Source organism: Frederiksenia canicola, from assembly GCF_011455495.1.
Taxonomy (GTDB): domain Bacteria; phylum Pseudomonadota; class Gammaproteobacteria; order Enterobacterales; family Pasteurellaceae; genus Frederiksenia; species Frederiksenia canicola.
Genome location: NZ_CP015029.1, coordinates 1,672,471 through 1,730,141, shown reverse-complemented (window position 1 = coordinate 1,730,141; position 57,671 = coordinate 1,672,471). Strand labels below are relative to the sequence as shown.

Below are 57,671 nucleotides of genomic sequence, written 5' to 3'. Positions count from 1 at the left end.
TAGCCAAAGAACTTGCCCACGGACGTGTTGTTACCGTTTCGGTAGATAGCATGGCATTTTTACGCCCTGTTTCAGTGGGCGATGTCGTTTGCTGCTATGGTAAATGTACCAAAGTGGGACGCACTTCTTTACAAGTTAAAGTCGAAGTTTGGATTAAAAAAGTTGCCGATGGTGGCAAAGAGCGTTTCTGTGTAACCGAAGCGTTATTCACTTTTGTGGCGATTGACAAAAACGGACGCCCACGCCCAATTCCTCGTGAAAACAACCCCGAATTAGATGCTATTTTAGCGGAACTTCAAGTATAAGGAGTCACATATGTACTATGTCATTTTTGCCCAAGATATTCCCAACACCCTTGAAAAACGTCTTGCTGTGCGTGAAAAACACCTTGAGCGTTTAAAACAGTTACAAGCAGAAGATCGTCTTCTTACCGCAGGTCCAAACCCAGCGATTGACGATGAAAACCCCGGTGAAGCGGGTTTTACTGGTTCAACGGTCATTGCAACATTCGACAGCCTTGAAGCGGCAAAACAGTGGGCAAGCCAAGACCCGTATGTTGAGGCAGGCGTTTATGGTGAGGTGATCGTCAAACCATTTAAGAAAGTGTTTTAACATTCTCCCCCCGCATTCGCGGGGGATTTTTGAGCTTGCGAGAGGGTAAGGGGCTTGCAAGCGGTCAGTTTCCAAAAAAATTTTGCAAATGCCCCTTCCTTTACTATCGGAGCCCTTATGCAATCCCTGCTTACTCAATCTCAGCAAACACTTTCGCATCTGCTGCAAACGCATTCCCTTTCTGCCGATTTGCAAAATTCCCCCCAAATCCCACCGCTTGTGAAAGCAATAGCAATGTCCGATTTCGTTGCCAAACAATTAGCAAAACAACCTGATTTACTGCAACAATGGTTGGAAAAAACGCCGTCGATTGTGGATTGCGATCACTATTTAGCACGTTTACAAGCAGTGCTTGCGGCGGTAGAAAGTGAAGAGGAATTGCAGCGGGCGTTACGTCAGTTTCGGCATCGGGAAATGGCAATATTGAGTTTTCTGCAATCTAACGATCTCGCTACGCCGCAACAGATTTTTGAACGGCTATCAGATTTGGCGGAAAGCGTGATTTTATCGGCTCGGGATTGGCTTTATCAGCGACTTTGTGGGGAATATGGCACACCCGTCAATGCACAAGGTGAGCCGCAACCGTTGTTGATTTTAGGAATGGGTAAACTAGGTGGGCGGGAGCTGAATTTTTCGTCTGACATCGATCTGATTTTCACCTATGCCGATGTGGGCGAAACCGTGGGGGCAAGAAAGCCGATAGAAAACAGTAAGTTCTTTACTCGTTTAGGGCAGCGGCTGATTCGAGCTTTGGACGAAATTACCGTCGATGGCTTTGTTTATCGTACCGATATGCGACTTCGCCCTTTTGGCGACAGTGGGGCGTTAGTACTGAGTTTTGATGCAATGGAAGCCTATTACCAAGAGCAAGGGCGTGATTGGGAACGCTATGCGATGATCAAAGCTAAAATTCTCGGTGAAGATCCGCAAAACCCTCACCATAAATATTTGCGATCGTTACTGCGACCTTTCATTTATCGCCGTTATCTCGATTTTAGTGCCATTCAATCCTTGCGGGAAATGAAGCAGAAAATCAGCCGAGAAGTGCTACGACGGGGGCTTACTGACAATATCAAACTCGGAGCGGGCGGCATTCGTGAAATTGAATTTATTGTACAAACTTTCCAACTGATGCGAGGCGGACGGGATAACATTCTGCAGCAACGCAGTTTGTTAATGGTGCTGCCACAATTGGCTTCGCTGAATTTGTTAAGCGAAACGCAAGTCGAACAGCTACGGGCGGCTTATCTTTTTTTACGCCATACCGAAAATGTGTTGCAAGCGATTGATGATCAACAAACTCAAACATTGCCAAGCCATGAAACGGATCGGTTGCGACTGGCTACAGCCAATCATTGTAACAGCTGGCAAGCGTTTTTAGTGGAACTGGCGGAACATCAAGCCAAGGTGCGAGCGGTGTTTAATGAGTTGATTGGCGATGATGCTAAGGAAAGTGAAACACCAGAGAGCCCACAATTAGCCATGTGGCGAGATGTGTTGAATTACCAAATTACACCAGAAGAACTGGCGGTGTGCTTGCAGAATTACCCTGTACAAGCGGGTGATGAAGCAGCGATTTTTACCCTGTTCTCCAATACTTTCCAAGAGTGGCTAAAACGCCCAATTGGTGTGCGTGGGCGAGAGGTGTTGCGAAAATTGTTGCCACAAATAGCTGATCAAGTTTTCCGTCAGTCGAATTATCTCTTGTTGCTGCCGAGGGTGCTGAATATTGTCGATAAAATTACCACTCGCACTACCTATTTGGAGTTGCTGCTCGAAAAAGAGCAAATTTTGCCGCAGTTGCTGAATTTGTGTGGTAAGTCGATGATGATTGCCGAGCAAATAGCCCGTCACCCGATGTTGCTGGATGAGCTAATGACCAGCCGTGTGTGTGAAGTGGTTCCTCTTGATCAATATCCCAATGTGTTGCAAGAATATTTAATGCGGATCCCAGAGGATGATGAAGAAGCTTTGATTGACGGGCTTCGCCAGTTCAAACAGAGCCAAATGTTGCACATTGCCGCGGCCGATATTTTAGACGTGTTACCCGTGATGAAAGTCAGCGATCATCTCACCTACCTGGCAGAAGCGATTATCGGTGCGGTGGTCAATTTGGCGTGGAAACAGGTTGTCGCCCGTTTTGGCCAACCCGAACATTTGACTGACGGAAAGCCGGATTTTGTGGTAATCGGTTATGGCAAATTGGGTGGGATCGAACTTGGCTACAATTCCGATCTGGATTTGGTTTTCCTGCACAATGCCCCTGAACAGAGCGAAACGGTTGGCGGTAAAAAGTCGATTTCTAGCCATCAATTTTATCTCAAATTAGCACAAAAAATTAACGGCATTTTCAACCTGAATACCAGTGCAGGTGTGCTGTATGACGTGGATATGCGGCTAAGACCGTCTGGTGAAGCGGGCTTGTTAGTTAGCACGTTCAACGCTTACGAACAGTATCAACAAAATGAGGCGTGGACCTGGGAATCTCAAGCCCTTGTGCGTGCTAGAGCAGTTTATGGCAGCCCTGAATTGCGGGAAAAATTCGAAAAAATCCGCCGAGACACCCTTGAAATGCCCCGCACAAGCGGTCAGTTAGCTGAAGAAATTTGCAAAATGCGGGAGAAAATGTACGTTCATTTGAGCCAACACAACCCCGAACAATTTCATCTTAAAACTGACCAAGGTGGTATTACCGATATCGAATTTATGGCTCAATTTTTGGTGCTAAACCATGCCAACGCCTATCCGCAAATGGCGATTTGGTCGGATAATGTCCGTATTTTCGACAGTGCAATGGCATGTGGTGTTTTACCTGTGGTGGAGGGTGAAGCACTGAAAAATGCTTACATTACGTTGCGTAACCAAATTCATCACTTGAATTTGCTCAACCAAGAACCGATTGTGAGTGCCAGCGAGTTTGTTGCCGAGCGGCAGATCGTACAAAAGCTATGGCGGCAGTGGTTTGCGAATACGGGGAAGACATTGATCAACAAATGAAGGTAATATGAACCTCTCGCCTGCTTACGGGAGAGTGTGATGATTACGTAGCAACAGGAATATCCTATGCCAAAAATTGAAATTTGTGTCGATAATGTAGAGTCGGTCATCACCGCTAACCAGTTGCCAATTGACCGCATTGAGCTTTGTTCAGCCTTAGCGTTGGGTGGGTTGAGCGTGAATTATGGGCTACTGAAACAAGCGGTGAGGATTTCAACAGTTCCCCTTGCGGTGATGGTACGGGGGCGAGCTGGGGATTTTATATTCAGCGAAAGTGAAGTCCAAGCTATGTTGGCGGAAATTGAATTAGTGAAAAGCCTTGGCGTGCAACATATCGTCATTGGGGCTTTAACGCCAGCGGGAGATATTGATCTCCCTACCACGACACGTTTTATTCAGCAAGCGGATGGAATGCAGGTCACTTTTCATCGTGCTTTCGATTTGTGCCGCAATCCACATATTGCCTTGGAACAGCTTATCGATCTTGGCTGCCATCGCATTTTGACTTCAGGGCAAGCCAAAACAGCGTTTGATGGCATTGCAATGTTGCAAAGTTTAGTGCAACAAGCAGATAATCGCATTCAAATTATGGCGGGGTGCGGGGTGAATCCGCACAATGTACAGGCGATTCTCCACCAAACCTGCGTGCCTGAAATTCACTTTTCAGCGAAAGGCTTCCGTATTAGCGAAATGCAAACCAACAGCCCTGCAGCAATGGGTAATAATGGCGAACAAGATCGCCGAATTGATGTCTTAGATGCCAATCTTGCTCAACAAATTTTAGATAAAATAGGAGAAGTCCAATGAAACGACTACTAATTGCAATTTGTCTCGTTAATCTGACCGCTTGTGCCTTAACACCCGAACAATATGCCGCTAGAGAAGCCAAACGAGTGCGTGCGGAGCAAGCCCTGCAAATAGCACTTGCCAAGCAATGCGATGTAGAGACGGCAGATTTAATGTACCAACAATTTAACCCACCTTTAACGGTTAGAAATGATAAAGCACAAAAAGACTTTGAATATCGTTATGCCGAAAAAGTGAACAATCCAATGTTCCAAGCCTGCTACAAATTAGCGTGGCAAAACTATAAAAACCAAGAAGAAATCCGCCGATTGCAATATGACGTCGCACGAGATTATGGCTTCTGGGGGTACGGACGCTGTTTTTCTTGCTGGTAATGTGTAAACAAGCCATCAGTTTGTTCGGTATTTTTGTAAAAATTTGTTACAATCCGCCCGCTTGTTAAAAAACGTCAATACCATGAAAAAATCTATTTATTTCACTTTAGTCTTATGGCTTTTTCTCCCTTCGAGTTGGGCGGTTTCATTGGATAGCCCGCTGGCTTATTTAAATGCCATGACTGAAGCACATCGAAAACTCAACTATGAGCAGTTGTATATTATTCAGCAAGGAGAGGATGTTGAGCTGCTCCGCTATCGCCATGCATATTATCAAGGCAAGGAATTTGCCCAACTTTTACGACTGGATAATGCTCGTGAAGAAATAATTTTACGTGATAATAATGTTAGTTACTTTGGCGAATTTCAGCCATTTAGCCTACCTAGTTCGCACATTTTAGATGATCTGCCAAATGTGCTTTACACCGATTTTAACCAACTCAAAAATTATCACTTTATGGATGCGGGGCGAACTCGTACAGCAGATCGTATTGCTCGCATTATTCGTATTATGCCGCGGGACGATTTCCGCTATCAATATGAACTTTGGATCGACGAAGAGACTCATTTGCTACTTAGAAGTGATTTGCTTGATCGTGATCGCAATACTTTAGAACAATTTAGAGTCGTTCAGAACAGTGTGGATGAACAGTTGCTCAATATTGTTGAGCCGATTAGTTCATTGATTCTCCCTACGCTGATTCAACCGAGACAGCGTGCTGAACAATCTCAACTAAGCTGGGAACCCGCTTGGGTGCCAACAGGCTTTCAGCCCTTAGCCGTCGGGCGACAACGGTTATCTGAATTGTTGATGGGAGACGAAGAGATTGAGAGCCAATTGTATAGCGATGGCTTGTTTTCCTTTACGGTTTACTTAGTGCAGAATAAAGGTTTGATTTTTAATGAACAGTTCTGGCGACAAGGTAAAACCAGCATTTACAGCCAAACCATCGGCGATAAAGATGTCGTGATTGTGGGTGAAATCCCGTTGGTATCAGCAAGCCATATCGTACAAGAAATCAAGCAGTTGCAAAATAATCCGCAAAACCGACCGCTTGTTGAAGAAGGAAAATCGCAGCAATGATGATCGAACAAGCTACGGTAATTACCTACCACAAGGGTGTAGCAACAGTGCAATGCCAAGCCAAAAGTGGCTGCGGCGGTTGTGCTGGGCAGGCAAGTTGCGGCACAAAATCGCTTTCCGCTTTAGCGGGCGAAAAATTTGCCCCACAGTTTGAATTAAAGGTTGATCAGCCTTTGACTGCAGGTGATCGCATTGAATTAGGCTTAGCGGAACGCAGCTTGTTAGTCAGTGTGTTTTGGCTTTATTTATTGCCATTGTTAGTGGTAATTGCCAGCAGTTTGTTGTTTTCCCAATGGATTGAAAATGAATTGATCGTGGCGTTATTGATGCTGATTTGCACTGCGACGACTTTTTGGGTGATTAAAAAACGCCTTGCACAACACACACAAAGTGAATTTGTGCCCGTGTTTGTGAGAAAAATATAGCTTATATTTCTCTCTCCGCCGCTTATGGGCTAACGTTGGGATAGGGGCATAAGACAAGCGGTAACATTTTTATAAATTTTTACAAATGTTACCTCTTCCTAACCTTTTTTCCGCAAGTGGGGGAGGGACAGTTATCTAATTTAAGAGTGAGCAATAACATAATTGCCCTATTTAAGGAGTAAACAATGGAAAAGATTTGGTTTGATAATTACCCTGAGGGGGCAGCTCGTGAGATCAATCCTGATCAATATGAAAACCTAGTGGAAATGTTTGAACGGGCGGTGCAGCGTCATCCAGATATTCCAGCGTATATTAATATGGGCAAGGTGCTGACCTATCGTAAATTAGAAGAGCGTAGCCGAGCGTTCGCTGCCTATTTGCAAAATGAATTGCGGCTTGAAAAAGGCGAGCGAATTGCGTTGATGATGCCGAATTTGTTGCAATACCCGATTGCGTTATTCGGTGCACTGCGTGCAGGTTTAGTGGTGGTGAATGTGAATCCACTTTATACCCCACGAGAACTTGAACACCAGCTCAACGACAGCGGGGCAAAAGCGATTGTGGTGGTGTCAAATTTTGCAGCCACTCTCGAAAAAGTGGTGTTTGATACGCAAGTTAAACACGTAATTTTAACCCGAATGGGCGACCAACTTTCCTTTGGTAAACGGACATTAGTCAATTTCGTGGTGAAATACGTCAAAAAACTCGTACCAAAATATAAGCTACCAAATGCCGTCAGTTTCCGTGAGGCGTTGAGTATCGGTAAACAGCGGCAATATGTGAAGCCGATTTTGCGTTCGAGCGATTTGGCTTTCTTACAGTACACGGGCGGTACCACGGGGGTAGCAAAAGGGGCGATGCTTTCTCATCGCAATGTGGTGGCGAATGTGATGCAGGCAAAATGGGTAGCTTATCCATTAGTAACAGGCAATGGCGAGCGAATTGCTGTCATTGCCTTGCCGTTGTATCACGTTTTTGCTTTAACGGTGAACTGTCTACTTTTCGTGGAACTGGGTATTACGGGGTTGTTGATTACTAATCCGCGAGATATCCCTGGTTTTGTGAAAGAGCTGAAAAAATATCGTGTGATTGCAATTACAGGCGTAAATACCCTATTTAATGCATTACTGAATAATTCCCAATTTAAAGAAGTCGATTTCTCACGTTTACGTTTAAGCGTTGGCGGTGGGGCAGCGATTCAACGTGCAGTGGCAGAGCGTTGGCATAAAACAACGGGCTGTCACATTATTGAAGGGTACGGAATGACTGAATGTTCGCCGCTGATTTCCGCCACTCGTAACGATTCGGTGGAATACTCAGGTTCTATCGGTGTGCCCGTTCCAAATACCGATATTCGTGTTGTTGATGATGCTGGCCACGAAGTGCCGCAAGGTGAGCGAGGTGAATTATGGGTGAAAGGCCCGCAAGTGATGCAAGGTTACTGGCAACGCCCTGAAGATACAGCAGATGTCATCAAAGATGGCTGGATGGCAACGGGAGACATCGTAGAATTTGGTAATGATCTTAATTTACGCATCGTTGATCGTAAAAAAGATATGATTATTGTGTCTGGCTTTAACGTTTATCCAAATGAAATTGAAGATATTGTTGCCCTTCATCCAAAAGTGAACGAGGTGGTGGCAGTTGGTATTCCAAGTGAGGTATCGGGCGAAAGCATTAAAGTTTATGTCACCAAAAAAGAAGAAAGCCTAACCCGTGAAGAACTGCGGAATCATTGTCGTCAACATCTCACAGGCTACAAAATCCCGCGGGATATTGAGTTCCGTGATGAACTACCGAAAAGTAACGTGGGTAAAATTCTCCGTCGTGTTCTGCGAGACGAAGAAGTGGCTCGCATAAAAGCACAGTCGAATAAGTCTTAGGTTGAATTGTACTAAAAGAGAATTTAATACTGATTTAGCAATATTATTGGGAGGCTGAACTCAAATTATACGAGTTCAGTCTTTTAATTTAACTAGGCTCTATTTCCCTTCATGAAAGAGTTTTCTCTGAAAGTAAATTTTTATTTTAAAAGCGTGATCTATCTCTCATTTTTTTCTTTTTCCTCTTGTTATTTTACATAGAAATATTTAATCTATGGAGCATATCTTCTTTAACGTTTGTCTTTATGGAGCAATATAGTCAATAAGACATATTGCCTGATCTACGGAGGTCATTATGTTATTTGGCGACTTAACTCGTGATGATTTTGCACGTTCATTACCCCCAGTATTGGCTCATTTTTGCCACAAGGTAAACAGCCTAGATTTGGCCAATTTACCACTTGGGCAGCAAGAGCTTGAAGACGGTATCAAAATGAATGTGATGGAATTCACCACGGCAGCGGCTGAAACAAAACAAGCGGAATTACATCGTAAATTTATTGATATTCAAGTGCTTATTTCTGGAGAAGAAGCGATCGAATACAGTGTGACAGAGCCAAATTTAGCCCTATATACTGAATATAATGAACAAGATGACTACCAACTTACGCCAGAAGTGGAACATAAAAATGTGGTTGTCCTTCGTCCAAAAATGTTCGCTATTTTCTTACCAAATGAGCCACATAAACCAGGCGTTTCTGTTTCGGGCGATAAAGTGTTGAAAAAACTAGTTGTGAAAGTGCCTGTTGAACTTTTATAAGGAGGCAGTATGTCAGCTCCTGGAAAAATTTTAGATACGATCGGGGCATTACAAAATAGCTTAACTAAAACAGAGAAGAAAATCGCGAATGCCATTTTGTCTCAGCCTGATTTGCTCAGCCAATGCTCTCTTTCGGATGTGGCAAAACAGTTAGATGTTGGTGAAGCCACTTTTATTCGGTTTTGTCGCACACTTGGATTTAAAGGCTATACCGATTTTAAATTAGATTTAGCCATTGAACTGGCGACTCAAGAAAAAGAGAGCAATACATTATTGGATACGGATGTATCAGAAACGGATACCGCCCGTGAAATTGCCATAAAATTACAGGCAACACTCAATAATGTTATTTCAGAAACCATCAATTTGCTTAATTTTACCGAGCTAGAAAAAGTGGTTGATGAATTGCGTAGAGCGAAGCGAGTTTTCTTATTTGGTGTTGGCTCATCGGGGCTAACGGCAGAAGATGCCAAACATAAATTAATGCGTATTGGTATGCAAACGGATGCTGTGACTAATAATCATTTTATGTATATGCAGGCATCGTTGCTGAAAAAAGGCGATGTAGTAATTGGAATTAGCCATTCGGGGCATTCAGAAGAAACCACCAAAGCATTACGTATTGCTCGAGAAAACAACGCAACGTGTATTGCGATAACCCATAATTTACGCTCACCGATCACCGAAGTGGCAGATTATGTATTGATTAACGGCAACCGCCAAGGGCATATGCAAGGCGACTCCATCGGAACCAAAATGACCCAACTTTTTGTATTGGATTTGATTTATGCCTTGCTTGTTAAAGCGGAACCAACCAAAGCAATCCAACAAAAACAGAAAACGCTGAGCGTGTTGGAGCAGTGGATTAAATAGTTAAATTCTTTCCCAACTGAGTGGGGGGAGTACCGCCAACGGCGGGGAGGGGCTTACAAGCGGTTAGATTTTTCTGATTTTTTGCAAATCCCCTTACTTCGCAGGGCACTTTCCCTCGCAGTCGCGAGCAGAATAGTATTTTTCAACTTAACATTGACAATCAAAGGAAATCCCAATGAAAAACTTAAAAGGTATTTTCAGTGCACTACTCGTTTCATTTAATGAAGACGGTACTATCAACGAAAAAGGCTTACGCCAAATTATCCGCCACAACATCGATAAGATGAAAGTCGATGGCTTATATGTAGGCGGCTCAACGGGCGAAAACTTTATGCTTTCAACGGAAGAGAAAAAAGAGATCTTCCGCATTGCAAAAGACGAAGCAGGTGATGCGATCGCATTAATCGCACAAGTTGGTAGCGTAAATTTAAAAGAAGCGGTAGAGCTTGGTAAATATGCAACCGAATTAGGCTACGACAGCCTTTCAGCGGTAACCCCGTTCTACTACAAATTCAGCTTCCCAGAAATCAAAAACTTCTACGAAACCATCATTCGTGAAACCGGCAGCCCAATGATCGTTTACTCAATCCCATTCTTAACGGGCGTAAACATCGGTGTGGCACAATTCGCAGAATTATTTGAGAACCCGAAAATCATTGGTGTGAAATTTACTGCGGGTGATTTCTACCTATTAGAGCGTTTACGCAAAGCCTTCCCGAACCACTTAATCTACGCAGGTTTCGATGAAATGATGTTACCAGCAACGGTATTAGGTGTAGATGGTGCAATCGGCTCAACCTTCAACGTAAACGGTGTGCGTGCTCGTCAAATTTTTGAATTAGCACAACAAGGCAAAATCAAAGAAGCATTCGAAATCCAAAACGTCACCAACGATTTAATCGAAGGCATCTTAGGCAACGGTTTATATCAAACTATCAAAGGTTTATTAGAGGAAGAAGGCGTACAAGCAGGCTATTGCCGTGAGCCAATGACCAAATCATTAACTGATGCACAGAAAAAAGTCGTGAAAGAACTAAAAGCGAAATTCCTATAATTTCGACATTATCAAGAGACAAGAAATGGGGCGAAAGCCCCATTTTTTATGCCTTATCTTTCGTTTTCTTATGACTTTCTGAAAGATGAAGGCAATGTTTGCGATAGTCCTAGATAATAATTTGAGATAAAATGTAAGCAATGATGTTTTTTGGCTTGGAGTACAATGATGAAAAAATGGGCTTTGTTATTTGGTGTATTGAGTTGCTCAACGGTGTCTGCTGAAGCAGTTGAAAATGTCGATCAAGCGGTGGATATGGTCGTCAAATCGGTACAGAAAAATGAATTATTGCCAATTCCCTTGGAATGTGTTTTCTTTATTGAAGATGAGAGCGATTTAACACTGCCTTATTACAGTGTGAGTGTTTTTGAAAAACATAATGAAAAGTGTGGCGGCGATCCTGCAACAGCACCAAAGTTGATGAATTATCAAATCAATAAGCATACAGGAGAGCTTTGTACTGATAGTGTTGTATGGGCAAAAAAACAAAAGGTTGAAGATCCTTATGAGCCTGAATGTAGAGCTATTCAGTAGTATTTGCAAAACGTTGAGCGGAACTCACCGCTTGTCATAAAAAATGGCTATCAACCGATAGCCATTTTTTGTTATTTGATATGATTAAGATTTCAACAAACCAGACGAACCTTCAGAGTAATCTTTCGGTTGATCATCTTTTGCAGGTTTATTTTCAATTTGTGGTTGTTTGAAAAATTCGATTTTCTGTTGAGCATCATCAGGCAACAATGTTTCTGAGCTTTTCGCCAAATGAGTGTAAAGTTTTTTATAATCTTCCGCTAACGTAGAAAGCAGTGCTGCAGATTGTTGAAAGTGTTGCTCTAATTGATCTTTTTGCTGATCAATTTTTTCTGCCGCGGATTTTAAATCTTGTTCCAGTTTATGTTGCTTTTGCACGTTAGCATTTGTTGCTCGCAAGACAACATAGCCTAAAATAAATCCGATTAAAAATGCAGAAACAATTGCTAACCAAATTTCATTTGACCAATGTTCCATATGACACTCCTTTTTTGCGATAAAACTATGCCATTTCTACCATTTTCTATTTTTCTTGAGAAGTCTATTTTGAGATTAATTTTTAAAAATTTGAGTTTTACCGCAAATTCCAAAAAAGATGAAAAAAATCTTAGATTTTGGTGTAGAAAATCTGTATAATTCTGCCACCCTGTTTTTGTATGGTTTTCCCGCTGTACAATGTTGGTCAGAATTGACTCGAAGGGGTCGGATTCTACCGTTAGGTAATATCTTCGGATATTGGGTTTAAAACTATTTAATTTGGTATTTAATTAATGAAAACTTTTGTAGCAAAACCAGAAACAGTAAAACGTGACTGGTATGTAGTAGATGCGACAGGTAAAACTTTGGGTCGTTTAGCTACTGAATTAGCACGTCGTCTTCGTGGTAAACACAAGGCTGAGTACACTCCACACGTTGATACAGGCGATTACATCATCGTGATCAATGCGGACAAAGTAGCAGTAACAGGCAAAAAAGAATCTGATAAAATCTACTACTGGCACACTGGCTATGTAGGTGGTATCAAAAATGCAACCTTCAAAGAAATGATTGCTCGTCGTCCAGAAGCAGTGATTGAAATTGCGGTTAAAGGTATGTTGCCAAAAGGCCCATTAGGTCGTGCAATGTTCCGTAAGTTAAAAGTGTATGCAGGTTCTGAACATAACCATGCGGCACAACAACCACAAGTTTTAGATATCTAATCACGGAGCATTAAAATGACAGCAGCAAATCAAAACTACGGCACAGGTCGCCGCAAAAGCTCTTCAGCTCGTGTATTTATCAAACCGGGCAGTGGTAACATTACCATCAACCAACGCTCTTTAGAAGTTTACTTCGGTCGTGAAACCGCTCGCATGGTGGTTCGTCAACCATTAGAGTTAGTTGAATTAACTGATAAATTAGACCTTTACATCACAGTTAAAGGTGGTGGTATTTCTGGTCAAGCGGGTGCAATCCGTCACGGTATCACTCGTGCATTGATCGAATACGACGAAACTTTACGTCCAGCGTTACGTGCTGCGGGCTTTGTTACCCGTGATGCTCGTCGTGTTGAACGTAAAAAAGTGGGTTTACACAAAGCACGTCGTCGTCCACAATACTCAAAACGTTAATTTTATTTTCGTTTTTAAGAAAGGCAGGAATTTTCCTGCCTTTTTCTTTTTTGCTATAATTGCCTACCTTTATATCTATTCAGGATTTCTCAATGCTAGCCATCATTTCCCCTGCTAAAACGCTTGATTTTGAAACGAAAATTGACGGTTTTACCTTTTCACAGCCAGAATTAACAACATATAGCCAACAACTTATTGAGATTTGCAAACAGCTATCGCCTACTGAAGTGGGCTCGTTAATGTCAATCAGCGATAAACTGGCAGCATTGAATGTGGCTCGTTTTACTGAGTGGCAAGTCGAACACACGGAAAAAAACAGCAAGGCGGCGATTTTTGCATTCAAAGGCGATGTTTATACTGGGCTAGAAGCAGAAACGTTGAACAAAACGGAAATTGCATATGCCCAACGCCATTTGCGAATGTTGTCAGGTCTATACGGCTTGCTCAAACCGTTGGATTTAATGCAACCGTATCGTTTGGAAATGGGCACGAAATTGGCAAACTCGCAGGGGAAAGATCTCTATGCGTTTTGGGGCAACGTCATTATCGAACATTTACAGCAAGCGATTGATGAGCAAGGGGATAATATTTTGGTTAATCTCGCATCTGATGAGTATTTCAGTGCGGTGAAGCCAAGCCAGCTCAACGCTCAAATCATCAAACCCGTTTTCTTAGATGAAAAAAATGGCAAATTTAAAGTCATCAGTTTCTATGCTAAAAAAGCCCGAGGAATGATGGTGCGTTTTATGCTCCAAACTCAACCGACTTCAGTTAAACAACTCAAAGACTTTAATTACGGCGGTTATTGGTTTGATGAAGAGGCTTCAACGGCAACAGAGTTGGTGTTTAAAAGGGAAGAGCAGTGATGACATTAAATGCTGCCTCCACTTGCAGAGAAAGTACCGCCGTAGGCGGAGTAGAGGGCACTTATGAATGGGTAAAACTTTGTGAAAAAGTAACCGCTTGTTTCCGCCAATTCTCTCGCAAGCTTAGTTTTCTCAGCAAGCGGCAGAAGAATTCTATCGTGTTTGTGCTTCTTTCTCTTTTTCTTTCCGCTTGTTCAATAACACAGTCGCAGTTTAAGTTACCGGAACAGATTGATTTTCAAGGAAAAAGTTATCAAAAAGTGACTCATAATCAAATTGATGAGATGCAGCAGTTACTCTACTTACCGAGCCAAAGTGAGAAAAATCCTGAAAATTGGCAGCAGGGTATTTTGCTATTTTTAGATAAAAACGCTGCAAATAAGTCATTAGAAGAGCGTTTAACATTACGTCAAAATGCCTTTGCGAAGCAATCGAGAACAAAAGCAAATTTGGTGATCGAACAGAATGAGTTGCGTAGCCAAGTGATTTACCCACCAACGGCACGTTTTCCTGACGTCTTGTTGGAGGTTTCACGCGGTCGGAATTTAACTTGTGGCTTTGGGCAGATGCAGTTCTCTGACAAGCGGTCAGTTCCCGCAAACAATTTGCAAAGCCTTAGTGCCTACCAAGGATCTCTTCGTGAATTAGCCCAGCAATTTGCCAAATTAGCGTGGCAAATTAGCTGCCAATAATGGAAAAATGATGGAACAATCTTACGAAAAGTTAGTAAATCGTGCGGCGATGTTAGCCATTGTTGTGGCGGGTGCTTTAATTATGATCAAAGCATTTGCCTGGTGGAAAACGGGATCAATGGCGATCTTGGCCGCAATGACAGACTCCTTAGTCGATTTATTTGCTTCGATCACCAATATTTTAGTGCTCCGTTTTGCCCTTCGACCAGCCGATGACGATCACGCTTTCGGTCACGGTAAAGCAGAATCATTAGCAGCGTTAGCACAAAGTGCGTTTATCACAGGCTCTGCAGCCTTTCTTTTATTACAAGGTGTACAGCGTTTGACTGAACCTGAATTTGTCCAGAGTAGTGAAATCGGGGTTGTGATTAGCGTGCTCTCAATTATGATGACAGCGGTATTGGTGTGGTATCAACGCAAGGTCGTCAAGCTAACGGGTAGTCCTGCTATTCAAGCGGATTCATTGCATTACCAAACGGATTTATATATGAATGCGGCAATTTTGATCGCAATGATATTAAATATAAACGGCTTCATTTATGCCGATGCCATTTTTGCGATTGGTATTGCGATCTATATTCTGTATAACGCAGGTAGAATGTTTTGGGATGCGATGCAATCATTGCTCGATCAAGCCTTGCCACAGGAAGAAGTTGATCGCATTTGGACGATTGCACTTGAACATCCTCGTATTATCAGCATTCACGATGTGCGAACTCGCCGAGCGGGTGCCGTGCGATTCATTCAACTGCATTTGGAGTTGGATGACCATCTTCCGCTGATCGTTGCTCACGATATTACTGATAGCCTTGAGCAAAAACTGCTTGATGCGTTCCCATTATCAGAAGTGATTATTCATCAAGAGCCAACTAGTTTTGTGCAAAAAGAGTGTGCTGAAGCAAGAGCAGAAAGAATGGAGAGTAAGGCGTAATGTATCAAGCGATCGCGCATTTTAGCTATCAAAATTTTGAGCAAGATCCTGTGACCTTGATAAACCAAGTGCTCAATCAGTGGCGAATTAATGGACAAGTGATAGGGCGAGAAATGGGTGTTACTCACCATCAGCAAGAAATTCACAGTGAATTTCAGGTGCGAGTGGCATTGCCTGCACAAGATAGCTTACTGCCAAAATGGAATAATGAATGGGTGAATGAAGCCTTGAGCCAAGCGGAGCAAGCGGGTATTTCCTTTGAATTTTTTACCTTGCTTGGACGGGATTATAACGCTGAAGAAACGAGTTCACAGTCTGCGGATTTTTACTTGTTATACACAACCCATTTGGATAGCTGCTCGCCACTGTATAACGGCAATGATTTTTGCCCAGTGCCACTATATCAACTTGGCATGGAACCTGAATTGAGTGAAACATTAATTCATTGGCAAGAGAATTGGCAAGCCTGCGACCAGTTGCAAATGAACGGCGGAGCATTGGAACAACAAGCGTTAGCAGAAATTTCTGATGTTGAAAGCCCGTTGAGCCAGCAGGGCAGAGCGTTGGCACGCACTGTCGAAAATAGCACAAAAATCCCTACTTTTTATTATCTCTACCGTTTAGGCACAGATACCGAGTTGGAACAAAACCGCAAATGTCCAAGCTGCCATGGTGATTGGAAATTGTCTGAGCCGTTGCACGATATTTTTTATTTTAAATGTGATCGTTGCCGTTTGATCTCCAATTTGAGTTGGGAAGTGCTGTAACAAGCGGTTAGATCTGATCAATTTTTTGCAAATGAAAGGGAACAGTGATGTTCCCTTCTGTCATTTATGCGGCATTTTGTTCGTTTTGTGCACAAAGTTCGTCTGCTTGTGTCAGCAGCTTTGCAATGGCATTGCGATAGGTAATTTCAAGGGACTCTCGGCTAGTGGCAATTACCCCTTGGTCGATTAAAAAACCGTCATTTACATCATAAACCCAACCGTGAATAGAAAGCGTTTTACCCCGTTTCCAAGCAGCATCCACAATGGATGAACGTCCCAAGTTATACACTTGCTCGGCAACATTAAGGCGAGCTAACATATCGGCACGTTGGTCTGAATTCAGTTTACCAAGCAAGTGGCTGTGTTTGAACCACAAATCTTTGATATGTAGTAGCCAGTTATTGATGAGCCCAAAGTCTTCTGTACCAATTGCGGCTTTAATCCCCCCACAATTGGTATGACCGCAAATAATAATGTGTTCAATATCAAGCACATCGACTGCATATTGCACAACAGATAAGCAGTTTAAATCGGTGTGAATCACTAAATTCGCCACATTGCGGTGGACAAAAAGCTCACCTGGCTCTAAACCGGTCAATTTCTCTGCAGGTACTCGACTATCTGAACAACCAATCCAGAGATAGCTCGGTTTTTGATGACCAGCTAACTGTTTGAAATAGTCTGATTGCTCGTCTTTCATTTGGGTTGCCCATGCATGATTGTTGGCAAACAGACGTTCGATTTTTTTCATTTTATCTCTCAAATAGGTAGAAAGGTGTGGATTCTAGCATAAAAAATTTGAACGATTGCACTTATGTGGACATAAGAAATCGATTAAGAGCAATTTTCTACTATTCTTTCATCTGTACTAAAGAAATAGTATTGCCTTCCAAGTCAGTTAAGTCGCACACTAGCACCACGTCCCAATCCACGATTTCTCTTGCTTCAATACCTACAGCAATAAGTTTGTTTCGGCAGTCGGATACATCGTCCACACCGATAACTACGGTAGCGTTTCCCACTGGTTCGCCTGCAGAAAGCTGTAGCCAAGCATTATCAGCAATACGCCATTCTGCCACGCCCTCCATTGGTATTTCATTGGGCTCACCTAGCCATTTTTGATACCAAGCGAGTGAGCTGTTGTAATTGCTAACATTGATGACAGAAACTAAATTATTGGTAGGAAATAGTTTCATTATTTACTCCTCCTATTAAGTCGGGTTCAAAATGTTGTTAATTATGCAATGTGGCTATAATGAAACAAGCGGTCAGATTTATTCAGAAATTTGCAAAACTTTCTTCAAATCTGACCGCTTGTATAGGGTGGATTATTCTACGATAGGTACGATGCGAGAGGCGGATGCACCTTTATCACTGTTAGTAAACTCAAATTGGACTTTTTGTCCCATTTTAAGTGAACGGTAACCATCTCCTTCAATCACAGAAAAATGTGCGAAAATATCGCCGTCAAAGACCTCAGAGGTAATAAAACCAAATCCTTTTGCATTGTTAAACCATTTTACGATGCCGATTTCCATAAGAGAACTCCCTTGTTGTGTAAGTTTTTCTAATCTTAATGTAAATCAAGATTTTCTCAACGAGCAGATGTTAAAATTTCGATCTAGATCACAAAATTGTTGCATTCTTATCCATTTATTTTGGGAATTGAGAGCAGATTTTCCAGAGTCTTGCGATATTTTCAGCAGATGAAACGAGATTTTCTTGCCCTTGTGAGAGCGTTTGTTCAAGAGATCCTAATTGTCGGATAATCGGGAAAACGGCATCAATTCCGTGTTGATAAACAAGTGAGTAATCGTCGCTTAAGCAACCCACAATGGCAATAACGGGTTTTCCAAATTGTTTCGCGACGTTAGCCACGCCAATGGGCGTTTTTCCTGCGATAGATTGTGCATCCATTCGTCCTTCACCAGTGATAACTAAATCAGCCGTTTGGACTTTCTTTGCCAACTGTGTGGCACCAATCACAATTTCTACACCTGATTTCAGTTGTACATTCGGAAGTAACTGCAACCCTGCACCCATACCACCAGCGGCTCCAGATCCTGAGCGATCGGCAATATTTAAGTGATATTGCGTTTGTACAATGCCCGCAAAATGCGAAAGTGCTTGATCGAGTTGCTTCACCATACTTGGCGTAGCTCCTTTTTGTGGTCCAAATACCGCAGAGGCTCCATTTTTACCGCAGAGCGGATTAGTCACATCGCAAGCGACTTCAATCTGTACTTGTTGTAAACGGGGATCAAGTTGGCTTAAATCAATATGATTTATATTCAGTAATTCCAGTCCACCAAAGCCGATTTCTTTGCCTGATTTGTTGATGAATTTTGCCCCTAAGGCCTGCAACATTCCCACGCCAGCATCGTTAGTTGCACTTCCTCCAATGCCAAGCAAGATGCTCTCCACACCCGCATTTAAGGCGGCTTTTATCAATTCGCCCGTTCCAAAACTGGTTGTATAAAGTGGATTTCTGCGATCTGTAGGGACTAAATGCAAGCCCGATGCCGCAGACATTTCAATCATGGCGAGTTTTTTATCGCCAGATAGCCCCCAAATGGCTTCGGTTGGCAATGCAAGCGGTGAGATCACGCTTGCTTTTTGCAAATGCCCACCTGTGCCATCAATTAATGATTGAACTGTGCCCTCACCGCCATCAGCCATCGGAATAAGCTCAAATTCAGCTTCAGGAAAAACACGCGTAAATCCTGTTTGAATGGCTTGAGCGACTTCTTTTGCAGTTAGGCTTTCTTTGAAAGCGTCTGGTGCAATGACGATTTTCATCTCAACTATGCAGGGTTATCAATATCAATAAAGTGGACATCAACAGCATAATGTTCTGCCAACCATTCGCCAAGGGCTTTAATGCCATCTCGCTCGGTAGCATGGTGTCCGCAGGCGAAGTAGTAAATGCCTTGTTCGCGGGCAGAGTGGGTTGTTTGCTCGGAAATTTCTCCACTGATAAAGGCATCGCAACCTTTGGCGGCGGCTAAGTCAATGTAGCCTTGCCCGCCACCGCTACAAATGCCGACGGTTTTAATCATTTTGTGCGGGAAGTCCGTAATAAATTCATCACACAGGGTGACGTTACGTTGCAATGCCGTTTCCAATTTTTGCTTTAATTCCGTTGCAGAAATCGGTTGGGCTAATTCGCACATCATTGGAATCGAATTCGGGCTCTCTTCTAATCCACGTAAATTTTGCCCGCCAATCATGTTGGCTAATTGGGCGTTGTTGCCAAGTTCTGCATGAATATCCAACGGCAAATGATAGCCAAATAAATTGATGTCATTGACCAATAATTGTTTGATTCGCTTGCCTTTCATTCCGCGAATACATGGGTTTTCGCTTTTCCAAAAATAGCCGTGATGCACCAAAATGGCATCAGCGTTGTGAGCGATCGCCTGTTCGATCAGCGGTAGCGACGCCGTTACACCGGTGATGATTTTGCGAATTTCCCGTTTGCCTTCCACTTGTAAGCCATTTGGGGCATAGTCGGCAATCGCTTTGCTGTTGAGTTTTTCATCAAGAATGTGTTCAAGTTGTAAATTTGTGAGCATTTTTCGTCCTTTTTGAATAGGCAAGCGGTGAGATGTTGCCAATTTTTTGCAAATTAAGTGCCACAGAATGTTTGGTAATGGCTATTTGGCTCTGGCACGTGTTGATAATGTGCGACATCGGCATTGTAATCAAATGGCTGTTGTAAAGCGATCAGTAATTGCTGAAACGGTTGTAGATTGCCCTGCGTTGCTTGTGCTAAGGCATCTTCCACTGAATGATTACGGGGGATCACAAAGGGATTGGTGGTTTGCATCAACGCCATTATTTCCGCTTTTGATTGCGATTTTTTTGCCAATCGAGCCTGCCATTTTGCTTGCCAACTTGCAAAAAATGGACTGGAAAAGACCGCTTGTGTGCCGTCCAGTACCCGTTTTTCGCCCATCATTTCAAGGGTTAACCCGATGAAAGTGTTAGTGTAATCTGCTTGGTTGATTCGCATTAGGCGGAGCAGTTCGTCAAATAGTGCCTGATCACCTTCTTCAACGGCAAACAGTCCCAATTTTTTCGCCATACCTTCCGCATAATAGTGTTGATAACGTGGTTCAAATTCTGCTAATCGTTGTGTTGCGAGTTCGATCGCTTCCGATTGTGCATCACTAAACAATGGCAGTAAGGCTTCTGCAAAACGGGTTAAATTCCATTCGGCAATCGGTGGTTGGTTTTCGTAGCGATAACGTCCACGAAGGTCGATTGAGCTAAACACCGTTTGCGGATCGTAATGATCCATAAACGCACAAGGGCCGTAGTCAATGGTCTCGCCTGAAATGGTCATATTATCGGTGTTCATCACCCCGTGAATAAAACCGACCAACTGCCATTGGGCGATCAGTTGAGCTTGGCGGTCAATCACTTTTGCCAATAATTGCAGATAGGGATTTTGGTCTTCGTTGGATATTTCAGGGAAATGACGAGCGATCACATAATCAGCCAAGGCTTTCAGTTCCTGTGGATTGGCAAATGCCGCGGCAAATTGAAAGGTTGCCACACGAATGTGACTTGCTGCCGTGCGGGTGAGTACCGCACCGTCTAATGCCGTTTCCCGATAAATTTTTTCGCCCGTTGTTGCCACCGCTAAGCTGCGAGTGGTGGGAATATGCAATGCATTCATCGCTTCGCTAATCAGATATTCCCGTAACATTGGTGCAAGGGCGGCTTTGCCATCGCCACGGCGAGAGTAGGGCGTTGCCCCATTGCCTTTGAGCTGAATATCGATTTTCTCTCCTTGCGGTGTGAGCTGTTCGCCGAGTAGTGTTGCACGCCCATCGCCTAACATATTGAACCGCCCGAATTGGTGTCCTGCATAGGCTTGAGCAATGGGTTGGCTACCGTCAGGGAAACGGTTTCCCACCAGTAAATCAGCCAGTTGGGCGAGATTGGTATGTTCATTGGCTTTTAATAAGCCAAGTTCTTGGGCAAGCGGTTGATTAAATAAGAGAATTTGCGGATCAGGAAATACCGCCAGAGTAACATCCGCATAAAAATTGGACGAGAGGGCGTTGCGATAATCCGAAGAGAGTTGCCAGTGCAATGAAGTCATTTGCTTTCCTTAAAGGGTGAAATAATTGGGCGAATATGGGGATGAAATCGGAAATTGCAAATGCAGCAAGCGGTCAGTTTCTTCGAAAAATTTGCAAAATTTTTGCTGAAACTGACCGCTTGTAGAACTATTCAGACCAGAGCGGAAGCTGGATTTTAATGCGTAATCCACCCAGCAAACTCTTACCCGCACTAACCGTGCCTTTGTGCTGTTGGATCGCATTTGCCACAATCGCAAGCCCTAAACCAGTACCGCCTGTTTGTCGGGCACGATCCTCGCCAACTCGGTAGAATGGACGGAAGATTTCTTCATACTGGTCTGGTGGCACGCCAACCCCATCATCTTCAACGATAAAAATCAGTTCTTTATTTTCAATGTAGCTGATCACATTAATTTGTCGCTTCGCATATTTTTTCGCATTCCGAATCACATTTTCAACCGCACTGGCGAGTAATGATACATTGCCATTGATGTGGTAATTTTCTGGGTTTTGAATTTGCTGGTGAATATTCAGCATTAAATTATTCTGTCCAAGCTCAAATTTTGCATCAATAAAGACATCTTCCCAAATTTTGTTGATACTGAAAATTTCTCGATGCAAGTGATGATTGACTTGCTGTCTGGAAAGAGAAAGTAAGTCGTGGATCATTGTATCTAATTTGTGTATTTCATTTTCAATGCGAGTTAGCTCATTCGATTCGCCATTACGACGGCGTAATAGTGATACGGAAAGTTGAATTCGTGTGAGCGGTGTTTTGAGTTCATGGGAAATATCAGATAATAATCGCTGTTGATAACTGGTGAGTTTTTGTAGCGATTTTACCATTTGATTAAAACTGATACCGACTTGGCGAAGTTCATTCACTCCTTCCGTTTCAAGTTTGGGATTCACACTCAAATCCCCTGTTGCCACTGCATCTGCGGATAACCGTAGTGCTTTAACGGGTTTAGCAATTTGCCAAGAGAACCAAAGTAGAATAGGGGCACAAATGATAACGAGCAACATCAACATGAAAGTAGGATAGTCGAATAATAGGTTGATGATTTCTTGCTGTGGATCGACTTTATCAATGAAGTATTGCAAGTAGTGGCGATCTGTTGATCCTGTAATAAAAGGACCGTACATTTCAACAGAACCAAAACGACGTTGTAATGGATGACCAGGGTTATTGGCTTGGAAGGTAAAGGCTCGGAATGCGTTGAGATGTTCAGAATTGATTCCGCTCACAATGTTGCTTTGTGGTTCTAATAAAATAACATCGTAGCCATTTTGGGTTTTTAGCGATAAGTTTCGGCGGAAAACTTCATCAAGATTAAATTCTAAACGAGCATTAAGTGTTTCATTACTAAAAAAAGTATATTCTTTTTCCTCAATAGGATTAAATGTTCGTGCGTCAAAATAAGGCAGAACAAGTACAATACTAAGCAGGGAAAAGAAAATAATGAAGAAATAGGAAAAGATCTGAAAAGCAAAATAATTGCGTAATACTTTGAATTTATTCCACAAATAAAACATAAAAAATCTCGTTAGTAAGAGAAAAAATTCCCCCGAAATTATTTCGAGGGAATTTGTCATATTTATTTTTCAGTAACAAGTAAATAACCACGACCTCGTAATGTTTTAAACCAAGGTAGATTGTCATTACGTTCAGGGAGTTTTTTCCGTAAGTTTGAAATGTGCATATCAATCGCACGGTCATAAGGTGTTAAGCGTTTGCCTAAAATATCAAGACTTAATAATTCACGAGAAAGAATCTCACCAGGGTGTTGCATTAAGATTTGGAGTAGTGCAAATTCAGTTCCTGTTAAGTCAAGGTCCTTACCTTCAAACATGGCTTGTTGACGACCTGGATGTAATTCCACTCCGCCAAATTGCAGGAGTTTACGTTCTTCATCAACAGGTTCACTGCCTTCAGGTATATCTTTTGCTGTTCGGCGTAAAATCGCTTTAATACGAGCAACTAACTCACGATCATTAAACGGTTTTGGAAGATAATCATCAGCCCCTAATTCTAAGCCAAGGACACGATCGATTTCGTCATCTCTTGCACTAAGCATCAAAACAGGAAGATCGTATTTTTGGCGAACTTGCTTTAACGTTTCAATGCCATTTAATACGGGCATCATGACATCAAGTAACATAATGTCGTAGTGTTTTTGCTCCAACTTATCCAAAGCTTCTTGACCATTATGTACAACATCAGGGTCGAAACCTTCTAAAGAAAGTAGTTCTGCCAGTAATTCGGTTAAATCTACATCATCATCAACAAGTAAAATTTTTGGCATAGCGTTGTTCCTATTCCATGTAGTTTATGACTGCGATTATTTCGCTTAATTTGACACTTATCGTGATCAAATACGGTTACTTTACAAAATTTTGTCAATTTTTTCCAATCTTTTTATTTCACTCCACATAAAATCCAGCTCGGAAAGCGTGCAGGCGGTCAGTTCCTTGCCTTGTTTTGCGAGTGTATCTTCAATTTTTCTGAACCGATTTTCAAATTTGACATTCGCTTTGCGTAAACAACTTTCTGCGTCAATTTTGTGGTGACGACAGAGATTGACACTCGCAAACAGCAAATCACCGAGTTCTTCTTCTAATCGTTCAGGGTGGAGCGGTGATTGAGCTAATTCTTCACAGACTTCTTGCCACTCTTCCGCCACTTTGGCTTGCACATCAGGCCAATTGTCCCAATCAAAACCAACTTTGGCACAACGTTTTTGTAATTTAGCGGCACGAGTGAGTGCGGGAAGTGCATATGGTAGATCATCAAGAATTGAGGTTTGCCCTTTGGCTTTTTTCTCCACCGCTTTTTGGGCTTCCCAGTTTTGTAATGCTTCTTCGCTATTTTGAGCAGACTTATCACCAAAAACGTGTGGATGGCGGAAGATCAATTTGTCATGCAAATCTTGTACAACATCATGAAACGTAAAATCGCCTTCTTCCCTTGCAAGTTGGCTTAAAAAAATGACTTGTAACAGCAAATCGCCTAATTCTTCTCGCAATGCGGTACGATTATTGGTGTGTAAGGCTTCTGCGACTTCGTAGGTTTCTTCTAACAAATGGGGCAGCATAGAGTCAAAGGTTTGTTTAATGTCCCAAGGGCAACCTGTTTGTGGATCACGCAGCTTTGCCACAACGTCAAGTAATTGCGTCATTTCCGTCATTTCATTCTCCTAAAATAAAAATGTTATTGTGGCGTTCAGATAAGCGTTTGTCTATTTAAATGTAAATTTAGTTCAGTGACTATGCTACAATTTATCGCTTTCTATTTTTAACCAAAAGGATTGAGAAATGGATTTAACTTATCTTCAAAAAATGCCACAGGTTGAATTTAACCAACGCCGTCAACGTGTGTTTGAGCAAATGCAAGACAATTCAGCCTTGATTGTATTTACGGAAACAGAAAAACGCCGCAATAGTGATTGTGACTATTTGTTCCGCCCAGACAGCTATTTTTGGTATCTCACGGGTTTTTCCGAGCCGCAATCAGCGTTATTGCTGATCAAACAAGCAGGAAAATGCGAGAGCATCATTTTCTTACGCAAAAAAGATCCGTTGATGGAAACCTGGAACGGTCGTCGTTTAGGGATTGATGCTGCACCACAAACGTTAGAAATGAACGAAGCTTTTGATATTGACGAAATTCAATCGGTATTTGCAAAAAAATTGGTAAATCTGACCGCTTGTTACTACGCTCGCGGTGTGCAAACTTGGGGCGATAAGATTGTGTTTGACAGCTTTGATGCGATTATGGCCAGCCGTCAAAAAGTCCCAACTACGTTGATTGACTGGCAGCCGATGTTATCTGAAATGCGTCTGTTCAAATCAGAAAATGAAATTGCGTTAATACAACAAGCCTGCCAAATTTCCGCCCTTGCTCACCTACGAGCGATGAAACAGACCCGCCCAAATCGTTATGAAATGGAAATCGAAGGCGAAATTCAGCACGAATTTTCCCGTTTTGGTTCCCGTTTTGCCTCTTATAATCAAATTGTGGCAGGTGGCGATAACGCTTGCATTTTGCACTACAACGAAAATGATCAAGTGTTGCAAGACGGTGATTTGCTGCTGATCGATTCTGGGGCAGAGTTTGCGATGTATGCAGGCGATATTACTCGCACCATTCCCGTCAATGGCAAGTTCAGCCAAGCCCAGCGGGAAGTGTACGAAATTGTGCTAGAAGCGTTAAAAGAAGCGAGCAAATTGCTTGTGCCGAATAGTTCAATTAAAGCGGCAAATGATAAAGCGGTGGAAATCATGACTGCAGGGATGGTACGTCTTGGCATTCTGAAAGGTGATGTGGTTACGCTCATCGAAGAAAAAGCCTACAAACAATTTTATATGCACGGTTTAGGCCATTGGTTGGGCTTGGATGTCCATGATGTCGGCGAATACGGCACCGATCGCGATCGTCCACTTGAAATTGGTATGGTATTAACTGTTGAGCCGGGGCTTTATATCCCGAAAGATGCGGATGTACCAGAGCAGTACAAAGGCATTGGTATTCGGATCGAGGACGATCTTCTCATCACCGAGTATGGCAATAAAAATCTCACTTGCGGCGTGCCAAAAGAGATCGAAGAAATCGAAGCGATAATGGCAGCACATCCGTAATGTCAGAAAAAAGGCTTTCAATTGAAAGCCTTTTAATTTGCAATATTTTTAACGGAACTGACCGCTTGTATATCAAATTTTGAGCTTGTCAGCCGCCCAAGCTAATCCAGAGTGGAAATCTTCCGTCAAAAATGGTTTGAACTGTTGCAAGAGTTCGATTAAATCAGCTTTATTTGGGTGGCAAAGGTTGATGTGTCCGACTTTGCGACCTTCACGCACTTCTTTTCCATACCAATGGAGTTGGCTGAACGGTTGGGTGAGCCATTGGTTTGTGTGTTTGATGCCAATCAGGTTGATCATCACACTTGGAGCAATGGCTTTCAGTTCAGGTGTTGGTAAATCAAGTAAGGCTCGAAGATGCAGTTCAAATTGGCTGATTGAGCAACCAAGTTGTGTCCAGTGTCCGCTATTGTGAACACGTGGGGCGAGCTCGTTAATCAGTAATTTATCGCCTACCACAAAACATTCCATCGCCATCACGCCAACGTAGTTCAACTCGTGCATAATCTCGGACAACATCTGTTCTGCTTGCTGTTGGAATGCTTGTTGATGTGGCAGGTTTGGGTTCATGACGCTATACCGTAAAATGCCGTTTTGTTGCAGATTATGGGTTATTGGGTAAAAACGGGTCTCGCCATTACGGAAACGAGCCCCAACCAGCGACACTTCCGCTTTAAATGGGATAAATTTCTCCGCAATCACATCACCAAATAGATCGATGCTGATCTGGTCGAGATTGTCTTTGGTGATAATCCATTGTCCACGTCCGTCATATCCGCCTGTGCGACGTTTTACCACAACTTTTTCGCCAATGTTTTCAAATACTTGCTGCCATTGAGCAGGCGTTTCTAATAATTGCCAAGGGGATGTGGCAAGGCTGAGTTGGTCGAGTAGTGATTTTTGGGTGAAACGATCCGCCAATTTGCCGAATACGTTGAGATTGACAAAATTCGGGTGATTGCCGAGTAATTGGGTGAGTGGCGTATCCGCCCAACGCTCAATTTCTGCCGTGATCAGGCTGTTGGGCTCAATCTCAAAAGTGGGAGCATCAAATGCCAAAGGGCGAACATCAATGTCTAGCGGCGCCCCTGCATAACGCAGCATTCTGCCAAGCTGTCCATTGCCAAGTACATAAACAGTAGGGTAGGTGTTACTTTTTTGCATAATCTTCTCTGGTAAAGTGGGATTTGTCCCACCATTTTTGTAAAATTTTTGGAAAATCTGACCGCTTGTGGCGGTGTTTTAGGATTAAAAATAATCCCTTAAGGATGAATTAAGTGGTTGATTTAACAGCACAAGTAATTTAATACGGGCCTTTTGTCCGCTTAATCCTTGGGTGAAAATCACGCCTTGTTGTTTGAGCTGTTTACCGCCACCGAGATAATCATAAACATCTTGCGTGATGCCGTTAAAGGCTCGAGAAACTAGCACCACAGGGATCTTCGCTGCTAAGAGTGCGGAGATGCCCTCCAAACAAGTAGGCGGCAAATTGCCTGCCCCAAGGGCTTCTATCACTACGCCATCGCAGCCCTGTTGAGCCAGCTGCGTGAGCAAAAAACTGTCCATTCCGGCATAGCTTTTAACTAGCTGCACATTGGTTTTGTGAAGATGTGCTACGGGGAAACGCTCGTAGTGATTGAGCTGCTGAAAATAAATCACCCGATTTTTTGCGACTAATCCACAAGGTCCAAAAGTTGGCGTTTGGAAAGTCGCTACGTTGGTAGTGTGGGTTTTGGTTACAAATTTGGCATGATGAATTTCATCGTTCATCACCACCAACACGCCTTTGTGTTGGCTCTCAGCACAAAGTGCAACCAAAATGGCATTTTGTAAGTTGATTAGCCCATCTGAGCCAAGTTCATTACTGGAACGCATTGCCCCTGTGATTGCCACAGGGATATCCACATTCAACGCTAAATCCAGAAAATAGGCAGTTTCTTCAAGGGTGTCGGTGCCGTGCGTGATGACGATACCGTCAAAACCTTCTTGCTGCACCGCTTGTTCAATCCGCTCTTTCAACTGCCACCAGTGATCAAGGGTGATATGGGGGGAGGGCAAATTGAAAATTGCTTCTTGGTGTAACTGAGCAGGGTGATTGAGTTTGTGCAACAAAGCCACGAGTGGATTTTCTGCAGACGGTGATACTTTACCGTCTTTGCCTTCGCTCATCGAAATGGTTCCACCCGTATGTAAAATTAGCAGTTTCTTTGCCATATTATGCGATGCGTGGGTCTGGATTATCTAAAACGTGTTGAGTTTGTTCATTGCGGAATTGTTGCAATTTTTGGGCTAATTCAGGATTAAATGCCGCTAAAATTTGTGCGGCGAGTAAGCCCGCATTGGCGGCACCTGCAGGTCCGATTGCCAAGGTGCCAACAGGAATCCCTTTTGGCATTTGCACAATAGAGTAGAGACTATCGACACCGCTTAACATTGAGCTTTTCACTGGCACACCAAGCACAGGTATGATCGTTTTGGCAGCAATCATCCCAGGTAAATGTGCTGCACCGCCTGCACCTGCAATAATCACTTTATAGCCATTAGCTTGAGCCGTTTCGGCAAAGGTGAATAATTTATCAGGAGTGCGGTGTGCAGAGACCACTTCAACGTGGTAGGGAAGGTTAAATAGGTCGAGAATTTGTGTCGCTTCCGACATCGTCGCCCAATCAGATTTTGAACCCATTACGATCGCAATTTCAGGTTTGTTCATTGAAAATCTCACTGTCAAAATACAAAAAATGGGCATCAGAATATCACAAAAAGCAAACGTTTGCTTGAAAATCTGAGTGGTAAATCTGCAATTAAAATGGACCGCTTGTGATGTTGATATTTGGGCGTTTTTAGTGGTGAGTTACGGAAAAAATTTAGCATTTAGAGGACGGTACAATGTGTAAATAAGCTGGATATGAAGTATTTTTAGCAGACAAAATGGCGAAATCGTCCCAAGATATTAAACAAGGAAAAGCCCATTCTTTCGCACTATCTGATTTAGAGAACCTGATTTATGAATAAAATCCCCTGCCTTAACACCATTTGTATGGTTGCAAGCGGTTTTTGTTAGCTCAGATTTGCAAAATTTGATCGAAATCAAACCGCTTGTGTGCGTTATGAGCGGTCAAAAATGGACAAAATCCCTTGATTTTGTTATCTTGTGTGCAAATTTTTCTACATTTTTTCAACAAATTTTAAATGTTGTTAAAAATCAAGTAGATAGCACAAGGTTATAAGCAAAGTTGGCTGATTTTTTAGGTATAAATGAGAGTGTGCTTAAACTTTCTGCAAATTTTTGTAATGATTTTGTGTGTAAGATTTTAGCAGATGATAAGCCGTTGGTTTATCAATTTTATTCACTCACAAAAAAGGAAAAAACTATGTCAGAATTGTTAGCACACGACGTAGATCCATTCGAGACACAAGAATGGTTAGATTCAGTTAATTCTTTAGTTAAAGAAGAAGGAACTGAGCGTGCACAATATATTATTCAACAAGTGATGCAACACGCTCGTACACAGGGCGTTGGGCTTCCATCAGGCATTACAACTGACTATGTGAACACAATCCCAGTTTCTGAGCAGCCAGTTTATCCAGGTAACAAAGATATCGAACGTCGTATCCGTTCTGCAGTGCGTTGGAATGCGATTGCAATGGTATTACGCAGCCAGAAGAAAGATTTGGATTTAGGTGGTCACATTTCGACTTTCCAATCTGCAGCGACAATGTATGAGGTGTGTTTCAACCACTTTTTCAAGGCTGCAACCGATAAAGACGGTGGAGACTTAGTGTATTCACAAGGCCATGCGGCACCAGGTATCTACGCTCGTTCTTTCTTAGAAGGCCGTTTAACGGCAGAGCAATTAGATAATTTCCGCCAAGAAGCCTTTGTTGATGGCTTATCTTCTTACCCGCACCCGAAATTGATGCCGGAATACTGGCAGTTCTCAACCGTTTCAATGGGCTTAGGCCCAGTAAACGCAATCTACCAAGCGCGTTTCTTAAAATACTTAAACAATCGTGGTATTAAAGATACAACAGGTCAAACCGTTTACGCTTTCTTAGGTGACGGTGAGATGGATGAAATTGAATCTAAAGGTGCATTAACGGTTGCTGGTCGTGAGAAATTAGATAACTTAATTTTCGTGATTAGCTGTAACTTGCAACGTTTAGATGGCCCAGTAAACGGTAACGGTAAAATCGTTCAAGAGCTTGAAGGTTTATTCACCGGTGCTGGCTGGGAAGTGATCAAAGTCTTATGGGGCAGTGGTTGGGATAAATTATTTGCGAAAGATACTTCAGGCAAATTAGCCCAATTAATGATGGAAGTGGTTGATGGTGACTACTTAACCTTCAAATCAAAAGACGGTGCTTATGTGCGTGAACACTTCTTCGGTCGTTTCCCAGAAACGGCAGCATTAGTTGCGGATATGACTGACGATGAAATTTGGGCATTACGTCGTGGTGCACACGATAGTGAGAAAATGTACGCTGCTTTTGAACGTGCAAAACGCTCAAATAAACCAGTGGTTATTTTAGCTCACCAAGTGAAAGGTTATAAAATTCCAGAAGCGGAAAGTAAAAATACCGCTCACCAATCGAAAAAAATGTCATTAGAAAGCTTGAAAGGCTTCCGTGACTACTTCCACTTGCCATTAACTGATGAACAGGTTGAAAACTTAGACTACATCACTTTCCCAGAAGGTTCAGAAGAGTACAATTACTTGCATGGTCGTCGTCAAGAATTGCAAGGCTACTTACCTGCTCGTCGTCCTAAATTTGATGTGGAATACAAAGTGCCCGCATTAGAAGAGTTCCAAGCGTTGTTAGATGCTCAACCACGTGGTATTTCAACCACAATGGCATTCTCTCGTGTATTAAATATCTTATTAAAAGACAAAAATATCGGTAAAACGATCGTTCCAATCATTGCAGACGAAGCTCGTACTTTCGGTATGGAAGGTTTATTCCGTCAAATCGGTATTTACAACCCACATGGTCAAAACTATGTGCCTTCAGATCGTGATTTAGTGGCTTACTACCGTGAAGCAACAGATGGTCAAGTATTACAAGAGGGTATCAACGAATTAGGTGCAACAGCATCTTGGGTTGCTGCAGCAACTTCATACTCAGTGAACAACCAACCGATGATTCCATTCTTCATCTACTACTCAATGTTCGGCTTCCAACGTGTAGGCGATATGATGTGGTTAGCGGGTGACCAATTAGCTCGTGGTTTCATGATCGGTGGTACATCAGGTCGTACAACCTTAAACGGTGAAGGTTTACAACACGAAGATGGTCACAGCCATATCCAAGCTGGCGTTATTCCTAACTGTATCACTTATGATCCAGCATTTGCTTTTGAGGTTGCCGTTATCGTTCAAGATGGTATTCGTCGTATGTATGGCGAGAACCAAGAGGACGTGTTCTACTACATCACAACCTTAAACGAAATTTACGATCAACCAGCAATGCCAGCGGGTGCAGAAGAAGGTATCCGTAAAGGTTTATATAAATTTGAAACAGTGGAAGGTAAAGGTAAAGGCCACGTTCAATTATTAGGTTCTGGCTCAATTTTACGTCACGTTCGTTTAGCGGCTCAAATTCTTGCAAATGACTATGGTGTAACGGCAGATGTGTTCTCAGCACCTTCATTTAACGAATTAGGTCGTGACGGTGCAGATGCTGCACGTTGGAATTTATTACACCCAACCGAGACTCCACGTGTACCATACGTTGCACAAGTGTTGGCAGATTTACCAACCGTTGCATCAACTGACTACATGAAACTTTATGCAGAGCAAATTCGTGCTTATGTACCAAGCAAACACTACCACGTGTTAGGTACTGATGGTTTCGGTCGTTCAGATAGCCGTGCAAACTTACGTGAACATTTCGAAGTTGATGAGCGTTATGTTGTTGTTGCTGCATTAACTCAATTAGCGAAAGAAGGCACAGTTGAGTTAAAAGTGGTTGCAGATGCAATTAAGAAGTTCGGCTTAGATGTAGAGCGTATCAACCCATTATACGCATAATGAATGATAATTCTCCCCTCGCTTGCGGGGGGAGTACCGCCGAAGGCGGGGAGGGGGCTTACAAGCGGTAAGATTTCTCTAGAATTTTGCAAATTTGCCCCCTACCCCCTTGCGATGCAAGGGTACTTCCCCCGCAAGCGGGGGCAGAATTAAATGAGGAAAAACAAAATGTCAAAACAAATTCAAGTGCCAGATATTGGTGGCGATGAAGTTACCGTTACGGAAGTAATGGTAAAAGTCGGCGATACAGTTGCTGTGGATCAATCAATCATCAACGTAGAAGGTGATAAAGCTTCGATGGAAGTGCCTTCCCCAGAAGCTGGCGTTGTTAAAGAAGTATTAGTAAAAGTCGGTGATACCGTTTCAACAGGTACACCGATGTTAGTATTAGAAAGTGCAGAGGCAGCACCTACACCAAAAGCTGAAGCGAAAGCAGAAGCTGCACCTGCGCCACAAGCAGCTACGGCAAGTGCAGTGGTTGATGTGAATGTGCCAGATATCGGTGGCGATGAAGTAAATGTAACCGAAATTATGGTTAAAGTGGGTGATGTGGTCACTGTTGATCAATCCATCATCAACGTTGAAGGCGACAAAGCATCAATGGAAGTCCCAGCACCTGTTGCAGGAATAGTAAAAGAAATTTTAATTAATGTTGGCGACACTGTTTCAACCGGCAAATTAATTATGCGATTTGAAGTGGCGGGTGTTGCACCAGCAGCATCAGCTCCTGCTCAAGAAGCGGCACCAGCCCCACAAGCAACGGCTTCTGCAATCAAAGAAGTAAACGTGCCTGATATCGGTGGTGACGAAGTAAACGTCACTGAAATCATGGTAAATGTGGGTGATAAAGTTAGCGTTGATCAATCCATCATCAACGTCGAAGGCGACAAAGCATCAATGGAAGTCCCAGCACCAATCGCAGGTACAGTAAAAGAGATCTTAATCAAAGTTGGCGATAAAGTTTCTACGGGTTCATTAATCATGAAATTTGAAGTAGAAGGTGCAGCACCAGCCGCTGCTCCAGCGCCACAACAAGCAGCTGTAGCACAGCCAGCTCCTCAAGCAGCACCAGCACAATCAGGTAATGTGGCAGGTTTAAGTCAAGAACAAGTAGTTGCAAGTGTAGGTTATGCTCATGCAACCCCAGTAATTCGTCGTTTAGCGCGTGAATTTGGTGTAAGTTTAGATAATGTTAAGGGTACTGGTCGTAAAGGTCGTATCGTTAAAGAAGATATCGAAGCCTATGTGAAAACTGCGGTGAAAGTGTTTGAAGAAGTGAAAGCAGGTAAAGCACCTTCTGCAGGCACAGGTGTAGCAAATGGAGCAGGCTTAAGCTTATTACCATGGCCGAAAGTAGACTTCAGCAAATTCGGTGAAATTGAAGAAGTTGAATTAAGCCGTATCAATAAGATCTCTGGTGCGAACTTACACCGTAACTGGGTAATGATTCCACACGTTACACACTTCGATCGTACGGACATCACTGAATTAGAAGCTTTCCGTAAGAAACAAAACGAAGTTGTGGCGAAACAGAAACTTGATGTGAAGATCACACCAGTGGTGTTCATTATGAAAGCAGTGGCAAAAGCATTAGAAGCCTTCCCACGTTTCAACAGCTCAATTTCTGAAGATGGTCAAAAACTTACCCTTAAGAAATACATCAATATCGGTGTGGCAGTAGATACACCAAATGGCTTAGTGGTTCCTGTGTTCAAAAATGTGAACAAGAAAGGTATTATCGAGCTTTCTCGTGAATTGATGGAAGTGTCGAAAAAAGCACGTGATGGCAAACTCTCAGCATCAGATATGCAAGGCGGTTGCTTCACTATTTCTAGCTTAGGTGGTATCGGTACAACTCACTTTACGCCAATCGTAAATGCGCCAGAAGTAGCGATCTTAGGTGTATCAAAATCTGAAATGATGCCTGTTTGGAACGGCAAAGAGTTCCAACCACGCTTGATGTTGCCACTCTCATTATCCTTCGACCACCGCGTGATTGATGGTGCTGATGGTGCGAGATTCTTAAGCTACATCAACGGCGTATTAGCAGATATTCGTCAGTTAGTAATGTAATAGGTGCAAGCGGTCAAAACAGTATAAGATTTTTGCAAAAAATCCTAAAAATCTGACCGCTTGTTTTCAATTCTGTGATCTTGCTCTCGTTAATAAAATGTTAAATAGATTAAAATAAACCGACGAAGCAATCTATTCCAGAGGTAAAAATGAGCAAAGAAATCAAAACCCAAGTCGTGGTACTTGGTGCAGGTCCTGCGGGCTATTCAGCAGCATTCCGTTGTGCTGATTTGGGCTTAGAAACAGTATTAGTTGAGCGTTACTCAACCCTTGGTGGTGTGTGTTTGAACGTGGGTTGTATCCCATCTAAAGCATTACTTCACGTTGCAAAAGTGATTGAAGAAGCGAAACACGCAGAGCATAACGGTATTACCTTCGGCGAACCAACCATTGATTTAGATAAAGTGCGTGCAGGTAAAGAAGCCGTGGTATCTAAATTAACTGGCGGTTTGGCAGGTATGGCGAAAATGCGTAAAGTAACGGTGGTTGAAGGTCAAGCAACCTTTGCTGACTCACACACTTTAGTCGCTCGTGACCGTGATGGTAACCCAACCACAATTAAATTTGATAATGCGATTATTGCGGCAGGCTCACGTCCAATTCAATTACCATTTATTCCACACGATGACCCACGTGTTTGGGACTCAACAGATGCACTTAAATTAAAAGAAGTGCCGAAAAAATTACTCATCATGGGTGGCGGTATCATCGGTTTAGAAATGGGTACGGTGTACAATGCTTTAGGTTCTGAAGTGGAAGTGGTTGAAATGTTTGACCAAGTGATCCCTGCAGCCGATAAAGATATTGTTGCGATCTACACCAAACAAGTTGAGAAAAAATTCAAGTTAATGCTTGAAACGAAAGTGACTGCAGTTGAAGCGAAAGATGATGGTATCTACGTTTCAATGGAAGGCAAAGCGTGCAACGATACTAAACGTTACGATGCGGTATTAGTGGCAATCGGTCGTGTACCAAATGGTAAATTGTTAGATGCAGGTAAAGCAGGCGTTGAAGTTGATGAACGTGGTTTCATCCATGTAGATAAACAAATGCGCACTAATGTTCCACATATCTTTGCTATCGGCGATATCGTTGGTCAGCCAATGTTAGCGCACAAAGGTGTTCACGAAGGTCACGTTGCGGCAGAAGTGATTGCGGGAATGAAACATTACTTTGATCCGAAAGTAATTCCATCAATCGCTTATACTGAGCCAGAAGTTGCTTGGGTAGGTAAAACTGAGAAAGAGTGTCGTCAAGAAGGCTTAAACTTTGAAGTAGCTAAATTCCCTTGGGCTGCATCAGGTCGTGCAATCGCTTCTGAATGTTCAGAAGGTATGACTAAATTAATCTTCGATAAAGATACTCATCGTGTACTTGGTGGTGCGATCGTAGGTTCAAACGGTGGTGAATTATTAGGTGAAATCGGTTTAGCCATCGAAATGGGTTGTGATGCAGAAGATATCGCATTAACTATCCATGCTCACCCGACATTACATGAATCTGTTGGTCTAGCAGCAGAAGTATTTGAAGGTTCGGTAACAGACTTACCAAATCCAAAAGCGAAGAAAAAATAATTCTTCGCTACGCGAATAGCAAAAACCTTCCTTGAAAGAGGAAGGTTTTATTTTTTATAAGAACAAGCGGTCAGATTCTTCGCATTTTTTGCACATCGTATTTGCAAAATGGTGATAGGAACTGACCGCTTGTCTGTCGCTAAATTAATGTAATGTTTTGATAAATCGTTCGTAAGCTTGTAAAAAAGCCTCAAAATCTTCCAGACCGCAAAAAGCGATACTTTCTTCATTATAGAAATGGAACCCTTCTTCCATTTGCTCGAAGTCATCTGTATCCATATCTAGATTATTGGCTTTTGCCATCACCTCTTCCGCATTGAGATAGAGCGAGTATTCTCGCCCTTCAAAAATCGCCTCGTAGTTGCTAGAACGTTTGCATTTTGCAATTTCAGTGAAAAGGTCTTTTAACATTTTCGGTTCTGGCGCAACTTCCGTATTCAACCAGCGGGCAAAAGCTTCGTGGTCCATTGAGCATTTTGCCATGACACCATGCATGGTGTGAGTAAATTGGTATTCCATAAGTTCTCCTTTTATCGACAAGCAGTCAAATTCTCGAACCGTTTTGCAAATGTGATTTGCAAAAAATGAGACTAAAGTAACCGCTTGTTGGGTTAGCCTTTTGCCAAAATCGCTTTTAAGAAGCGGGCGGTATGGGAGTGTTTGTTTTGAGCGACTTCTTCGGGGGTACCAGTGGCGATGATTTGCCCGCCACCTGAACCACCTTCTGGGCCGAGATCGACGATCCAGTCCGCAGTTTTAATCACATCTAGATTGTGTTCGATCACCACAATGGTATTGCCTTGATCACGCAAACGGTGAAGCACATTGAGCAACTGTTTGATGTCGGCAAAATGCAAGCCTGTCGTTGGTTCATCCAAAATATACAGGGTTTTACCTGTGTCTCGTTTGGATAATTCTGTTGCCAGTTTTACCCGTTGGGCTTCGCCGCCTGAAAGTGTGGTTGATGATTGCCCCAAACGAATATAGGATAAACCAACATCCATCAAGGTTTGCAATTTGCGAGCGATCATTGGCACCGCATCGAAAAATTCTCGGGCTTCTTCCACCGTCATTTCAAGTACTTGGTGAATGGTTTTGCCTTTGTAGCGAATTTCCAAGGTTTCACGATTGTAGCGTTTGCCTTTACAGTGATCACAAGGCACATACACATCAGGTAAAAAGTGCATTTCGACTTTGATTACGCCATCGCCTTGACACGCTTCGCAACGTCCACCTCGAACATTAAAGCTAAAACGTCCCACATTATAACCTCTTGCCCGAGCTTCTTGCGTACCTGCAAACAATTCGCGAATTGGGGTGAATAACCCAGTATAAGTTGCTGGATTGGAGCGTGGCGTGCGTCCAATTGGGCTTTGGTTGATGTCGATCACTTTGTCAAAATGGGCTAAGCCGTCAATGCTTTTATACGGAGCCACATCGCTGTTTTCTGCACGATTTAACGCATTTTGAGCCAGCGGGAATAGCGTGTCGTTGATTAAAGTCGATTTGCCCGAGCCTGAAACACCCGTAATACAAGTAAATAAGCCAACAGGAATTTCTAGATCGACATTTTTTAAATTGTTACCGCTTGCACCGAAAAGCTTGAGAGACTTGGCTGGATCACGTGCGGTGCGGTTTTGAGGGATCTCAATTTTTTCCCGCCCCGATAAGAATTTGCCCGTAATCGAATGTTCGCTCTGCATAATTTGCTTGGCAGTGCCTTGGGCAATCACATTGCCACCATGTACGCCTGCCCCTGGGCCAATATCGACAATATGATCAGCGGCTAAAATAGCATCTTCATCGTGTTCGACTACAATGACTGTATTGCCGAGATTGCGTAAATGAATGAGTGTGTTGAGCAATCGTTCGTTATCCCGCTGATGTAAGCCAATCGAAGGTTCGTCCAACACATACATGACCCCAACTAAGCCTGCACCAATTTGGCTGGCGAGACGAATACGTTGTGCTTCACCGCCTGACAAGGTTTCGGCGGAGCGAGAAAGGGAGAGATAATTTAAGCCGACATTGACTAAAAACTGCAAGCGTTCACGAATTTCCTTCAAGATTTTTTCTGCGATTTTCGCTCTCTGCCCTTCAAGTTGTAAGGTGTCAAAGAACTGCAATGCTTCGCCGATGCTTTTTTCTGACACCTCGGGCAAATTGGTTTTGTCGATAAATACATAACGAGCTTCTTTGCGTAAACGTGATCCATTGCAATCGGTACAAGCACGATTGTTGATATATTTCGCCAGTTCTTCCCGCACCGAGTTGGACTCGGTTTCTTTATAGCGGCGAGCCATATTGTTTAACACGCCTTCAAACGTGTGCGTACGTTTGACGCTATCCCCCCGATCATTCACATAAACAAATTCGATTTCCTCTTTTGAACCGTTTAGCACGATGTTTTGGATCTTTTTCGGTAGATCTTTAAACGGCGTTTCAATGTCAAAATCGTAGTGTTTCGCGACCGATTTTAACAAACCAAAATAATAAAAACTACGTTTGTCCCAGCCTTTAATTGCCCCGTTGGCAAGCGAAATATCAGGATTTTGCACCACTTTGCGTTCATCGAAATACTGCTGAACACCCAAACCATCACAGGTTGGGCAAGCCCCTGCAGGATTATTAAACGAGAACAAACGGGGTTCTAGTTCGGTTAAAGAATAACCACATTGAGAACAGGCAAAACTCGATGAAAAGACCAATTCTTCTGCGGTAGGATCGTCCATATCAGCAATAATTGCCGTGGAGCCAGAGAGTTCCAACGCCGTTTCAAAGGATTCTGCCAAACGAGTCGCAATATCTGAGCGCACTTTAAAACGGTCGATGACGACTTCAATTGTATGTTTTTTCTGCAGTTCTAATTTTGGTGGATCGGATAAATCACAAATTTCGCCGTTAATGCGTGCCCGAATGTAGCCGTTAGCGGTCAAATTTTCGAGCAGTTTTACGTGTTCGCCTTTGCGATCTTTCACCACGGGAGCGAGTAACATCAAACGCTTACCTTCGGGTTCTTCCAATACTCGATCGACCATTTGTGAAATAGTTTGAGCGGCTAGTGCCGTGTCGTGATCAGGGCAGCGTGGCTCACCAACCCGAGCGAACAATAACCGCAAATAATCATGAATTTCTGTGACCGTACCGACCGTAGAACGTGGATTGTGAGAGGTAGATTTTTGCTCAATAGAAATGGCTGGCGAAAGCCCTTCAATATGATCAACATCAGGCTTTTCCATTAATGATAAAAACTGGCGAGCGTACGCTGAAAGTGATTCTACATAACGCCGTTGCCCTTCGGCATATAATGTATCAAATGCCAAAGATGACTTGCCTGAACCCGACAAGCCTGTAATCACAATAAATTTATCGCGTGGTAAGGTTAAATTGATATTTTTAAGATTATGGGTTCTCGCCCCACGAATATCGATGTGTTGCATAAATGCCTTTTAGTAAATAAATCTTTTTAAAATTCTCGATCATTATCGCATAATTTGAAATAACTGTACAAAATATCAGTTTTAAATGGTGATTTTTTTTTTCAAATCAGGCAGAATAGCCAGAATTTTTTAAACCTATTTTTTGATGAGAGGATTTTATGGCTGGTGTAAATAAAGTAATTATTGTTGGACGTTTAGGTAATGATCCTGAAATGCGTACCATGCCAAATGGTGATGCTGTCGCGAATATCAGTGTCGCAACCAGCGAGGTGTGGAACGATAAACAAACGGGAGAACGTCGTGAAGTGACAGAATGGCATCGTATCGTATTATTCCGCCGTAATGCCGAAGTGGCTGGGCAATATTTGCGTAAAGGTTCACAAGTTTATGTTGAAGGCAAACTTAAAACTCGCAAATGGCAAGATCAAAATGGGCAAGATCGCTATACCACTGAAATTCAGGCAGATTCATTAACCATGCTTGGCGGACGTAACGATAGCGAAGGCGGATTTAGTGGAAATCAAGGTGGTTGGAACCAAACTCCACAACAACAAAGCTATAGCCAAGGTGGCTACGATAACAATTATTCCCAAACAGGCGGTTATAACAATGCTTCAGCGGCTCCGAAAGCCGCAGCAAAACCAGCTCCACAAGCTGAACCACCGATGAACGATTTTGATGACGATATTCCGTTCTGAATTCCATATACAGAAATTATGTAAAAATACATCGTAGAAACCAGAGAGAAGCCTTATAAAATAAGACTTCTCTTTTTTTACATTAATTTTGACACAACATCTTTAATTTGATAGTATTTATATATGATATTTTTGTAAATTAAATGAATATGCATAGATTAGAAACAGTCCTTTTTTCAAATGGAGAACGTTTTCCTATATTGGTTAATGTTAAAACTGGTATTCCTGATTTTTATTCAACCTTATGGGTAACTGTAGAACTACGTAATCAATCCGCAGTAAACACAATTAGAAATAAGCTGGGAACTATACAGTGGATAATGAATTGGGAAAAACAGAATAATCTTGTTATTAGTGATCTAATTCATAACAAAGTACTCTTAACAGAAAACCAATTAGAATCTCTTATCCAACATATGAGAATAAATGTAAAAAAGCGAAAGAATGTAATCAATACAAAAAAAAGTGTGTTAATGAAAGGTAGGACTCAATTTATTGATATTTATTCTGCCGTATCTCTTAGTCATCAATATAATAGACTAACAACGCTTTCAGAATACATATTATTTCTATCTAAAGTAATTAATGTATCTAATGAATATATTGAAAAATTGACGAAACTAATTACGTTAATTAAAGAGTCAAGACCTAAAAATCATAAAACATTATCTATCAAACCAGAAAGTGAGCTACCTGATGGATTGTTAGATGAGTTTATGTCTATTGCGAACTTTTCTAATCCTAATAATCCATTTCAAGATATTGGAATTAGAAAAAGAAACCATTTGATGTTTATCTTATTAAAGGAATTAGGGATTAGAAGAGGAGAGCTATTATCAATTCAAATCCCATTTATTGATATAGGGACAGCTAAATCCTCAATTACAATTAGACGAACGCATGATGATAAATTTGACACAAGGAAGAAGCAAGCTGTAAGTAAAACGAAAGAAAGGCGACTTCCTATTTCACAAAATATAGCTCAACTTATCAATGACTATATTATGAACTATCGCTCTAAGATTCCTAACGCTAATAAACATCCATATTTATTTGTAACCCATCGAAAAGGAAAAACACAAGGAAACCCAATTAGTACCAGTTCTTTTGATAACGTTATTGTACCAACAATGAAAAAGATAGATCCTAAATTTTCTATTATTCATCCGCATATTTTTCGTCATGAATGGAACTTAGATTTTTCACGAAAGGTGGATAAAAATAATCAAAATATAAATCATGATTTTTCTCATAAAGATTTTATTTCTTCCGAAAAAGAAGCAAAGATGAGACAACATCTTATGGGACATACATCCGAGAAATCAGGAAATATTTATAATCAACGTTATATAAGAGAAAAAGCTAACAAGATATTATTAGATCTTCAGATTGAGTTTCAAAAAAAGGTTGATAATTATGAATCAGAATAAACGTCTTAGACAGTCAAGAGATGGGTATGCATTTGATGAAAATGAAAACTTTTGGCGTATAAGTAAAGACAAAACCATTAACTTTTCTCAACATATATTAAATATAAATAAAAAAACATTAGACGGTTTTAGAAAAACATTAGCAATATATGCCGAAAAATACTCAAGTTATCACGTATCTCACATGTATCAACAGTTTCAACGATTAGTAATTTCAACTAATTTAGAAGTCATTAATGTGCCAATAATCTTGGATTGGAAAAATAAACTAGGAAAAGAACATGAATGGTATTTAGGAGCATTAAAGGGTTTTTTATTGTCATGGCATGAGTATGGCTATTATGGAGTTGATAAATCTGTTGTGTCATTGCTAGAAAGCTTTACGTTGAGTGGAAATGATAAAGGTAAATCGGTATTAATGAGATGCCCTTATACAGGAGCATTTACCGAAAATGAAATTTTGGCTTTAATGGCTGAACTTGCTAGACTTTGGAGAGAAGATCTTATTTCATTTGAAACATATGCATATATTCACTTACTTCAATCTACAGCTAGAAGACCCATTCAAATACGCCATTTAAAATTTGAAGATTTAAGAAAGGAAATCTCTCAAGGAACATGGAATTATTTTCTAAATATCCCTAGTGCCAAAAAAAGAGGAGGATTATTCAGAGAAACATTTAAAAAACTTGCTATCACAGAGGACTTATATTTAATTCTCCTAAACTTTATAGAATATCAATATAAGAAATTGCTTAGTTTGGTTGATGAAACCTTTATTTCTAGTTATAAAATGAAATTACCAATGTTTATTGATTGGAATTGTTTAAAGAAGAATATCAAAAATAGGAATTTTGATCTTTCATTATTAAACAAAGATATTTTTCATTATTCTGCTTCTTCGTTGGAGCTATACGCATTACGAAAATTCTGTATTCACCAAAAAGCAATTTCAGAACGAACAGGTGAAATTATTCATGTAACAGCAAGACGTTTTCGCCATACTAGAGGAACAAATCTAGGAAGAAAAGGGGTTGGGGCAACGATTATAGCAGAGCTCCTAGATCATACAGATACACAAAACGTTAAAGTTTATACTGAAAATACAGCTGATACAGTGCAATACATTGATCGTGTTATGGGTGCTGAAATGGGAAAACTAGCTCAAGCATTTACAGGTAGAATTATTTCTAACTTAAATGAAAGCGAGAGGGGGCACGATCCAACATCTTTCATAACCAATAACGGAATAGATACAATAGGTGCTTGTGGTACAAATGATTTTTGTATAACTGGCTATGAAACTTGTTATTTATGTCCTAAGTTTAGACCGCTCGTTGATGGTCCTCATCAACAAATCTTAAATAAGTTGTATGAGGAAAAGGAAGAACGTTTAAAACAAACCAAAAGCATAGATTATGCATCATCCAAAGATCGTATTATTTTAGCTGTTGAGTATGTTGTTCAAGCTTGCAATGATATGAAAAGAACTATTGGGAGCCACTAATTATGAATAATCTAATTTTTACTCCACAAGATAATAATCCTAAATCTAATTTAGAGCAATTTATTAATTTCAGTAAAAATCATCTTACTACCTTTGGAAATGATTGCTGGGAAAACAACCAATGGAAAACAACATTCAGCATTTATCCAGTTCAGGTTCGTTTTTCCACAGAAAGAATTAAATCTACAGCTTATAAATATGAGCCATTAGCTGCACCATTCATTGAATTTGCCAAAGCCTATATTCGTTATACTTATTCTCTAAATCCCATTCGTAATTTAGCCAGACATATTGAATCTTTACGTATAGTTGAAATGGCTCTCTATAATATTAAAGGAAAGGCTGACATACTTCAGCTTGATTATTTAGCTATTCATGAAGTAGAAAATATCGTATCAAAAAAGTATAAAAAAGGTACGGAATCAGTCAATAAATTAGGCTATCAAATTCAAAAATTATTTGATTTTTGTAGAGAAAATCAAATTACACCTCAACTACCTTTATGGGAAAATCCTTATAAACGCCCTAGAGATTTGACTATATTACTTGATGAAAAAGGAAAAGAATACCGTTCAAGTAAAATGCCAACTGATGAAGAAATGATGCTGGTTGCTAAACTCTTTCATGATGCCCCCAATTTAGACAAAGAAACTGAATATTACACAGCTGTTATGGCTCTACTTATGGTTGCTCCATCTCGTTGTTCTGAGTTAATGTCGTTATCTGTTAATTGCTTAGAATGGGAGAATGATAGCTTAGGAAATAAGCAATTAGGTATTCGATGGATACCTGCAAAAAATGGTAAAGTGGGATTAAAATGGGTTCCTAGCTGTATGCAAGATATTGTTGTTGAAGCCGTTAAACGTTTAACAAGTATAGGCTCCTTAGCAAGAGGGGTTGCTAAATTTTCGGAAGAAAATCCTAATATATTGATGTTATCGAATAAAGAGGCTGCTCCATCCCATTTTTTATATCAAAAACCTTTGACTAATAGTGAAATTGCTGAAGTATTAGATATTGATCCCCAAAATATCTGTAATACCAAATGGTGTAAAAATTTAATAAGTGAAAACGATGGAAGTATAACTTATGAGGTGTTAGGAAAATTTTTATATAAAAAATATACATCAAAATTTCATAATTGGCCTTATGTTGATAAACATAAAAATGTTAAGGTTTCTGAAGCTTTATTATTATTTAGAGAAAATGAATTTCATGATGACTTTTCCCCTAAAAGTTTTTCTTTTGTGTTACCAACGGTGAATCAAATTAATGATAGGTTTTGCTATTCTGAAACTCGTCCTAAAACATCATTATGGGAAAAACATTGTATAGGCACATCCAAAGGAGAATTCATAAGATTACCATCACACAATGCAAGACATTGGTTAAGTACAAAAGCTGAACGAGGAGGAATGGATGAGTTAACTTTAGCTAATTGGGCAGGACGAGCAAGAGTTGCAGATAACAAGGCTTATGATCACAGAACAGAAGAAGAAAAAAGTGAATCAGTTAGGAATTTACTCATTCCCGAAGATATTTCTATCTTAGATAAAATTCATTTGAATCTTCCTATTACCTATGAAGACTTAGGGAAAGATAGAATTGGAATCGCAACGGTAACAGAAATAGGGATCTGTGAACATGATTATGCAATGTCTCCATGTTCTCGTCATGGAGATTGCGAAACATGTAAAGAGCTTGTTTGTATTAAAGGTTTAGAGCACTCCTTAGAAATCTTAAAGGTGCGTGAAGCCCAGATAACCGAACAATTTAATAAAGCTAAAGAACACCATAAAATAGGTGTTTTTGGTGCAGATCGCTGGATAAGTAATTTAGGATGGAGACTAACTCACATAAAAACTAAAATTAAATTCTTAGAAAATGAGAGCATCCCAAATGGTTCCTTATTAAGGATGCCTGATGAGTATGATCCTTCCCCTATTAAATTAGCTTTGTTGGAAAGAGGAATGGATCTAGATATACAGAAGAAAGAAACAGCTAAGTTAGACGATGATTTATATAGACTAATGGAGTTATAGTATGCCTAAAATTCTTATTACAGAAGAAAATTTAGAAGATATAATCATGTTGATTAATACTTGGGAGGGTAAATTAACATGGGATTTACTCTGTCATAAAGTGGCAGAACTACTGAATGTTAAAAGTATTGAGAGACAGTCTCTTGCAAATTATTCAGATATTCAAACAGCCTTTACTAGACGAAAACAAAAAATAAAAGAAAGAGCAAAAGCTAATCCTATACCAAATGTAACTGTGGATTATCTGCAAAAGCAAGTTAAGAATTTAAAAGCTCAAGTACAACGTTTGGAAGAAATTAATGAGCGATATAAACAGCAATTTATTGTATGGCAATATAATGCATATATGCATGGTATGACCCAAGTTACTTTAAATAAGCCTCTTATTGCTGTTAACCGTCAACGTAGGTAATTTATAGGATGTAAGGTAAATTATTTTTACTATAGTAGTCTCTACAAAAGATTGTCTGAAAATCAATTTTCAGACAATCTCTTCACACCTATTAAACTTCTTGATGGGTAGAGTAGAAAACAATTTTCGTCAACATCTACTTCTTCTGGCCGGAGAGATACAGCAGTTTAATGGCGCGTCAAACACTATTGTACTGAACTACGCCACGTCGTTGCCTAGGTGCACGCCCATATCAACCCCTTCTTTCACAATATCTGCCAACGATCGTCCACCACGATTTCCAAGCGGGTTTTCGGGTATTGGTTCAAAATCGGCTTTAATTTTGGATACAACACGGCTTCCGCTGCCATCGCCGGGGCGTTGATGCGAATCAATCCCGATGGCGTATTCAAAAAATCATTTAATGCATCGACTTCTTGGTTTATGGCTTGATAAAGCGGCAAAAGCTGTTCAAAAAGCTGTTGTCCCGCTTCGGTTAGCGATACATTGCGTGTTGTACGGTTGAATAGTAGTAGGTTTAGCCGTGTCTCTAAATTTTTCATGCTATGGCTTAAGAATAGCGAAAAATGGGAAGTGGGTTTTTGGATTTGGAAAGGTGGCTTCGGACAATTAAAAAACATTTTAATCATACTTGAAATATTGAAATTTCTTGTTATAATTACGCCTATGAATACGATACAAGCAAGCAAACTCTTTGAGAGCCTGTCTTCTCCGATAAGACTGGCGATTTTTCAACAACTTACCGCCGCAGGCAGTACTGGCATGATTGCTGGCGACTTGGCAAAACAGCTTAACCTTGCCCCGAATAATGTGTCTTTTCATCTAAAAAGCCTGTTGCATTCGGGGCTTGTGCGTGTGGTGCAGGAAGGACGGCACATGCGTTATTTTGCCGAGCTGGATTTGATGATGGCATTGACCCATTTTCTGACCCAAAACTGCTGTTCTCAAACAGGCGAATCTTGCCAGTGATTTTCAGGCAGCCTGAAAAATTATTGCCAAATATTTCTATATTTCTTGAAAGATTGTAGTAACTATGAACATTACCATTTATCACAACCCAAACTGCGGTACTTCACGCAATGTGCTGGCACTCATCCGCCACGCTGGTATTGAGCCACAAGTGATTGAATATTTGAAAAATCCGCCAAGTGAAACGACTTTGCGTAATTTAATCAAACGCATGGGCATCACGCCCCGCCAGTTACTTAGGACGAATGTAGTGCCGTATGAAACGCTTGGTTTGCAAAACGAAAAGTTAAGCGATGACGAACTCATTTCCGCCATGCTTCGTGAACCGATTTTAATCAATCGTCCGATTGTGGTGAGCGAAAAAGGCGTGAAATTATGCCGTCCGTCCGAAACAGTTTTGGCATTTTTACCGCCTTTTGCGATCCCGTTTGTCAAAGAAGACGGCGAAATTATTAATCATAAGGAGTAAATCATGGGGTTGTTTGAACGTTTTTTAAGCCTTTGGGTGGCGTTGGCGATTGTGCTGGGCGTGGTTTTGGGTGTTTGGTTGCCCAATGTATTTCAATGGGTTGCATCTTTGGAAGTGGCTCATGTGAATTTGCCTGTGGCGATACTGATTTGGCTGATGATTTATCCGATGATGATTCAGATTGATTGGTCGGCAATCAAAGACGTGGGCAAAAAACCAAAGGGCTTATTTTTAACCTTATTTATCAACTGGTTGGTCAAGCCGTTTACGATGGCGGTGTTCGGCTGGTTGTTTTTTCGGGTGTTTTTTGCAGGTTGGGTGGACGCACAGTCGGCACAAGAATACATTGCCGGCATGATTTTGCTGGGTGTGGCACCGTGTACGGCAATGGTGTTTGTGTGGTCGCAACTGGTCAAAGGCGACCCCAATTACACTTTGGTGCAGGTTTCGGTCAATGATTTGATTATGATTGTGGCGTATGCTCCGATTGCAGGCGTATTGCTCGGCGTAAGCGACATAGAAATTCCGTGGAATACCTTGATTTTAAGCACGGTTTTGTATGTGCTGTTGCCCTTGCTGGCAGGCTGGCTTACCCGCTCTTATTTACAAAAATCGGGTAAATCGGTGGCACAATTTTCAGGCAGCCTAAAACCCTTTTCCGTGATGGGCTTGATTTTGACGGTGGTGTTGCTATTCGCCTTTCAAGCCCAAACCATTATTGCCAACCCTTTGATTATTCTGCTGATTGCTATTCCCCTGCTGGCACAGACTTACGGCATTTTTGCCTTGGCTCACGTTTTGGCAAAATGGCTCAAATTACCACACGAAATTTCCGCCCCTGCGTGCTTGATTGGCACGAGTAATTTTTTTGAATTGGCGGTGGCGGTGGCAATTTCTTTGTTCGGTTTGCATTCTGGGGCGGCATTGGCAACGGTGGTCGGTGTGCTGGTGGAAGTGCCTGTGATGCTCTCGCTGGTGTGGTGGATAAACCGAAAATCGCTGGGGAATAAAGGGGTGTAGGTTTTTCAGGCAGCCTGAAAGTTATTTTGCAAAATTTAAAAATAAAAACACCGCTTGAACATCAATCCAAACGGTGTTTTAAATTAACTGACTTTTAATTCCGCCCAAGCCCTTTTGATGATTTCTTGACTGGCTTGTAATGCCAAAAATGCCAAAACAAACGCCACAATTAAATCAGGATATTTTGATTGAAAAAAATAAACTGCCATACCCGCCAAAATTACCGCCACATTACCAATCGCATCGTTTCGGGAACACACCCACACACTGCGGACATTGCTGTCGCCATCACGAAATTTTAATAATATCAACAATGCCGACACATTGATCAATAACGCCAAAAATCCCACAATGCTCATTTCAGAATAACTGGGCATTTCCCCATAAAACACACGATAAATGGTTGTCATTAAAATAAATAAACCAAAACCGCCCATCGTTAGCCCCTTAACCATAGATGCTTTGGCTCGGTAACTTAACGCCATTGGCAAAACAATCAAACTTATCAAATAATTGGCACTGTCGCCCAAGAAATCCAAACTGTCCGACAACAGCGAAGTTGAACCTGATTTAACCCCCATCACAATTTCCACAAAAAACATTGATAAATTTAATATCAAGACAATCCACAAGGCTTTTTTGTACTTGGGCGATTGATGAATGGGCTGATTTGAACCACAACAATTTTGGCACGCCATTTTTTTTGCTCCTGTTTTAAGATGAAATTTGCTATACTATAAACTCCGTAGTCATTACAGGGTCAAGCCAAAATGTCAAAATTTTTTAAAATAAAACAAGCCAGTGAACAAACAGGCGTACATTTGGAAACCATTCGTTATTATGAAAAACAAGGCTTAATCGCCCCTACACATCAACAAAACGGCTATCGTGTGTTTGATGAAAATCAGTTAGAACAATTACGCTTTATTAAAACTTGCCGTAATATCGGTCTTTCTTTAAGTAACATCAAAACGCTGTTGCAATTACAACAAACGCCTAACAAACAATGCAATGAAATCAATGCACTTGCCGAGCAACATTTGGCATATTTGGACGAACAAATCACAGAACTACAACAAGTTAAAACTTTTCTAATGCAATTTGTGGGTTGTGAAAATAAAACGGTTGATAAGTGTCAGATTATTCAAGGTATTAAAGAAAAAGAATAGCGGAATATTTTTCAGGCAGCCTGAAACCTTTTTCCATTATGGGTTTGATTTTGACGGTGGTGTTGCTGTTTGCCTTTCAAACCCAAACCATTATTGCCAATCCCTTGATTATTTTGCTGATTGCCATTCCCTTGCTGGCACAGACTTACGGCATTTTTGCCTTGGCTCACGTTTTGGCAAAATAGCTCAAATTACCACACGAAATTTCCGCCCCTGCGTGCTTGATTGGCACGAGTAATTTTTTTGAATTGGCGGTGGCAATTTCTTTGTTCGGTTTGCACTCGGGGGCGGCATTGGCAACGGTGGTCGGTGTGCTGGTGGAAGTGCCTGTGATGCTCTCGCTAGTGTGGTGGCTTAATCGGCAGGTAAAATAACGATGTGCCGTCTGAAACTTATTTTTCAGACGGCATATTTACCTTAAAACAATCAAACCTTTACCAAAATCTTCCCAATCTGTGCATTGCTTTCCATATAACGGTGAGCTTCCGCCATTTCATCAAAAGCAAAAACTTTGTCAATTTCTAGTTTTAATTGACCGCTTGCTAAGCCGTCAAACACGAATTTTTTCGCTTGAGCGAGTTTTTCTGGTACGGTAGTGATTTCAAACAATTCTCGCACGGTTAAGTGTTTGCCTAAAATTGGGAACACAGGCACGGCGATATCATCGTGGCTTAATGCACCGTAGATGATGTATTTGCCGTCTTGTGTCATTGCGTTGATAATTTTTGCTGCTTCTTTGCCACCCACAGGGTCGAACACCAAATTCACGCCTTTGCCGTTTGTAATTTCTAGTAATTTAGCCGTAACGTCATCTTCTTTGGTGGCAATCACAAAATCCGCCCCTTTCTGTAAAAGCACATCGCCTTTGGCGTGCGAGACAGAGCAATCACGTTTGCCCCTTGCATTTTGGCGATTTGAATGGTGGCAATGCCTACCGAGCTGGTCGCTCCGCCCAATACAACAAAATCGCCTTTTTGCACTGTAATGGTACGTTGGCATATCTCTACTACAAGCAGTAGGATTTTGAGAAAAATTTTCAAATGATAGAATTTTTTCAGATTACTTGACCTTAACCCTAGGTCAAGCTTTAACATTGCGCCATTCCATCTCAATAAAAATAAGGACATCTTATGAAATTACATAAATTCACCCGCTCATTGTTGCTTTTAAGTTTAGGGATAACCGCTTGTGCTCAAGCACAAACACTTTCTATGGAAGTGTGGAAAAGCCCGACTTGTGGCTGTTGTAATGAATGGATCAGCTATATGCAGAAAAACGGTTTTGAGATTAAAGTCAACGAAACAGGCAATTATGATGCTCATAAGCGCTTTAACATTAAATATGAACATGCTTCTTGCCACACAGCCGTGATTGATGGCTATGTGATTGAAGGACATGTACCTGCTGAGGATATCAAACGTTTACTCGCAGAAAAACCCGATGCAGTTGGCTTGTCCGCACCTGGCATGCCGATTGGTTCACCAGGTATGGACGGTGAAGCATACGGCGGACGCAAAGATCCTTATGATGTTGTTTTAATTAAGAAAAACGGTGAAAGTGAAGTGTTCAAATCCTATAACCAATAGGGGGGGAAAGAATGAAACGTCGAGATTTTTTACGTTATGGAATTGGAATTAGCTTAGCCAGTAGCTCGCTTTATAGCCTTGCGAATATGATGAACCACGCACAACATGGCAATATGGCGATGATGCATTCAGTACCTACTGGCCTAATGCCAACTGAGGCAATGCCTTCAGGTTTATCGCTTAATGGGATATTGCCAAAACTTGCTAATCAATCGACTCAAGCAGGGCTATTCACAGCCACTTTAAAAGCAGAGCCAATTAAAATTCGCCTCGCAGACAATAAAGAAACGGAATTTTGGGCTTATAACGGACAACTACCAGGGCCACAAATTGAAGTATTTGAAGGCGACACCGTAGAAATTGAATTTATCAATCACCTACCACAACCCTCAACAGTACATTGGCACGGCTTAGATGTACCAAATGAGGCGGATGGTAACCCGATGGATATGGTTGAACCGCAAGGGAAAAAAGTCTATCGCTTTACGCTACCTCAAGGCAGTGCTGGGACATATTGGTACCACCCTCATCCACATGACCATGTTTCCGAACAAGTCTATAAAGGCTTAGCAGGCACTTTCGTTGTTAAAGCGAAAAATGATCCGCTTGCACACCTTCCTGAACAACATTGGGTGATTTCCGATCTGCGTTTAAATGCCGATGGCACCATTCCAGCAAACACGATGTTAGATTGGATGAACGGTCGTGAGGGTGAATTTGTGTTAATCAACGGTCAATATCAGCCCCAGATTCAAGTGAAAACGAATGAACGAATCCGTCTTTGGAATGCCACTAGCGCTCGTTATTTTCGTTTAAACATTCCAGGGGTGAAATGGATTGTGGTGGGTACCGAAGGTGGTTTACTTGAAAAACCTCGCGCGCCTGTTGATGAACTGCTACTTACACCAGCCGAACGCGTTGAAGTGATTATGGTGGGTGAAACGCAAGGAACAGTCAATTTACAAAGCGGTTATTATGATCGCCGTAAGATGATGGTTCAAGAACAGCCTAAAGATCTCACTTTAGCCACAATTCAGGTGAAATCAGAACCTGTTCAGTTACCTGAAAGCTTAAGGTCCTTGCCTAACTGGGATGAGCCAAAGCAGGTTCGCCAAATTCGCTTTAGTGAAAAAATGATGAACCATACGAATATGCCAATGATGAATCACGGTACACATCACGCTACTACAACACCAACGGATAACCCTATTCCACCAATGATGAATGGTATGTTCTTAATCAACGGTCAAACCTTTGATATGAACCGTATTGATTTTGTTGCCAAATTGAATGAAGTGGAACAGTGGGAAATTTTCAATGAAAGCCATATGGATCATCCGTTCCATTTGCACGGCACTCAATTTGAAGTGATTCAACATACATTAAACGGCAAAACCTTCAAGCCAGAAGGCAGGGCGTTAAAAGATGTAGTCAATTTGCGCCCTTATGAAAAAGTGATTATTCGCTTTAAGCAAGGACACACTGGGTTGAAAATGTACCATTGCCATATTTTGGAACATGAAAATCTCGGTATGATGGGGATGTTTAAAGTGGAATAGTGGTATCTAACCATAAAAAACAGAGGGATTTTCGTGAAAATTTGTAAATCGCGAAAATCCCTCTGCTTATCACTGCCTATTCCAATGGTTTAACAATGCAACAAGTGAGAGCATCACAGGCACTTCAACCAATACACCAACCACAGTCGCTAACGCCGCGCCCGAATGCAAGCCAAACAAGGAAATCGCCACCGCCACCGCCAATTCAAAAAAATTACTGGTGGTGTCCTGAAAAGTGTGCTGGGTTAAATTTGTTTGGGATGATTGATTGCCTAAAATCCAATATTAAAAGATTTAACATGATAAAACATTGATTTGGAAAAACAGCAACTGCGCCTGACGGCTCTGCTTAATCTGTGCCGAATCCGACAGTTATTACCCTCAATCGCTTTAGTATGTTGCTTACCCACCCATTGGTCACCGGTATCAGAAAACGCATTTACAAAAGCATCCCAATTATCGCCGGCAATACGTTCATAGCTTACTTTGAGTTCTTTTAAACGCTGCTTTAAAGCCAAAGCGGTTTGCAAATCACGTTTGCCCCAAACAAATGCCACGATTTCACTTGTCTTGGCATGGTAAGCGATGTAGATACGGTATTTTGGTCTATCCGATTTGGTGGTACAAAATGCCAATGGCGCTTTATTCTTTGCTCGAGCAAGTAGACTTTAGTGGGAAAAATATTGTGCCGGTGGTTGGTCACGGTGGCAGTCGTTTGGGTGGAACGGATAAAGATATTCAGCAACTTCAACCACAAGCCAACGTGAAAAACGGTTTTGAGGCGTATTTGCATAAAACGGTAAGGGCTGAACAACAAGTGGAAAAAAGATTAGCTAAATTCTTAACCGAAAATGGTTATACAAAATAAAAATGTAGGGACACACAGCGTATGTCCCTACCATTTAAATTTCAATTTTATGAAGAAAAAATATCTCCTCCAACTCGCTCAAGATTTGGTTCTAACGGCAATATTGCTTTCTCTTTTTGGCTATCATCTTTATGAAGAAATCACGCACGAATGGCTCGGCTTGGTCTTTTTTGCTTTGATTATCTCACATCTTTCACTGAATACATGGTGGCTCAAAAAGACCTTTTCAGGCAGTTATAACAGCTATCGCATTTTGCAAAGTGCGGTCAATTTTGCAACTTTTTTGTTATTTTTAACCGCTTGTATCAGTGGCATTATGCTTTCTAAACATCTATTGGTGGAAATGCTATTCCACTCTACCACAGATTTAATGCGAAAAATTCATATGACCAGCACCCATTGGTTGCAAATTTTAGTGGGTGTACATTTGGGGTTACATTGGAAACCTATTGCTAATTTATTCGCAAATGGCTACCGTTTAGATCTTGAACATTGGCTTGCACGCAGGCTTATTCCAGATTGTTGGCTGATTATTGCCGCTTATGGTATTTTCGTTTTTGTGCAACGAGAGTTGTTACCCTATTTATTGCTACAAGTAGATTTTGCCTATTTCAATTATGATGAACCGCAAGCGGTCTTTTATTTTGACTTTCTTGCGATTTTAATTGCGCTGGCTTACAGCACAAGATTTTTGGTTTGGTTCTTTTTATTTAGGAAAAAAGATGTCAAAAGTTAAATCTATTTAGATATTCTGTATAAATAACCTAAATGGCGGATAGATAGAAACGATCTTATACTCGCCACAATTTTATTAATTAAGGATAGCCAAATATGAAGAAAATTAATGTTGCCATTGTGGGGAGTGGGTATTCTACCCGTATTTTCCATGTTCCCTTTTTTAAAAATGATCATCGGTTTACCACGCAAGAGACGGACGTATCGCTCTTATCGAGGTGAGGTCGGTAAAATTGCGCCAAACCAGTTGCAGCGAAACTTTAAAGCGACAACGCCAGCTCAGAAATGGCTGACGGATATTACTGAGTTTAGGGTAAAAGAGGAAAAGCTCTACTTCTCGCCGATTTTGGATTATTTTAACAATGAAATCATTGCTTACAATCTTAGTCGTCGCCCGAACTTTCAACAGGTACAACAAATGCTTGAACAAGCGGTAAGAAAGTGTCCGAAAAATGCAACGCCAATTTTACATTCAGACCAAGGCTGGCAGTACCAAATGCGAGGCTATCAAGCTTTTTTAAAAGCGAATGGTATTCGCCAAAGTATGTCAAGAAAAGGCAATTGCTTGGATAATGCAGCGATGGAAAGTTTCTTTGGACGGCTAAAAACAGAATGTTTTCACGGAAAATCCTTTGAAAGCATTGAGGCACTTGAGCAAGCGATACGAAGCTATGTGTGTTATTACAACGAGGAGCGAATTCAGCTCAAATTAAAAGGACTGAGTCCGATTCAATATCGGAAACAGTCCTTAAAATAACAGTCTAACTTTTTGGGGTCAGATCATATTTTTAAGGGCTCTTTTTACACGTTAATTTACTTTTTGATATTTATATATGTAAAAAGTCTATCAATTAGATAGCAATATTTTAACATTTCCCACTAAATATATTTATAAGAACGCAAGATATGCCTCTCTTTAGCTCAATAAGATTTAGGTGGGTACATCACTTAAATCGTTTACCTAGGCTACTTACCTGATTATTTGTAAAGAACCGATGAAAAATTAACCAGTCGTGGTTGATGACCATAAGAATTGTTTGATTAGACAAAGGCTATATAGTCGGAATTTGGGTAAATTTCCTAAAAGGCTCTTTATAAACTTCAGACAATATGCCTTATTTATAATGTTATAGAGCTAAATTTAAAACAAAAATATCCATTCGGTTTCTCAATTCTTCAGGTACTTGCTTTTGAATATTTTGGTATAATTCTTCCGCACTATTTATGTCATGATTTTTTCTATTGGCGACCTTTTCATTAGAACCGAACCATAATACTAAGTAAATACCTTGTCCATCAGCATCTGGATGAATGGTATATAAACGATCTAATTGGTGCTCACATGCTGAATAAAGTTGTGGATGCCATTGTCCCTTTACTTCTACAGGTAAAATTTTTCTTTTTCCATCAATTAACTTAGAAAAAACGATATCACAACGATTATTGTCTTTCATATAACCTTCGCGTATAGGAATTACTTGTCTATTTTCAAGACGTAATCTTAAACGTTCTGCAATCCGCTGAGTCGCAGTATTTTCATCAACTCGATTGATGATATTCATTTCTCCATGGTAAAAAATAGATTTCGTAGAAATATCATGCCCATTTAAGTCATTTTGATAGGCTTGAAGTTCTTCCAATATAACTGCACGTAAATTTTCAGCAGTGATTATTTCATCTTTATTTAATAAGCTTACAATTTGCTCGGCTGTAGGGACTTGGAAATTTTGAATTACTGATTTACGTAAACAATTAAATCGAATACTTTTTAGACTAGTATGAAATTTTTTATAGCGAATATCCTGCAATAAGCGTTCTATAACTGGTATTGGATTATCTTCATTATTTTCTTCCAATTTATAAATTAGTCCACTTAAAAAACGATAAGCTTTTTCTGAAGGCGGACTATCAGAGCCATGCATATTAGGCAAATAAACTTCTTCCCATTGCCCAATAAAAGTATTCAGAATTAGCTCTATTTTTACAGAAGAAAGACTTATCCATTTTGAATAGTCCCCAAAAGAACCAAAATGATCTGCTAAAATAAAGATGCTATCAGCATCTTTAATTAGTTCTTGCCAAAAAGGTTCATAATTTTTATCTAATAAGTAAAAAGCATGAGCAAACCAGAAATTTCTTTTAACTTTTATCTCTACATCTTCTGGCTCTACTGTCATATCAAGCAGTTTTTCACAGTATTGCAGAACTAATTCTTTAAGCTCCTCACGATCACCAAATTGAATAGCTAATAGCAATAATTCTTTTTGTGCTGAAAAATTCATATCAGGGAACTTTTTCAGCCATTCTAATGGGAGAGTCCCCTGTAAAAATTTAAATGTTTCATCATGAGCTAACCAGCTTACTGACGTACTTTTACATTCTACACAAGCTAATTGTGGTTCAATATAGTCACGTAAAAATTGCTCAGCAGTTGCTGAATTCAAGAATAGACATCTATCTACTTCTTGTTTTAGTAACTCTCTATCATCAGAATTCATTCCTACCCAATAAGTAGAAAAACCAGCTCGTAATGCTATTAATGTATCTACTGATATATTTTTTAAAGAGCCATCTCTCTTTAAAATCTCTAAGCAAGCCGCATATAAAATGAATTCAATATCTAAAGTTTGAGATTGGCATTGTAATTCTGCCAGTTTTAATAAATTTGGTATATCATGCTTAATATAATCTAAACAATTATATAGAGAATTTCTAACAAGCTCCTCATCCCCAAAATTTTCTGAAATTTTATCAGGTTCTTGTAATATAGTTTGAGAAAATGCTAAAAGAGCATTCCAATGTTTTCCACTTTCTATTAATTGTCTATTTTCTTGAATATATTGAATATCTTTATTACGAATCTTTCGTTGTTTTTGATTATATTTTCTATAACTCTTTTTCCTATTATATTTTAAAAGATTTCTTTTATAATATTTTTTATGCTCTCTATTATTTCTGTACCAGACGCGCAAAAATTCAGTTTTCTGCAATGATTGCATACGCATATGCTGACGTAATGAATTAGATGATTTTCCTTTACTATAAAAATCATGTCCAACCATAAAACAGGACCATAATGTAATATTATTAGTATCAAAAGCTAAATCAATAATATATTTAAGGTCCTGATGTTGAAAATACAGCCCAGAATGAGCATGCTGCTCAAAGCTATAAAATTTAGTTTCATTAATAGTTTTATGATCAAACATGTTCTCAAAGGCAATTTTGATAATACTTTGTCTCAAAGTATTATTTTCAGATAAGATTTTTACTGATAAGCTATCTTCTTTTCTGACACTAGCTTGAAAATAAAGTGATTTTATCCATTCCCAAATTCGTTTTGGTTCCCAAGGTTCTGGAGATAATTCAAAATAACGATCCAATAGCATACTGATAATTTTGCTTATGCCATTTCGGCATCGGCAGTTGTACTTTTTTTGACAAGAACAAGATAAATTAGCAGATAACTCATCTAATAATGGTACAACTAAATTCAAACTCAATTTTTGAATAAAGCGTTTAATAAAGAAACGTTCTCCAATCTCTCTCTCAATACGGTAATTTGTTGGATATAATACCGCACAAACTATTAAAAATTGGGTATAATCAATTAGTTGGAATTTATCATTTGATTCGATCATTATGTCAGCTACTATAGAAAGGGAAACATTATCTCCTGCTTCAATTAAAAATTTACAAGTTTCTTGGTGGTTATACTCTTTGACTTTTGATAAACATTTACCTGCTAATCTACGTGTATATTTATCCCAATATTCAGAGCTGATATCGTAAACAATATTTTTTAGTTCATTAGTTAATTTTGAAATTATAGGGGAATCAATTAATACTTCTAATAAAAGACTTTGTAAATCTCCATCAACATTATCTAAAGATAATAAATCTTTCAGTTCATCCAATAATTCATCTGTAAAAAATTCTGACAAACTAAAGTTTCTCCATCTATCACTACGGCGGAAATAAGGATCTATTTGATTTAAGTCTTTTAATTTAGAGAGTAATTTTATTTTTGAGCTAGGTAATAGCAATCCAGAATCCCCGTTCGACAAAATTGCATAGGGGTCTAAATCAAT

General features: G+C 40.8%; 54 protein-coding genes and 4 pseudogenes (2 of these 58 only partly in view). 37 read left to right on the top strand and 21 right to left on the bottom strand.

All coding sequences use genetic code 11. The features are described from left to right. The 12 genes from yciA to A4G17_RS08340 all read left to right on the top strand — a co-directional run. Window positions 1–305 carry the 3' portion of an acyl-CoA thioester hydrolase YciA gene (gene yciA / locus A4G17_RS08395; RefSeq protein ID WP_123956033.1) on the top strand. 139 nt of this gene lie to the left of the window's left edge, so 305 of the gene's 444 nt are visible here — the last part of the coding sequence; the start codon falls outside the window, past its left edge; its stop codon occupies window positions 303–305. A 10-nt stretch (window positions 306–315) separates the two neighbouring features. Continuing rightward, window positions 316–612, top strand: a complete 297-nt coding sequence (locus A4G17_RS08390) for a YciI family protein (RefSeq protein WP_123956034.1) — start codon at window positions 316–318, stop codon at window positions 610–612. A 117-nt stretch (window positions 613–729) separates the two neighbouring features. Next, window positions 730–3,609: a bifunctional [glutamate--ammonia ligase]-adenylyl-L-tyrosine phosphorylase/[glutamate--ammonia-ligase] adenylyltransferase gene (glnE, locus tag A4G17_RS08385; RefSeq protein ID WP_123956035.1), complete on the top strand. Its 2,880-nt coding sequence runs from the start codon at window positions 730–732 to the stop codon at window positions 3,607–3,609. A gap of 66 nt (window positions 3,610–3,675) precedes the next feature. Next, window positions 3,676–4,416: a copper homeostasis protein CutC gene (locus A4G17_RS08380; RefSeq protein WP_123956036.1), complete on the top strand. Its 741-nt coding sequence runs from the start codon at window positions 3,676–3,678 to the stop codon at window positions 4,414–4,416. Next, entirely contained in the window at window positions 4,413–4,790 is a 378-nt protein-coding gene (locus A4G17_RS08375; RefSeq protein ID WP_123956037.1) for a hypothetical protein, read from the top strand. The genes A4G17_RS08380 and A4G17_RS08375 overlap by 4 nt, the downstream gene beginning before the upstream one ends. 82 nt (window positions 4,791–4,872) lie before the next feature. Beyond that, entirely contained in the window at window positions 4,873–5,874 is a 1,002-nt protein-coding gene (locus A4G17_RS08370; RefSeq protein WP_123956038.1) for a MucB/RseB C-terminal domain-containing protein, read from the top strand. Beyond that, window positions 5,871–6,299: a SoxR reducing system RseC family protein gene (locus A4G17_RS08365; protein ID WP_123956039.1), complete on the top strand. Its 429-nt coding sequence runs from the start codon at window positions 5,871–5,873 to the stop codon at window positions 6,297–6,299. Before A4G17_RS08370 ends, A4G17_RS08365 begins: the two co-directional genes overlap by 4 nt. A gap of 185 nt (window positions 6,300–6,484) precedes the next feature. Further along, window positions 6,485–8,182 carry a long-chain-fatty-acid--CoA ligase FadD gene (gene fadD / locus A4G17_RS08360; RefSeq protein ID WP_123956040.1) on the top strand — a complete coding sequence of 566 codons (1,698 nt, stop codon included), beginning with the start codon at window positions 6,485–6,487 and terminating at the stop codon, window positions 8,180–8,182. A 295-nt stretch (window positions 8,183–8,477) separates the two neighbouring features. After that, window positions 8,478–8,942, top strand: a complete 465-nt coding sequence (gene nanQ / locus A4G17_RS08355) for an N-acetylneuraminate anomerase (RefSeq protein WP_123956041.1) — start codon at window positions 8,478–8,480, stop codon at window positions 8,940–8,942. A gap of 9 nt (window positions 8,943–8,951) precedes the next feature. Further along, entirely contained in the window at window positions 8,952–9,815 is an 864-nt protein-coding gene (locus A4G17_RS08350) for a MurR/RpiR family transcriptional regulator (protein ID WP_123956042.1), read from the top strand. 175 nt (window positions 9,816–9,990) lie between these two features. Next, on the top strand, window positions 9,991–10,869 hold the full coding sequence (gene nanA / locus A4G17_RS08345; protein ID WP_123956043.1) for an N-acetylneuraminate lyase: 879 nt from the start codon (window positions 9,991–9,993) through the stop codon (window positions 10,867–10,869). 165 nt (window positions 10,870–11,034) lie between these two features. Then, window positions 11,035–11,403, top strand: a complete 369-nt coding sequence (locus tag A4G17_RS08340) for a hypothetical protein (protein WP_123956044.1) — start codon at window positions 11,035–11,037, stop codon at window positions 11,401–11,403. 84 nt (window positions 11,404–11,487) lie between these two features. Here A4G17_RS08340 and A4G17_RS08335 read toward each other — a convergent pair whose 3' ends face one another. Then, on the bottom strand, window positions 11,488–11,880 hold the full coding sequence (locus A4G17_RS08335) for a Z-ring associated ZapG family protein (protein ID WP_123956045.1): 393 nt from the start codon (window positions 11,878–11,880) through the stop codon (window positions 11,488–11,490). Between the two features lie 293 nt (window positions 11,881–12,173). On the opposite strand from A4G17_RS08335, the gene rplM reads away from it, so the two are divergent. The 6 genes from rplM to A4G17_RS08305 all read left to right on the top strand — a co-directional run bounded on the left by rplM (window position 12,174) and on the right by A4G17_RS08305 (window position 16,269). Then, complete coding sequence (gene rplM, locus A4G17_RS08330) at window positions 12,174–12,602, top strand: 50S ribosomal protein L13 (protein WP_123956046.1); 429 nt, start codon at window positions 12,174–12,176, stop codon at window positions 12,600–12,602. Window positions 12,603–12,617: 15 nt separating this feature from the next. Continuing rightward, complete coding sequence (gene rpsI, locus A4G17_RS08325; RefSeq protein ID WP_123956047.1) at window positions 12,618–13,013, top strand: 30S ribosomal protein S9; 396 nt, start codon at window positions 12,618–12,620, stop codon at window positions 13,011–13,013. Window positions 13,014–13,105: 92 nt separating this feature from the next. Then, window positions 13,106–13,879 (top strand): peroxide stress protein YaaA, encoded by a 774-nt coding sequence (gene yaaA, locus A4G17_RS08320; RefSeq protein WP_123956048.1) that lies wholly within the window; start codon window positions 13,106–13,108, stop codon window positions 13,877–13,879. A gap of 155 nt (window positions 13,880–14,034) precedes the next feature. Then, window positions 14,035–14,571: an ABC transporter ATPase gene (locus A4G17_RS08315; protein WP_123956700.1), complete on the top strand. Its 537-nt coding sequence runs from the start codon at window positions 14,035–14,037 to the stop codon at window positions 14,569–14,571. A 10-nt stretch (window positions 14,572–14,581) separates the two neighbouring features. Then, on the top strand, window positions 14,582–15,502 hold the full coding sequence (locus A4G17_RS08310; RefSeq protein WP_123956702.1) for a cation diffusion facilitator family transporter: 921 nt from the start codon (window positions 14,582–14,584) through the stop codon (window positions 15,500–15,502). Next, window positions 15,502–16,269 (top strand): Zn-ribbon-containing protein, encoded by a 768-nt coding sequence (locus tag A4G17_RS08305; protein WP_123956049.1) that lies wholly within the window; start codon window positions 15,502–15,504, stop codon window positions 16,267–16,269. Before A4G17_RS08310 ends, A4G17_RS08305 begins: the two co-directional genes overlap by 1 nt. Window positions 16,270–16,333: 64 nt before the next feature. Here the strand turns inward: A4G17_RS08305 and can are convergent, their stop codons facing one another. The 9 genes from can to mazG all read right to left on the bottom strand — a co-directional run bounded on the left by can (window position 16,334) and on the right by mazG (window position 24,550). Continuing rightward, on the bottom strand, window positions 16,334–17,020 hold the full coding sequence (can, locus tag A4G17_RS08300) for a carbonate dehydratase (RefSeq protein WP_123956050.1): 687 nt from the start codon (window positions 17,018–17,020) through the stop codon (window positions 16,334–16,336). Window positions 17,021–17,120: 100 nt separating this feature from the next. Beyond that, window positions 17,121–17,465 carry a VOC family protein gene (locus A4G17_RS08295; protein WP_123956051.1) on the bottom strand — a complete coding sequence of 115 codons (345 nt, stop codon included), beginning with the start codon at window positions 17,463–17,465 and terminating at the stop codon, window positions 17,121–17,123. A 132-nt stretch (window positions 17,466–17,597) separates the two neighbouring features. Then, window positions 17,598–17,807, bottom strand: coding sequence for a cold shock domain-containing protein CspD (cspD, locus tag A4G17_RS08290; RefSeq protein ID WP_123956052.1), 210 nt, complete (start codon window positions 17,805–17,807; stop codon window positions 17,598–17,600). Window positions 17,808–17,922: 115 nt separating this feature from the next. Beyond that, on the bottom strand, window positions 17,923–19,068 hold the full coding sequence (locus tag A4G17_RS08285; RefSeq protein ID WP_123956053.1) for a glycerate kinase: 1,146 nt from the start codon (window positions 19,066–19,068) through the stop codon (window positions 17,923–17,925). A 5-nt stretch (window positions 19,069–19,073) separates the two neighbouring features. Then, a complete protein-coding gene (locus A4G17_RS08280; protein ID WP_123956054.1) occupies window positions 19,074–19,844 on the bottom strand; it encodes a Nif3-like dinuclear metal center hexameric protein in 771 nt (256 codons plus the stop codon). 53 nt (window positions 19,845–19,897) lie between these two features. Continuing rightward, window positions 19,898–21,382, bottom strand: coding sequence for a protein adenylyltransferase SelO (locus A4G17_RS08275; RefSeq protein ID WP_123956055.1), 1,485 nt, complete (start codon window positions 21,380–21,382; stop codon window positions 19,898–19,900). 127 nt (window positions 21,383–21,509) lie between these two features. Continuing rightward, window positions 21,510–22,898 carry an envelope stress sensor histidine kinase CpxA gene (gene cpxA / locus A4G17_RS08270; protein ID WP_123956056.1) on the bottom strand — a complete coding sequence of 463 codons (1,389 nt, stop codon included), beginning with the start codon at window positions 22,896–22,898 and terminating at the stop codon, window positions 21,510–21,512. Between the two features lie 62 nt (window positions 22,899–22,960). Next, window positions 22,961–23,668 carry a response regulator gene (locus A4G17_RS08265; RefSeq protein ID WP_123956057.1) on the bottom strand — a complete coding sequence of 236 codons (708 nt, stop codon included), beginning with the start codon at window positions 23,666–23,668 and terminating at the stop codon, window positions 22,961–22,963. Between the two features lie 81 nt (window positions 23,669–23,749). Next, window positions 23,750–24,550 (bottom strand): nucleoside triphosphate pyrophosphohydrolase, encoded by an 801-nt coding sequence (gene mazG / locus A4G17_RS08260; RefSeq protein ID WP_123956058.1) that lies wholly within the window; start codon window positions 24,548–24,550, stop codon window positions 23,750–23,752. 127 nt (window positions 24,551–24,677) lie between these two features. Here mazG and pepP point away from each other — a divergent pair, with 127 nt between their 5' ends. Continuing rightward, a complete protein-coding gene (gene pepP, locus A4G17_RS08255; RefSeq protein WP_123956059.1) occupies window positions 24,678–26,000 on the top strand; it encodes a Xaa-Pro aminopeptidase in 1,323 nt (440 codons plus the stop codon). 72 nt (window positions 26,001–26,072) lie between these two features. Here pepP and purK read toward each other — a convergent pair whose 3' ends face one another. The 3 genes from purK to purE form a co-directional block, all read right to left on the bottom strand. Beyond that, complete coding sequence (purK, locus tag A4G17_RS08250; RefSeq protein ID WP_123956060.1) at window positions 26,073–27,164, bottom strand: 5-(carboxyamino)imidazole ribonucleotide synthase; 1,092 nt, start codon at window positions 27,162–27,164, stop codon at window positions 26,073–26,075. 84 nt (window positions 27,165–27,248) lie between these two features. Then, on the bottom strand, window positions 27,249–28,214 hold the full coding sequence (locus A4G17_RS08245) for an asparaginase (protein ID WP_123956061.1): 966 nt from the start codon (window positions 28,212–28,214) through the stop codon (window positions 27,249–27,251). Between the two features lies 1 nt (window position 28,215). Beyond that, window positions 28,216–28,710: a 5-(carboxyamino)imidazole ribonucleotide mutase gene (gene purE, locus A4G17_RS08240; RefSeq protein ID WP_123956062.1), complete on the bottom strand. Its 495-nt coding sequence runs from the start codon at window positions 28,708–28,710 to the stop codon at window positions 28,216–28,218. 661 nt (window positions 28,711–29,371) lie between these two features. Here purE and aceE point away from each other — a divergent pair. From aceE to lpdA, 3 genes are all read left to right on the top strand, one after another. Beyond that, complete coding sequence (gene aceE / locus A4G17_RS08235; RefSeq protein WP_123956063.1) at window positions 29,372–32,029, top strand: pyruvate dehydrogenase (acetyl-transferring), homodimeric type; 2,658 nt, start codon at window positions 29,372–29,374, stop codon at window positions 32,027–32,029. A gap of 168 nt (window positions 32,030–32,197) precedes the next feature. Beyond that, a complete protein-coding gene (aceF, locus tag A4G17_RS08230) occupies window positions 32,198–34,102 on the top strand; it encodes a pyruvate dehydrogenase complex dihydrolipoyllysine-residue acetyltransferase (protein WP_123956064.1) in 1,905 nt (634 codons plus the stop codon). 149 nt (window positions 34,103–34,251) lie between these two features. Beyond that, window positions 34,252–35,676, top strand: coding sequence for a dihydrolipoyl dehydrogenase (lpdA, locus tag A4G17_RS08225; RefSeq protein ID WP_123956065.1), 1,425 nt, complete (start codon window positions 34,252–34,254; stop codon window positions 35,674–35,676). A gap of 144 nt (window positions 35,677–35,820) precedes the next feature. On the opposite strand, the gene A4G17_RS08220 is transcribed toward lpdA, so the two are convergent. Together A4G17_RS08220 and uvrA are read right to left on the bottom strand one after the other, a co-directional pair. Beyond that, complete coding sequence (locus A4G17_RS08220) at window positions 35,821–36,195, bottom strand: YacL family protein (RefSeq protein WP_123956066.1); 375 nt, start codon at window positions 36,193–36,195, stop codon at window positions 35,821–35,823. A gap of 92 nt (window positions 36,196–36,287) precedes the next feature. Continuing rightward, window positions 36,288–39,116, bottom strand: a complete 2,829-nt coding sequence (gene uvrA, locus A4G17_RS08215; protein ID WP_123956067.1) for an excinuclease ABC subunit UvrA — start codon at window positions 39,114–39,116, stop codon at window positions 36,288–36,290. A 158-nt stretch (window positions 39,117–39,274) separates the two neighbouring features. On the opposite strand from uvrA, the gene ssb reads away from it, so the two are divergent. From ssb to A4G17_RS08190, 5 genes are all read left to right on the top strand, one after another. After that, window positions 39,275–39,814 carry a single-stranded DNA-binding protein gene (ssb, locus tag A4G17_RS08210; RefSeq protein WP_123956068.1) on the top strand — a complete coding sequence of 180 codons (540 nt, stop codon included), beginning with the start codon at window positions 39,275–39,277 and terminating at the stop codon, window positions 39,812–39,814. Window positions 39,815–39,957: 143 nt separating this feature from the next. Then, window positions 39,958–41,244 carry a site-specific integrase gene (locus tag A4G17_RS08205; RefSeq protein WP_207948546.1) on the top strand — a complete coding sequence of 429 codons (1,287 nt, stop codon included), beginning with the start codon at window positions 39,958–39,960 and terminating at the stop codon, window positions 41,242–41,244. After that, entirely contained in the window at window positions 41,231–42,751 is a 1,521-nt protein-coding gene (locus tag A4G17_RS08200) for a site-specific integrase (RefSeq protein ID WP_207948545.1), read from the top strand. The genes A4G17_RS08205 and A4G17_RS08200 overlap by 14 nt, the downstream gene beginning before the upstream one ends. Window positions 42,752–42,753: 2 nt before the next feature. After that, window positions 42,754–44,793, top strand: a complete 2,040-nt coding sequence (locus A4G17_RS08195) for an integrase (RefSeq protein WP_123956070.1) — start codon at window positions 42,754–42,756, stop codon at window positions 44,791–44,793. A 1-nt stretch (window position 44,794) separates the two neighbouring features. Continuing rightward, window positions 44,795–45,205, top strand: a complete 411-nt coding sequence (locus A4G17_RS08190) for a hypothetical protein (protein WP_010907416.1) — start codon at window positions 44,795–44,797, stop codon at window positions 45,203–45,205. A gap of 245 nt (window positions 45,206–45,450) precedes the next feature. Here A4G17_RS08190 and A4G17_RS08185 read toward each other — a convergent pair whose 3' ends face one another. Beyond that, window positions 45,451–45,747 carry a LysR family transcriptional regulator gene (locus A4G17_RS08185; RefSeq protein ID WP_236941001.1) on the bottom strand — a complete coding sequence of 99 codons (297 nt, stop codon included), beginning with the start codon at window positions 45,745–45,747 and terminating at the stop codon, window positions 45,451–45,453. A gap of 124 nt (window positions 45,748–45,871) precedes the next feature. Here A4G17_RS08185 and A4G17_RS08180 point away from each other — a divergent pair, with 124 nt between their 5' ends. The 3 genes from A4G17_RS08180 to arsB all read left to right on the top strand — a co-directional run bounded on the left by A4G17_RS08180 (window position 45,872) and on the right by arsB (window position 47,663). After that, on the top strand, window positions 45,872–46,174 hold the full coding sequence (locus A4G17_RS08180) for an ArsR/SmtB family transcription factor (protein WP_014550505.1): 303 nt from the start codon (window positions 45,872–45,874) through the stop codon (window positions 46,172–46,174). A 64-nt stretch (window positions 46,175–46,238) separates the two neighbouring features. Further along, window positions 46,239–46,643, top strand: coding sequence for an arsenate reductase (glutaredoxin) (gene arsC, locus A4G17_RS08175; protein ID WP_047977621.1), 405 nt, complete (start codon window positions 46,239–46,241; stop codon window positions 46,641–46,643). A gap of 3 nt (window positions 46,644–46,646) precedes the next feature. Next, a complete protein-coding gene (arsB, locus tag A4G17_RS08170) occupies window positions 46,647–47,663 on the top strand; it encodes an ACR3 family arsenite efflux transporter (RefSeq protein WP_047977622.1) in 1,017 nt (338 codons plus the stop codon). Between the two features lie 83 nt (window positions 47,664–47,746). On the opposite strand, the gene A4G17_RS08165 is transcribed toward arsB, so the two are convergent. Then, window positions 47,747–48,361, bottom strand: coding sequence for a cation diffusion facilitator family transporter (locus A4G17_RS08165; RefSeq protein ID WP_010907412.1), 615 nt, complete (start codon window positions 48,359–48,361; stop codon window positions 47,747–47,749). Between the two features lie 72 nt (window positions 48,362–48,433). On the opposite strand from A4G17_RS08165, the gene A4G17_RS08160 reads away from it, so the two are divergent. Both A4G17_RS08160 and A4G17_RS10310 read left to right on the top strand, forming a co-directional pair. Further along, a complete protein-coding gene (locus tag A4G17_RS08160) occupies window positions 48,434–48,832 on the top strand; it encodes a Cd(II)/Pb(II)-responsive transcriptional regulator (RefSeq protein ID WP_010907411.1) in 399 nt (132 codons plus the stop codon). Window positions 48,833–48,846: 14 nt separating this feature from the next. Further along, window positions 48,847–49,206, top strand: a pseudogene (locus tag A4G17_RS10310) (arsenical-resistance protein); the annotation flags it as partial. 52 nt (window positions 49,207–49,258) lie between these two features. On the opposite strand, the pseudogene A4G17_RS08145 reads toward A4G17_RS10310, so the two are convergent. Further along, window positions 49,259–49,812 (bottom strand): annotated as a pseudogene (locus A4G17_RS08145) (zinc-binding dehydrogenase); the annotation flags it as partial. 150 nt (window positions 49,813–49,962) lie between these two features. Between A4G17_RS08145 and A4G17_RS08140 the strand changes: the two are divergent. Together A4G17_RS08140 and A4G17_RS08135 are read left to right on the top strand one after the other, a co-directional pair. Continuing rightward, window positions 49,963–50,418: a DUF411 domain-containing protein gene (locus A4G17_RS08140; protein WP_010907409.1), complete on the top strand. Its 456-nt coding sequence runs from the start codon at window positions 49,963–49,965 to the stop codon at window positions 50,416–50,418. Between the two features lie 11 nt (window positions 50,419–50,429). Beyond that, window positions 50,430–51,977: a multicopper oxidase family protein gene (locus tag A4G17_RS08135; RefSeq protein ID WP_010907408.1), complete on the top strand. Its 1,548-nt coding sequence runs from the start codon at window positions 50,430–50,432 to the stop codon at window positions 51,975–51,977. A 69-nt stretch (window positions 51,978–52,046) separates the two neighbouring features. Here the strand turns inward: A4G17_RS08135 and A4G17_RS08130 are convergent. Together A4G17_RS08130 and A4G17_RS08125 are read right to left on the bottom strand one after the other, a co-directional pair. Next, window positions 52,047–52,196, bottom strand: a pseudogene (locus tag A4G17_RS08130) (arsenical-resistance protein); the annotation flags it as partial. Between the two features lie 53 nt (window positions 52,197–52,249). After that, complete coding sequence (locus tag A4G17_RS08125) at window positions 52,250–52,612, bottom strand: IS1 family transposase (RefSeq protein ID WP_123956072.1); 363 nt, start codon at window positions 52,610–52,612, stop codon at window positions 52,250–52,252. On the opposite strand from A4G17_RS08125, the gene A4G17_RS08120 reads away from it, so the two are divergent. The 3 genes and pseudogenes from A4G17_RS08120 to A4G17_RS08110 all read left to right on the top strand — a co-directional run. Next, window positions 52,612–52,845, top strand: a complete 234-nt coding sequence (locus tag A4G17_RS08120) for a flavodoxin (RefSeq protein ID WP_236940999.1) — start codon at window positions 52,612–52,614, stop codon at window positions 52,843–52,845. The genes A4G17_RS08125 and A4G17_RS08120 overlap by 1 nt on opposite strands. A 49-nt stretch (window positions 52,846–52,894) precedes the next feature. Beyond that, window positions 52,895–53,581 carry a DUF4405 domain-containing protein gene (locus A4G17_RS08115; RefSeq protein ID WP_165894272.1) on the top strand — a complete coding sequence of 229 codons (687 nt, stop codon included), beginning with the start codon at window positions 52,895–52,897 and terminating at the stop codon, window positions 53,579–53,581. Between the two features lie 189 nt (window positions 53,582–53,770). Then, window positions 53,771–54,337, top strand: a pseudogene (locus tag A4G17_RS08110) (IS3 family transposase); the annotation flags it as partial. 370 nt (window positions 54,338–54,707) lie between these two features. Here the strand turns inward: A4G17_RS08110 and A4G17_RS08105 are convergent. Beyond that, window positions 54,708–57,671, bottom strand: partial view of an NACHT domain-containing protein gene (locus tag A4G17_RS08105; RefSeq protein ID WP_123956075.1) — the 3' portion only. It continues 1,056 nt past the right edge of the window; the window shows 2,964 of its 4,020 coding nt (coding positions 1,057–4,020); the start codon falls outside the window, past its right edge; the stop codon is at window positions 54,708–54,710.

What these genes read in the sequence shown, in the direction of transcription:
- A4G17_RS08275 (WP_123956055.1), bottom strand. Translation starts at nt 21,382, where the DNA reads ATGACTTCATTGCACTGGCAACTCTCTTCGGATTATCGCAACGCCCTC.
- A4G17_RS08390 (WP_123956034.1), top strand. Translation starts at nt 316, where the DNA reads ATGTACTATGTCATTTTTGCCCAAGATATTCCCAACACCCTTGAAAAA.
- A4G17_RS08335 (WP_123956045.1), bottom strand. Translation starts at nt 11,880, where the DNA reads ATGGAACATTGGTCAAATGAAATTTGGTTAGCAATTGTTTCTGCATTT.
- A4G17_RS08200 (WP_207948545.1), top strand. Translation starts at nt 41,231, where the DNA reads ATGAATCAGAATAAACGTCTTAGACAGTCAAGAGATGGGTATGCATTT.
- A4G17_RS08180 (WP_014550505.1), top strand. Translation starts at nt 45,872, where the DNA reads ATGAATACGATACAAGCAAGCAAACTCTTTGAGAGCCTGTCTTCTCCG.
- A4G17_RS08190 (WP_010907416.1), top strand. Translation starts at nt 44,795, where the DNA reads ATGCCTAAAATTCTTATTACAGAAGAAAATTTAGAAGATATAATCATG.
- A4G17_RS08285 (WP_123956053.1), bottom strand. Translation starts at nt 19,068, where the DNA reads ATGAAAATCGTCATTGCACCAGACGCTTTCAAAGAAAGCCTAACTGCA.
- lpdA (WP_123956065.1), top strand. Translation starts at nt 34,252, where the DNA reads ATGAGCAAAGAAATCAAAACCCAAGTCGTGGTACTTGGTGCAGGTCCT.
- A4G17_RS08310 (WP_123956702.1), top strand. Translation starts at nt 14,582, where the DNA reads ATGGAACAATCTTACGAAAAGTTAGTAAATCGTGCGGCGATGTTAGCC.
- A4G17_RS08160 (WP_010907411.1), top strand. Translation starts at nt 48,434, where the DNA reads ATGTCAAAATTTTTTAAAATAAAACAAGCCAGTGAACAAACAGGCGTA.
- A4G17_RS08375 (WP_123956037.1), top strand. Translation starts at nt 4,413, where the DNA reads ATGAAACGACTACTAATTGCAATTTGTCTCGTTAATCTGACCGCTTGT.
- aceE (WP_123956063.1), top strand. Translation starts at nt 29,372, where the DNA reads ATGTCAGAATTGTTAGCACACGACGTAGATCCATTCGAGACACAAGAA.
- A4G17_RS08220 (WP_123956066.1), bottom strand. Translation starts at nt 36,195, where the DNA reads ATGGAATACCAATTTACTCACACCATGCATGGTGTCATGGCAAAATGC.
- pepP (WP_123956059.1), top strand. Translation starts at nt 24,678, where the DNA reads ATGGATTTAACTTATCTTCAAAAAATGCCACAGGTTGAATTTAACCAA.
- ssb (WP_123956068.1), top strand. Translation starts at nt 39,275, where the DNA reads ATGGCTGGTGTAAATAAAGTAATTATTGTTGGACGTTTAGGTAATGAT.
- aceF (WP_123956064.1), top strand. Translation starts at nt 32,198, where the DNA reads ATGTCAAAACAAATTCAAGTGCCAGATATTGGTGGCGATGAAGTTACC.
- A4G17_RS08140 (WP_010907409.1), top strand. Translation starts at nt 49,963, where the DNA reads ATGAAATTACATAAATTCACCCGCTCATTGTTGCTTTTAAGTTTAGGG.
- A4G17_RS08135 (WP_010907408.1), top strand. Translation starts at nt 50,430, where the DNA reads ATGAAACGTCGAGATTTTTTACGTTATGGAATTGGAATTAGCTTAGCC.
- A4G17_RS08280 (WP_123956054.1), bottom strand. Translation starts at nt 19,844, where the DNA reads ATGCTCACAAATTTACAACTTGAACACATTCTTGATGAAAAACTCAAC.
- cpxA (WP_123956056.1), bottom strand. Translation starts at nt 22,898, where the DNA reads ATGTTTTATTTGTGGAATAAATTCAAAGTATTACGCAATTATTTTGCT.
- arsB (WP_047977622.1), top strand. Translation starts at nt 46,647, where the DNA reads ATGGGGTTGTTTGAACGTTTTTTAAGCCTTTGGGTGGCGTTGGCGATT.
- mazG (WP_123956058.1), bottom strand. Translation starts at nt 24,550, where the DNA reads ATGACGGAAATGACGCAATTACTTGACGTTGTGGCAAAGCTGCGTGAT.
- rplM (WP_123956046.1), top strand. Translation starts at nt 12,174, where the DNA reads ATGAAAACTTTTGTAGCAAAACCAGAAACAGTAAAACGTGACTGGTAT.
- uvrA (WP_123956067.1), bottom strand. Translation starts at nt 39,116, where the DNA reads ATGCAACACATCGATATTCGTGGGGCGAGAACCCATAATCTTAAAAAT.
- nanA (WP_123956043.1), top strand. Translation starts at nt 9,991, where the DNA reads ATGAAAAACTTAAAAGGTATTTTCAGTGCACTACTCGTTTCATTTAAT.
- rpsI (WP_123956047.1), top strand. Translation starts at nt 12,618, where the DNA reads ATGACAGCAGCAAATCAAAACTACGGCACAGGTCGCCGCAAAAGCTCT.
- A4G17_RS08340 (WP_123956044.1), top strand. Translation starts at nt 11,035, where the DNA reads ATGATGAAAAAATGGGCTTTGTTATTTGGTGTATTGAGTTGCTCAACG.
- nanQ (WP_123956041.1), top strand. Translation starts at nt 8,478, where the DNA reads ATGTTATTTGGCGACTTAACTCGTGATGATTTTGCACGTTCATTACCC.
- fadD (WP_123956040.1), top strand. Translation starts at nt 6,485, where the DNA reads ATGGAAAAGATTTGGTTTGATAATTACCCTGAGGGGGCAGCTCGTGAG.
- A4G17_RS08205 (WP_207948546.1), top strand. Translation starts at nt 39,958, where the DNA reads ATGAATATGCATAGATTAGAAACAGTCCTTTTTTCAAATGGAGAACGT.
- A4G17_RS08245 (WP_123956061.1), bottom strand. Translation starts at nt 28,214, where the DNA reads ATGGCAAAGAAACTGCTAATTTTACATACGGGTGGAACCATTTCGATG.
- A4G17_RS08370 (WP_123956038.1), top strand. Translation starts at nt 4,873, where the DNA reads ATGAAAAAATCTATTTATTTCACTTTAGTCTTATGGCTTTTTCTCCCT.
- arsC (WP_047977621.1), top strand. Translation starts at nt 46,239, where the DNA reads ATGAACATTACCATTTATCACAACCCAAACTGCGGTACTTCACGCAAT.
- A4G17_RS08350 (WP_123956042.1), top strand. Translation starts at nt 8,952, where the DNA reads ATGTCAGCTCCTGGAAAAATTTTAGATACGATCGGGGCATTACAAAAT.
- A4G17_RS08115 (WP_165894272.1), top strand. Translation starts at nt 52,895, where the DNA reads ATGAAGAAAAAATATCTCCTCCAACTCGCTCAAGATTTGGTTCTAACG.
- A4G17_RS08380 (WP_123956036.1), top strand. Translation starts at nt 3,676, where the DNA reads ATGCCAAAAATTGAAATTTGTGTCGATAATGTAGAGTCGGTCATCACC.
- cspD (WP_123956052.1), bottom strand. Translation starts at nt 17,807, where the DNA reads ATGGAAATCGGCATCGTAAAATGGTTTAACAATGCAAAAGGATTTGGT.
- A4G17_RS08295 (WP_123956051.1), bottom strand. Translation starts at nt 17,465, where the DNA reads ATGAAACTATTTCCTACCAATAATTTAGTTTCTGTCATCAATGTTAGC.
- can (WP_123956050.1), bottom strand. Translation starts at nt 17,020, where the DNA reads ATGAAAAAAATCGAACGTCTGTTTGCCAACAATCATGCATGGGCAACC.
- yaaA (WP_123956048.1), top strand. Translation starts at nt 13,106, where the DNA reads ATGCTAGCCATCATTTCCCCTGCTAAAACGCTTGATTTTGAAACGAAA.
- A4G17_RS08195 (WP_123956070.1), top strand. Translation starts at nt 42,754, where the DNA reads ATGAATAATCTAATTTTTACTCCACAAGATAATAATCCTAAATCTAAT.
- purE (WP_123956062.1), bottom strand. Translation starts at nt 28,710, where the DNA reads ATGAACAAACCTGAAATTGCGATCGTAATGGGTTCAAAATCTGATTGG.
- A4G17_RS08185 (WP_236941001.1), bottom strand. Translation starts at nt 45,747, where the DNA reads ATGAAAAATTTAGAGACACGGCTAAACCTACTACTATTCAACCGTACA.
- A4G17_RS08120 (WP_236940999.1), top strand. Translation starts at nt 52,612, where the DNA reads ATGGCGCTTTATTCTTTGCTCGAGCAAGTAGACTTTAGTGGGAAAAAT.
- purK (WP_123956060.1), bottom strand. Translation starts at nt 27,164, where the DNA reads ATGCAAAAAAGTAACACCTACCCTACTGTTTATGTACTTGGCAATGGA.
- glnE (WP_123956035.1), top strand. Translation starts at nt 730, where the DNA reads ATGCAATCCCTGCTTACTCAATCTCAGCAAACACTTTCGCATCTGCTG.
- A4G17_RS08305 (WP_123956049.1), top strand. Translation starts at nt 15,502, where the DNA reads ATGTATCAAGCGATCGCGCATTTTAGCTATCAAAATTTTGAGCAAGAT.
- A4G17_RS08165 (WP_010907412.1), bottom strand. Translation starts at nt 48,361, where the DNA reads ATGGCGTGCCAAAATTGTTGTGGTTCAAATCAGCCCATTCATCAATCG.
- A4G17_RS08265 (WP_123956057.1), bottom strand. Translation starts at nt 23,668, where the DNA reads ATGCCAAAAATTTTACTTGTTGATGATGATGTAGATTTAACCGAATTA.
- A4G17_RS08365 (WP_123956039.1), top strand. Translation starts at nt 5,871, where the DNA reads ATGATGATCGAACAAGCTACGGTAATTACCTACCACAAGGGTGTAGCA.